We start from the raw sequence: 57,154 nt of genomic DNA, 5'->3' as shown, positions 1-57,154 counted from the left end.
GGTGGCGGTCACCAGCGGGCCCGGGCTGACCGGTGCGCTGCTGGTCGGGGTCGCCGCGGCCAAGGCGTACGCACTCGCCCTCGGCGTCCCGCTGTACGGGGTCAACCACCTGGCCGCGCACGTCGCCGTCGACGAGCTCGAGCACGGTCGGTTGGCCGAGCCCAGCATCGCGATGCTGGTCAGCGGTGGGCACAGCTCGATCCTGCTGGTGCCCGACCTGGCCCAGGACGTGCAGCCGCTGGGCCAGACCATCGACGACGCCGCCGGCGAGGCCTTCGACAAGGTCGCCCGGGTGCTGGACCTGCCCTTCCCGGGTGGTCCGCCGATCGACCGGGAGGCGCTGGCCGGCGACCCCCGCGCCATCGCCTTCCCGCGCGGCCTCACCGGCCCGCGGGACGCGCTCTACGACTTCTCGTTCTCCGGGCTGAAGACGGCGGTCGCCCGGTGGGTCGAGGCCCAGCAGCGGGCCGGGACGACGGTGTCGGTGCCGGACGTGGCGGCGAGCTTCCAGGAGGCGGTGGTCGACGTCCTGACCGCGAAGGCCGTGCGGGCCTGCCGCGACCACGGGGTGGACCACCTGGTCATCGGCGGGGGGGTGGCGGCCAACTCCCGGCTGCGCACCGTCGCCCAGGAGCGCTGCGACGCGGCGGGGATCGTGCTGCGGGTGCCCAGCCGCCGGTTGTGCACCGACAACGGCGCGATGGTGGCGGCCCTGGGCTCTCGCCTGGTCGAGGCCGGGGTGGCGCCGTCCGCACCGGACCTGGGCGCGGACAGCTCCCTGCCGATCACCACGGTCTCGGTCTAGATGAGTAAGTCCGATTGGATCAGTGGTCGTAGGCGATCAGTGATCTTGTGACTGGTTGGCCGGTGGCGCGGTTGTGCCAGATCGCGGCGGTCAGGGCCAGCAGTCGTTGAGCGATGCGTGCGGTGACACCGGTGAGGGTGCGACCGCCGTGGAGTTCCAGGTCCAGCTGGCCTTTGAGGGTGTCGAAGACCGATTCGACCAGTTGTCGGACCGGTTTGAGCAGGTGCTGGCCGGGGCGTGGTGGGCGGTTGCGGTAGGAGGGGCGCAGTAGGTCGGCGCCGCGGGCGTGCAGGTAGTCGTCCAGTTCGGCGGAGATGTAGCCCTTGTCGGCCAGCACCAGTAGCCCGGGCCGTTCGGTGATCAGGTCACCGTCGTAGTCCAGGACGCACATCAGCACCTGACGTTCATCGATCTTGGGATCGGCCAGCGCCCAGGTGACCGGGAGTCCGGCCGGGGTACACACCAGGTGCAGGCGTAGGCCCCAGAACCAGCGGGAGTGGCTGGCGCAGTAGCCGTAGCCGGCGACCCCGGCCAGCTCCGAGCGCCGCACGGTGGGCCGGGATCGGGCGCACTCCACCGGGGTGGAGTCCACCAGCCACACCGGGTCGGCCCACAGGTCGGTGTCGGTGGCCAGGACCCGGATCAGCCGCTTGAGCAGCGGCAACGCCCCACGCAGCCGCTTGTTGTAACCGGACTGCTCGGGCAGGTAGGGGAACGCACCGGGCAGTGCAGCCGGGACCTGCCGCAGCCAGCGGGCCTCGGAATGGACTCCCAGTAGCGCTTGGGCCACGGCCAAGGTGAGCAGCTCGGCGTCGGTCAGCCGCGGAGGGCGCCCCACACGTGAGCGAGGGCCCAGGTAGTCGTCGATGCGGACATAGAGTGAGGTCAGGAGGGTGTTGAGGTCGGTCGTCACAACCCGTACCCCAGCACCCTCCGCCCTGAAATCACACCCGTGTCATTCNGGAGGGCGCCCCACACGTGAGCGAGGGCCCAGGTAGTCGTCGATGCGGACATAGAGTGAGGTCAGGAGGGTGTTGAGGTCGGTCGTCACAACCCGTACCCCAGCACCCTCCGCCCTGAAATCACACCTGTGTCATTCGGACTTACTCATCTAGGGCTCGCAGAGCAGGACGGTGGGGACGTCGGCCACCCGGGTCACCACGACGACGGCCCGCCCCTCGCCCTTGCCGCGCAGCTGCTTGACCAGGGCCTCCGGCTCGACCGCCGAGCCGCGCTTCTTCACCACCACCCGGCCGATGCCGCGCTCGCGCAGCAGGGCCTTGAGCCGCTTGACCGAGAACGGCAGCACGTCGGTGACCCGGTAGGAGCTGACCCACGGGGAGTCCGCGGGGGCGTCGGAGGTCAGGTAGGCGATCTGCCCGTCGACCAGCGTGGCCCCCAGCCGCTCGGCCACCGTGGCGACCAGCCCCGACCGGATGACGGCGGGGTCGGGCTCGTGCAGCCACCCCCGCGGCGCGGCGACCGGTGCCCGGCCGGGGTCGGCGTCCACGGCGAGCTCGTGCACCTGCCCGGACCGGACGACGGTCGCCCGCCGCCAGGTGCTCGACAGGCCACGGCCCCACAGCAGCGCCTCGACGATCGAGCCGCCCACCGACACCCACTCGGCCTCGACGCCGGCGGGCACCCGGTCGTGGTCGAGGCCCGGGGCCACCTTCACCACCGAGCGGGGCACCCGGTCCAGCAGCTCGGTGACCGTGGACCAGGGCGGGGACCAGCCGTCGGGGTCCAGGATCCGGCGTCCCCCCGCCCGCCGGGCCGGGTCGAGGACGGCGGCCGTGCAGTCGGCCACCCGCCCGTCGCGGGCGGCGGCCACCAGCTCCACCACGTCGGCGTCGCGCACCTGGGCGGTCAGCCCGAGGGCGGCGACGTTGTGCGCGGTCAGCTCCCGGGCAACCGGGTCGCGGTCGACGGCGACCACCGACGCCCCGGCCCGGGCCAGCGCGATCGTCTCGGTGCCCGAGGCGCAGCCCAGGTCGACGGCGTCGGCGACCCCGCCGGCCAGCAGGCGGGCGGCCCGGCGGGCAGCCAGCTCGGGACGGCCGGCCTGCTCCAGGGTGTCCCCGGTGAACAGCAGCCGGTCGGTGTCCGCCCCGAAGGCCGGCCGGGCCTTCTCCCGCTGACGGGCCACGCCCCAGGCCGGCCCCCCGACCTCGGCGCCGAACTCCGCGCGCAGGCGGGACAGCGCGGTCACCACGTCGGTGCGGTCGGCCAGCAGCCGGCCGGCCCGGGCCAGCGCGGCCGTGCCCTCGGGCGTGGCCAGCGCGCGCAGCTGGCGGACGGTCTCGGCCGCGGTGACCGGTTGCTCGGCGCGTACCTGCGAGGGCATCGGCACAGCCTGGCCCACCCTCCTGGGCGTGCGGCGGCCGACCCGCTTGAGCAGCTGGCACTCGGGTGGGTAGAGTGCCAATCGACACGGGCCGGGCCTGACCCCCGCGACGGCAGACCCCGGCCCCCGTGCCACAGCGTCAGCACCATCCACTGCTCGTCGGACGAGAAGGGGGAGTCACCCTGTGACCACCGCCACCAAGGTCAGCATCAAGCCGCTCGAGGACCGCGTCGTCGTCCAGGCCAACGAGGCCGAGACCACCACGGCCTCCGGTCTGGTCATCCCGGACACGGCCAAGGAGAAGCCCCAGGAGGGCACCGTCATCGCCGTCGGCCCCGGCCGCATCGACGACAACGGCAACCGCGTCCCCCTGGACGTGAACGTGGGCGACGTCGTCGTCTACTCGAAGTACGGCGGCACCGAGGTGCGCTACGCCGGCGAGGACTACCTCGTGCTCTCGGCCCGCGACCTGCTGGCCGTCGTCGTCAAGTGAGCTGAGCTCACCCCGCGACACCTGATCCACCGAACCGCCCCGGGCGACCCGAGCACCACCGGGTCCCGGGGCGGTTCGCGTCCCACCCCCAGAACCCCCAGATCGAAGAGGTCCCCATGCCCAAGATCATCCGTTTCGACGAGGACGCCCGCCGCGGCCTCGAGCGCGGCGTCGACAAGCTGGCCGACGCCGTCCGCGTGACCCTCGGCCCCCGTGGCCGCAACGTGGTCATCGACAAGAAGTTCGGCGCCCCGACCATCACCAACGACGGCGTCACCATCGCCCGCGAGGTCGACCTCGAGGACCCGTTCGAGAACCTCGGCGCGCAGCTGGCCAAGAACGTCGCGACCAAGACCAACGACGTGGCCGGCGACGGCACCACCACCGCCACCGTGCTGGCCCAGGCACTGGTCCACGAGGGCCTGCGCAACGTCGCCGCCGGCGCCAACCCGACCGCGCTGGGCCGGGGCATCCACGCCGCCGTCGCCGCGGTGCAGGCCGCGCTGGACGAGGTCGCCATCCCCGTCGACGAGCGCCGCGCCATCGCCCACGTGGCCACCATCTCCGCCCAGGACTCCGTCATCGGTGACCTGATCGGCGAGGCCATGGAGAAGGTCGGCAAGGACGGCGTCATCACCGTCGAGGAGTCCAACACCCTGGACACCGAGCTGGTCGTGACCGAGGGCCTGGCCTTCGACAAGGGCTACCTGTCGCCGTACTTCGTCACCGACCAGGAGTCGATGGAGGCCGTCCTCGACGACGCCCTCGTCCTGCTGGTCGCCGGCAAGGTCTCGGCCCTGGCCGACCTGCTGCCGCTGCTGGAGAAGGTGCTCGGCACCGGCGCCCGGCCGCTGCTCATCGTCGCCGAGGACGTCGAGGGCGAGGCGCTGTCCACCCTCGTCGTCAACTCCATCCGCAAGACCATCAAGGTCGTCGCGGTGAAGTCGCCGTTCTTCGGCGACCGGCGCAAGGCGTTCATGCAGGACCTCGCGATCGTCACCGGTGGCCAGGTCGTGTCCGAGGACGTCGGCCTCAAGCTCTCCGAGGTCGGCCTCGAGGTGCTGGGCACCGCCCGCCGGCTCACCGTCACCAAGGACGACACCGTCCTGGTCGACGGCGGCGGCCAGCCCACCGCCGTGGCCGACCGGGTGGCCCAGATCCGCCGCGAGATCGAGTCCACCGACTCCGACTGGGACCGCGAGAAGCTGCAGGAGCGCCTCGCCAAGCTCGCCGGCGGCATCGGGGTCATCCGCGTCGGTGCGGCCACCGAGGTGGAGATGAAGGAGAAGAAGCACCGGATCGAGGACGCCATCGCCGCCACCCGCGCCGCGGTGGAGGAGGGCGTCGTCCCCGGTGGTGGCTCGGCACTCGTGCACGCCGCCGCGGCCGTCGACGCGCTCACCCTCACCGGTGACGAGCTGACCGGCGCCCGGTCGGTGCGCAAGGCGCTGGACTCCCCGCTCTCGCAGATCGCGTCCAACGCGGGCTTCGAGGGTGCGGTCGTCGTCGGCAAGGTCCGCGAGCTCGGCGTCGGGCAGGGCTTCAACGCCGCCACCGGCGAGTACGGCGACCTGGCCGCCGACGGGGTCATCGACCCGGTCAAGGTCACCAAGGCCGCCCTGGGCCACGCCGCCTCGATCGCGGCGATGATCCTGACGACGGACTCCGCGGTCGTCGAGGCACCCGAGGACACCCACGAGCACGCCGGCGGCGGCCACCACGGCCACAGCCACGGCGGGCACGGCCACTCCCACTGAGGAAGGACCCCGTCCCACCCCCGGACACGCTCCGCGCGCCCGGGGCCCTCGGGACGGGGCCGGCGGCTGGTCGCCCCGACGATGAGCGACCAGCCGCGCAACGCCGAGAGGGCCGGTCGACCATCCGTGGTCGACCGGCCCTCTCGGGGGTTCGGGGGGAGGCCCAGCGGCCTCTGGGGCGTCTCAGACGCCGACGCGCACCGGGGAGTTCTCCGCGGCGATGAGCCGGGTGCGCTCCTCCTCGCTCATGCCGCCCCACACGCCGTAGGGCTCGCGGACGCTGAGGGCGTGCTTGAGGCAGGCGTCGATGACGGGGCAGGTCCCGCAGACGGCCTTGGCGGCGGCCTGGCGACGGGCCCGGGCCGGGCCGCGCTCGCCGTCGGGGTGGAAGAAGAGGGAGGTGGACTCGCCACGGCAGGAGCCGTGCAGTTGCCAGTCCCACACCTCGGCGACGGGGGTGGGGAGACGGCGGATGTCGGCCATGCGTGGTCCTCCTGTGCTCGGGCTGACCGGGGTGCTGCCCGGCGCTCTTGGGCATCTGCCCGCCGGTGATCACGGCCAAACCCCGTCCGGTGATCCTTCTTCTGCGGGATCCACCGATGTGTGCTTCGGGTGGTCGGCGGCCCGGGCCTCACCCCCCGGGGTGACACCCGCTGGGCAGCACCCCCCTCGACGCTCAAGGTGGGTCCTCAGCCCGTCGACCACCGGTCGAGGGACACCGGACGCACCCGATCGGGTGCAGCCGGGTGAGGACAGGAGCAGACGTGGTCGAGGACAGGACGCGCAACGCGGTCAACGGCGGGGGCACGGCCACCATGGGCGGTGCCACCGTGTGGGTGTTCGACGAGCGCCGGCGGGTCCGGGACGACGTCGCCTCGCGCCTGGTCGCGCTGCCCTTCGTCGGTCGGGTCGAGGCCGTCGGCGACGCCGTCTCGCTGCAGGCCCGGCTGGCCACCCGCCAGCCCGACGTCCTGCTCGTCGGGACCCAGCGGGCCACCGACAACGGCCTCGCCGTCGCCACCCAGGTGCTGCGCAACCACCCCGGCCTGTCGGTGCTGGTGCTCGGCGCCCCCGACGACGCCGACAGCGTCCGCGCCGCCGTCGCCTTCGGTGCCCGCGGGTACCTGCGGTGGGACGCCTCCCCGGTCGAGATGGGGCTGGGCATCTCCCGCGCCGGCCTGCGGGTCGAGCCGGGTCGTCCGCCGCACACCGGTCCGCTGTCCACCGTCGGGGCCTCGTCGGCGCCGGCCTGGAGCGGCTCGAGCGCGCTGGCGTCGTCCTCGGCGCCCACCACGGTCCGCGCCGCCGTCCGCGTCGACGTCCCGGCGGTGTCGCTGTCGGTGCGCGAGATGCAGGTGCTGACCGGCATGAGCCAGGGCAAGTCCAACGCCCAGATCGGCCGCGAGCTCTACCTCTCCGAGGACACCATCAAGACCCACGCCCGCCGGCTGTTCCGCAAGCTCGGCGCGAAGGACCGCGCCGAGGCCGTCGCGACGGGCTTCCGCCGCGGGATGATGAGCTGAGTCAGTCCTCGCGGGCGTGGCGGCCGGGGGTGCGGCCCTCGGTGGGCTCCTCGGCGTCGGCGCGGGCGGCCACGCCGTCGGCGTACCCGCTGGCGTAGTCCCAGCTGACGTAGTCGTCGGGGTCCGGGTCGAAGGGTGGCTCGTGCCGCCCGGTCTGCCCCTCGTCCAGCAGCTGGCGCAGGTTGGCCTGCATCAGCGCCCAGTCGACGTGGTGCTCCTCGTCGCAGTCCGGGCAGTCCACGACGATGCCCTTGACCCCGGTGTGCTCCAGCAGGGTGCGGAAGACCTCCAGCTCGGCGAGGTCGTCGAGCACCCCCGCCCGCTCCTCCATGGTCAACGGAGGCGGCGGCGGGGCGTCCTCGCCGCCGTCGGCACCGAACGCGTCGTCCCACGAGGTCACCGGTCGAGGCTAACCGTCCCTGGGGTGTGACGGGGGCGGCAGCCTACGATCGTCGGGGTCCCCGTGCGCCGTCCGGCGCCCGCACCACCAGACGAGAGGTGGCGGCACCCGTGCAGCCCGACGCCAGCACCCCCGAGCTCCCGGCGAAGTTCGCGCCCCTGGGGTTGACCTACGACGACGTCCTGCTGGTGCCGGGCGCCTCCGACGTGGTCCCCGCCGAGGTCGACACGTCCTCGCTGCTCACCCGCGGCATCCGGTTGTCCATCCCGCTGGTCTCCAGCGCCATGGACACCGTCACCGAGGCCCGCATGGCCATCGCGATGGCCCGGGCCGGGGGCGTGGGCATCCTGCACCGCAACCTCGCCGCCGAGGAGCAGGCCGGCCAGGTCGACCTGGTCAAGCGCTCGGAGTCCGGGATGATCACCAACCCGGTCACCTGCTCGCCCGGCGACACCCTCGCCCACGTCGACGCGCTGTCCGGGCGCTACCGCATCTCCGGCGCGCCGGTCGTCGACGCCGACGGCGTCCTCGTCGGCATGGTCACCAACCGCGACATGCGGTTCGAGTCCGACCACACCAACCGCCTGGTCGGCGATGTCATGACCCCGCTGCCGCTGGTCACCGCCCCCGTGGGCGTCGACGGCGAGACCGCGCTGGCCCTGCTGCGCCAGCACAAGGTGGAGAAGCTGCCGCTGGTCGACGACGCCGGCCGGCTGCGCGGGCTGATCACCGTCAAGGACTTCATCAAGCGCGACCAGTACCCGAACTCCACCAAGGACGCCGACAACCGCCTGGTCGTGGGCGCCGCCCTCGGTGTCGGCGAGGACGCCTACAAGCGCGCCGGCCTGCTGGTCGACGCCGGGGTCGACGTCCTCGTCGTGGACACCGCGCACGGCCACCAGCGCGCCGTGCTGGAGATGGTCGCCCGGGTCAAGAAGGACTTCGGCGTGCAGGTGGTGGGCGGCAACGTCGCGACCCGCGCCGGGGCGCAGGCCCTGGTCGACGCGGGCGCCGACGGCGTCAAGGTCGGTGTCGGCCCGGGCTCGATCTGCACCACCCGGGTGGTCGCCGGCGTCGGCGTGCCCCAGGTGACCGCGGTCTACGAGGCCTCGCTGGCCTGCAAGCCCGCCGGCGTCCCGGTCATCGCCGACGGCGGGCTGCAGTACTCCGGCGACATCGCCAAGGCGCTGGTCGCCGGGGCCGACACCGTGATGCTGGGCAGCCTGTTCGCCGGCGTCGAGGAGGCCCCGGGCGACCTGGTCTTCATGAACGGCAAGCAGTACAAGTCCTACCGGGGGATGGGCAGCCTGGGGGCCATGCAGAAGCGCGGCAACCAGTCCTACAGCCGGGACCGCTACTTCGCCGACGACGTCCTCTCCGACGACAAGCTCGTCCCCGAGGGCATCGAGGGCCAGGTGCCCTACCGCGGCGCGCTGTCCGGGGTCGCCCACCAGCTGGTCGGCGGCCTGCGGGCCTCGATGGGCTACGCCGGCGCGGCCACCGTCGCCGACCTGCAGGAGAAGGGTCAGCTCACGCGGATCACCGCCGCGGGCCTGACCGAGAGCCACCCGCACGACATCCAGATGACCGTCGAAGCTCCCAACTACCGGGCCCGGTGACCCTCAGTGCCAGTGCGTGACAACGTCGAGATCGGGCTGAACCGCTTCGCCCGCCGCGGCTACGACCTCGACGAGGTCTCCATCGTCCCCAGCCGCCGCACCCGGGACGTCGACGACGTCTCGACCGCGTGGCAGATCGACGCCTTCCGGTTCGGCATCCCGTTGGTCGCCAGCCCGTCGGACGCCGTGATGAGCCCGGCCACCGCCGTCGCCGTCGGGCAGGCCGGCGGGCTCGGCGTGCTCAACGCCGAGGGCCTGTGGACCCGGTACGACGACCCGACCGACGTCTACCGGCAGCTGCTCGAGGCCGCGGGCTCCGGGACGTCGACCACCGCCCTGCTGCAGCAGCTCTACAGCGAGCCGGTCAAGCCCGACCTGGTCACCGCCCGGGTCAAGGAGCTGCGCGACTCCGGGGTCACCTCCGCGGTGCGGATCAGCCCGCAGCACACCGAGGCGCTGGCCCCGGCCGTGCTGTCGGCCGGGGTGGACCTGCTGGTCATCCAGGGCACGATCGTGTCCGCCGAGCACGTCACCACCCAGGGCGACTCGCTCAACCTCAAGGACTTCATCGCCGACCTCGACGTCCCGGTGATCGTGGGCGGGGCCGCGGACTACCAGACCACGCTGCACCTGATGCGCACCGGCGCGGCCGGCGTGATCGTGGGCATCGGTGCCGACAGCGCCTCCACCGGGGACGCCGTCATGGGCGTGCGGGTGCCGCTGGCCACCGCCATCGCCGACGCCGCCGCGGCCCGCCGGGACTACCTGGACGAGACCGGTGGCCGGTACGTGCACGTCATCGCCAACGGCCGGATCGAGACCTCCGGCGCCATCGCCCGGGCCCTGGCCTGCGGTGCGGACGCCGTCCAGCTCGGCGAGCCGCTGCGCTCGGCCACCGAGGCGCCGGCCGGCGGGGCCTGGTGGGACTCCGTCGCCGCGCACCCCCGCCTGCCGCGCGGCGAGGTGTCCGCCCCGGTGGGCCGGTCGGTGCCGCTGGAGCAGGTGCTCAACGGCCCGGCCCTGGAGTCCGACGGGCGCACCAACCTGTTCGGCGCGCTGGCCCGCACCATGGCCAAGACCGGCTACCGGGACCTCAAGGAGTTCCAGCGGGTCGACCTGGTCATCGAAGGGTGAGCATGGACTTCCCGACCGTCCTGGTCGTCGACTTCGGTGCGCAGTACGCCCAGCTCATCGCCCGCCGGATCCGCGAGGCCGGGGTGTACTCCGAGCTCGTCGGCTCCGACGTCCCGGTCGCCGAGGTGCTGGCCCGCAAGCCGGCGGCGATCGTGCTGTCCGGCGGGCCCTCGAGCGTCTACGCCGAGGGTGCCCCGCAGGTCGACCCGGCGCTGTTCGAGGCCGGGGTGCCCGCCTTCGGCATCTGCTACGGCTTCCAGGCCATGGCGCAGTCCCTCGGCGGCACCGTCGCGCACACCGGCGACCGCGAGTACGGCGGCACCCCGCTGACCGTGACCACGGCGAACCGGCTGTTCGGCGAGACCCCGCTGGAGCAGTCGGTCTGGATGAGCCACGGCGATGCGGTCTCGGCCGCACCCCCCGGGTTCACCGTCACCGCGACCTCCACCGGGGCCCCCGTGGCCGCCTTCGAGGACGTCGACCGGCGGCTGGCCGGCGTGCAGTTCCACCCCGAGGTCAAGCACACCGCGCACGGCCAGACCGTGCTCGAGCACTTCCTCTTCGACATCGCCGGCCTCGAGAAGTCCTGGACGATGGCCAACGTCGTCGAGGAGCAGGTGGAGGCCATCCGCGCCCAGATCGGCGGCAAGCGGGCGCTGTGCGCGCTGTCGGGCGGCGTGGACTCCGCGGTGGCCGCAGCGCTCGTGCAGCGGGCCATCGGCGACCAGCTGACCTGCGTCTACGTCGACCACGGCTTGATGCGCGAGGGCGAGACCGAGCAGATCGAGCGGGACTTCGTCGCCGTCACCGGGGCCGACCTGCGGGTCGTCGACGCCCGCGAGCAGTTCCTGACCGCGCTGGCCGGGGTCAGCGACCCGGAGCAGAAGCGCAAGATCATCGGCCGGGAGTTCATCCGGGTGTTCGAGCAAGCAGCCACCGACGTGGTCGCCGACGCCGCGGCCCACGGCGAGACGGTCGAGTTCCTCGTGCAGGGAACGCTCTACCCGGACGTCGTCGAGTCCGGCGGCGGCACCGGGACGGCGAACATCAAGAGCCACCACAACGTCGGCGGCCTCCCCGAGGACCTGACCTTCACCCTGGTCGAGCCGCTGCGCACGCTGTTCAAGGACGAGGTGCGCGAGGTCGGCCTGCAGCTCGGGCTGCCCGGCTCGCTGGTCTGGCGGCAGCCGTTCCCTGGTCCCGGCCTGGGCATCCGGATCGTCGGCGAGGTGACCGCGGAGCGGCTGGACATCCTGCGCAAGGCCGATGCCATCGCCCGGGCCGAGCTGTCCGCGGCCGGGCTGGACCGGGAGATCTGGCAGTGCCCCGTGGTGCTGCTGGCCGACGTCCGGTCGGTGGGCGTGCAGGGCGACGGCCGCACCTACGGCCACCCGGTGGTGCTGCGGCCGGTGTCCAGCGAGGACGCGATGACCGCGGACTGGACCCGGCTGCCCTACGACGTGCTGGCGAAGATCTCGACCCGGATCACCAACGAGGTGGCCGAGGTCAACCGGGTGGTGCTGGACGTGACCAGCAAGCCCCCGGGCACCATCGAGTGGGAGTAGAAGAAGGACCCCGTCCCACCCCCTGACGCGCTCCGCGCGCCCGGGGCCCCTGGGACGGGGCCGTTCCATCGGGTCACCTTCGTCACCGCTTGATGCGGCGCAGCTCCGAGACGAGCAGGCCGGCGCCGAGGACGACGAGGACGGTGGCCACCAGGCCGCCGCCGAACACCCAGCCCGGCAGCGACGTGCCGACCAGCGCCAGCACGGCGACCAGCACGAACAGCGCACCGCTGACGAGGGCGACCACGTCGGGCGACCGGCGCCCGGGCCGGGCGACGGGGTCCGGCTGCGCCTGGGCCTCCTGCCAGGTGGCGTAGCCGGTCGGTCCGACGAGCGGCGGTGCGACGGCGGTGGCCTGTGCGCCGCGTGGGTGGTCGGTGCCGAACTCGGTGGTCGGGTGCTCGGTGGTGGCGTGCTCGCCGGTGGGGTTCACGGGGGTCTCCTGACGGTCGGGTGACGGGTCGGTGGGCTGGTCGGTGGTCGGCGGCGCGGAGCCGATGGGGTCAGCCACGGGACACCGTCACGTCGCCGATGCCGGACTCGATCGTCAGCACGATCTCGGCGGTGTCGTCGCCGGTCCACGGCTGGTCGCCGGTGCCGGCGTAGGTGCCGCCGTCCGAGCTGCGGCCGAACACGTCGGCGTTCCCCAGGCCGTTGGACACCTCCACCCGGACGTCGGCCGACCGCGGCACGACGACCTCGACGTCGCCCACCCCGGCGTTGACGGTGGTGGTGACCGGCTGGGTCAGGTCGGCGAGGTCGACGTCGGTGAGGTCGAGCTCGAAGTCACCGACCCCGGACTCGTAGCGGGGCTGCACGGCCGTGGCGTCCTGCGGGGTGTAGCTCTGGTCACCCAGACCCCGGTCCCGGCCGTTGCGGAACCCGTCGCCGTCGGTGGCCGAGGCGACCAGCAGCGCGAAGGACAGCAGCACGCCCAGCGCGATCAGCGGGCCGCGCGAGCTGCGGCCGGAGACGAAGGCACCGACGCCCAGGCCGATGCCCACCGTGATCAGCGCGGTGGCCAGGAAGGGCACCGGGCCCGGCGTCCACGGGGTGACCCGGGCGGCCAGGGCCAGCACGCCGACCAGGATCAGCAGCACCGCCACGGTGATCCCCGGGACGGGGGAGCGGGGCTCGGGCGGGCCGGCCTCGACGCGGGCCGGGGCGGCGGCCGCGGCCTCGCCGTCCTGGCGGCGGGGCATCAGCACCCACAGCAGGAGGTAGACCACGACGCCGGTGCCGCCGGCGAAGACCAGGGCGATGAAGCCGACCCGCCACAGCAGGGCGTCGATGCCGGTNATGGGCACCAGCCTGTCGACGGGAGGGGGCCGGCACCATCGGGGAACCCCCGGATCCGACCCTGGTCCTCAGCTCGGGGACAGCACCCGGCGGAGCACCAGGAAGCGCACCAGCCCGACCGTGGTGGTGACGCCCACGAGCACCGCGAGGGCCGCCACGTCCGGCGCGTCGGGGACCCAGCTCTCCCACAGCAGCAGGACGGTGCTGGTGGTGGCCAGGCCGACGACGGCCACCCCGCCGCCGGTCCACTGCGCGCGCCACCACGGCGTCCGGCCGCCGGCGTGGAAGGTGACCCGCCGGTGCAGCTCGTTGGCCAGCACGGTCGCGGCCGCGGTGGCCAGCAGGTTGGCGGTCTGGCCGCCCCCGGCCAGCAGGAAGAGCGCGGACTGCACCAGCGTCGCGGTGCCGCCGGCGAGGGCGAACCGGGCCAGCGGAGCCGGCCCGGACGGCGCGGACCACAGCGCGCGACCGAGCGTGGCGAGGGGCATGCACCGACCCTGGGCCGCCCCGGACCCCGGCGGAACCCGGGGACACCCTGGTCCTGCCCCGGGGGAACTCAGGGTGTCACCGGGTGTGGCCGGCGGGCCGGCGGTGACACGATGATCACGTGACCGACCCGGGGACGACGACGTTGCCGCCGGGCAGCGCCCTCCCCGCGGCCCGACCACCGCTGCTGCGCCCGCGCTCGGGCCGGCTGCTGGGCGGGGTGGCCGCCGGCACCGCCGACCACCTCCGGCTGGACCCGCTGCTCGTCCGGGTCGCCTTCGTCCTGATGTCGCTGACCGGCATCGGCGTCGTCGCCTACGCCCTGCTGTGGCTGACCATGCGGGCCGCGCCGGCCGGGTCGGAGCGGCCGCCGCGGCCGGCGTCGCCCAGTCGCCGCCAGCTGGTCGGCGTGGTGCTGCTCGGGCTGGCCGCGGTCACCCTCACCAGCCGGCTGTCCAGCTGGGGTCGCGGCGACGTCGTCGTCCCGCTGCTGCTGGCCGGGGCCGGGCTGGCGGTGATCTGGTACCAGCTCGACACCGAGCGCACGCTGACCCGCTCCACCGGGCGGTGGGGCCTGGTGGTCGGCGTGCTGCTCGGCGTCGGCGGCGTGGTGCTGCTGCTGGCCACCACCGGCCCGCTGGTCAACGCCCGCAACGGGTTCGCCGCCACCCTGGTCGTGCTGGTCGGCATCGCGCTGGCCACCGCGCCGCTCTGGCGGCGGCTGCTGGACTCCCGCGCCGAGGAGCGCGCCGCCCGGATCCGCTCGGAGGAGCGCGCCGCGGTCGCCGCCCACCTGCACGACTCGGTGCTGCAGACCCTGGCGCTGGTGCAGCGGCACGCCGCCGACCCCACCCAGGTGGCCCGCCTGGCGCGCAGCCAGGAGCGCGAGCTGCGCAGCTGGCTCTACGCCCCGCAGGTGGCCACCGGGGGCACCTGGGCCGGGCTGGTCGAGCGGCTGGTGGCCGAGGTCGAGGCCGACCACGTGGTCACCGTCGACCCGGTCGTCGTGGGCGACACCGCGGTCGACGACGCCGTCGCGGCGCTGGGCCAGGCCACCCGGGAGGCCGTGGTCAACGCGGCCAAGCACTCCGGGGCCGGCGAGGTCGCGCTCTACACCGAGGTGACGCCGTCGGCGCTCACCGTCTTCGTCCGGGACCGCGGCACCGGGTTCGACCCGGCCCGGGTCCCGCAGGACCGGCGCGGGCTGCGGGACTCCGTCGTCGGTCGCCTGCAGCGCGTCGGCGGGACCGCCGTCGTGCACTCGAACCCGGGGGAGGGGACCGAGGTGGAGCTGACCCTGCCGCGGAGCGCGTCGTGATCACCGTCTTCCTGGTCGACGACCACGCGATGGTGCGCTCGGGCGTGCGCGCCGAGCTCGGCGACGCCGTCGAGGTGGTCGGCGAGGCCGCCGACGTCGCCGGGGCGGTGGCCGGGGTCCGGGAGACCCGCCCGGACGTCGTCCTGCTCGACGTGCACCTGCCCGGCGGGGGTGGCCGGGCGGTGCTGGAGACGCTGCGCGCCGAGCTGCCCGACGTCCGGTGGCTGGCGCTGTCGGTGTCCGACGCGGCCGAGGACGTCATCGCCGTCATCCGCGCCGGCGCCCGCGGCTACGTCACCAAGACCATCTCCGGGCCGGACCTGCGCGACGCCGTGGCCCGGGTGGCCGAGGGCGACGTGGTGTTCTCCCCGCGGCTGGCCGGCTTCGTGCTCGACGCCTTCGCCGCCGGACCGGCCGCCCCCGCCCCCGAGCCGGACGTCGACCCGGGCCTGGACCTGCTGTCGGCCCGCGAGCGCGAGGTCATGCAGCTGCTGGCCCGGGGCTACACCTACCGGGAGATCGGCCAGCGGCTGTTCATCTCGGTGAAGACGGTGGAGTCCCACGCCTCCAACGTGCTGCGCAAGCTGCAGCTGTCCAACCGCAACGAGCTCACCCGCTGGGCGGTCGACCGCAAGCTCGCCTAGGCGGTGTGCACGACGTGGAAGGCCTCGGCGAGGCGGCCTTCGGGGAGGCCGTGGGTGCGGGCGGTCTGCCGCATCCAGCCGGTGACGAACTCGCGCAGCTGGCCCTCGGGCTGGTGGGCGACCTGGGTGACGTGCGACTCCAGCGCGGCGAACTTGCGCTCGGCGGTGTCGGTGACGTCGACCGCGTGGTCGGCGCGGGGGCTGGCCGACAGCCACACCTCCGACACCGTCCACGCCTCCAGGCCCTCGTCGGCCAGCAGCTCGGGGAAGGCGAAGGGGTTGCGCGCGTCGGGGTACACCGCCCGCATCGTGGCCTCGCCGACGGTCATGTGGTCGGGGTGGCTGGCGCCGACCCGGTCCCACATCCGCTCCGGCGAGGTGGTGACCACCCGGTCGGGGCGGACCTGGCGGATCACCCGGGAGATGTCGCGACGCAGGTCCAGCGTCTGCTCGACGCGGCCGTCGGGGTAGCCCAGCCAGTGCAGCTCGGTCACGCCCACCTGGGCGGCCGCGGCGGTCTGCTCCTCCCGGCGCAGCGGGCCCATCCGGTCGCGCGGGGTGTCGTCGAACCCACCCGCGTCGCCGTCGGTGACCAGGCAGTAGACGACCTCGGTGCCGGCGTCGGTCCAGGTCGCGATGGTGCCGGCACTGCCGAAGTCGACGTCGTCGGGGTGGGCCAGCACGCACAGGACGCGGTCCACGTGCTCGGCGGGGGGCTGGGCGGGTGCGGTCACACGGGGCTCAAGCCCGGGCGCGGGGCGGGTGTTCCCGGGTCAGAGCCGGCCGCGGCCCTGGCGCAGCAGCATCATGCCCAGCGTGGCCCCGTCGGGGCCGAGGGCCTGCTGGAACCGGGCCAGCACCTGCTGCTCGCGGGACAGCGACAGCCGGGTGCCCCCGCTCTCCCGGCGCAGCGACCCGATCTCCTTCGAGATGGCCAGGCGCTGCTGCACCAGGCGGATGATCTCGGCGTCGCAGGCGTCGATCTCCACGCGCAGCTCGCCGATGCGCCCGGCGGGGTCGGCCGGGGTGGGGGTGCCGTCGAGGGTCGTGCTCATGGTCGTTCCTCCTGGTGGGGGAGGCCCAGCACCCCGGAGACGCGAAAACCCCGGGCTCCTGGGCCCGGGGTCTCGTCTGTCAGTGGCTAGCGCTGAGGGACGGCGACCGGGACCCGGTGGCCGTAGTAAAACTCCTGCGCGCTCAGCACGCTGGGGAGCTTGCCACACCGCGCGGGTGGTGGCCAGCACGGTCGCTGGCCCGGGTCGGTGTCGGTGCCGACGCCTAAGCTCGGAGGCGTCATGAGCAGCCCCCAGATCTCCCTCCCCGGAACCGCCGCCCTGCCCCGCCGGACACCCGGGCAGATGGGCCGCGAGCTCGAGCGGATGCTCGCCGGGCTCAACGGCCCCCAGCGCGACGCCGTGGTCCACGAGGGCGGGCCGCTGCTCATCGTGGCCGGCGCCGGGTCGGGCAAGACCCGGGTGCTGACCCACCGGATCGCCTACCTGCTGGGCGCCCGGGGCGCGACGCCCGGCGAGATCATGGCCATCACGTTCACCAACAAGGCCGCCGGCGAGATGAAGGAGCGGGTCGCCCAGCTGGTGGGGCCGCGGGCGCGGGCCATGTGGGTGTCGACCTTCCACTCCATGTGCGTGCGCATCCTCCGCGCCGAGGCCGCCAAGCTCGGCATGAAGAGCTCGTTCACCATCTACGACCAGGGCGACTCGGTCCGGTTGATGACGATGGTCGCCCGCGACCTGGACCTCGACGCCAAGCGCTACCCGGGCCGCAGCCTGGCCACCCAGATCTCGAACCTGAAGAACGAGCTGGTCGACGAGGAGTCCTTCGCCCCGCAGACGCCGCCGGAGAAGGTGCTCGCCGACGTCTACGCGCTCTACCAGCGGCGGCTGCGCGAGGCGCACGCGATGGACTTCGACGACCTGATCATGACGACGGTCAACCTGCTGCAGGCCTTCCCCGACGTCGCCGAGCACTACCGCCGCCGGTTCCGGCACGTGCTGGTCGACGAGTACCAGGACACCAACCACGCGCAGTACGCGCTGGTGCGCGAGCTGGTCGGGTTCCCGGGCGGCCCGGTGCCGCCGGCCGAGCTGTGCGTGGTCGGCGACGCCGACCAGTCGATCTACGCCTTCCGCGGCGCCACGATCCGCAACATCGACGAGTTCGAGCGCGACTACCCCGAGGCCACCACGATCGTGCTGGAGCAGAACTACCGCTCCACCCAGCGCATCCTCAAGGCGGCCAACCAGGTCATCGCCCGCAACACCGCGCGCCGGCCGAAGAACCTGTGGTCCGACGCGGGGGACGGCGAGCTGATCGAGGGCTACGTCGGGGAGAACGAGCACGACGAGGCGGCCTGGGTCGCCGAGCAGATCGACAAGCTGGTCGACGCCGGTGACGCCCGGCCCAAGGACATCGCGGTCTTCTACCGCACCAACAACGCCTCCCGCGTCTTCGAGGAGGTGTTCATCCGGGTCGGCATGCCCTACAAGGTGGTCGGCGGGGTGCGCTTCTACGAGCGCAAGGAGGTCCGCGACGCGCTGGCCTACCTCAAGGTGGTCAGCAACCCGACCGACGTGGTCAGCCTGCGCCGGGTGCTCAACACCCCCAAGCGCGGCATCGGTGACCGCGCCGAAGCCTGCGTGGAGACCCTCGCCGACCGCGAGCGGATCGCGTTCGCCACCGCGCTGCGCCGGGCCGAGGAGGCCCCGGGCCTGGCCACCCGCTCGCTCAAGAACATCCAGGAGTTCGTCTCGCTGCTGGAGGAGTTCGAGCACCTGCTGGCCACCGGCTCGGGGCCCAGCGCGCTGCTGGAGTCGATCCTGGAGCGCAGCGGGCTGCTCTCGGAGCTGGAGTCCTCCACCGACCCCCAGGACGAGGGCCGGGTGGACAACCTGCACGAGCTGGTCAGCGTCGCCGCCGAGTTCGAGGCGGTGAACCCCGAGGGCACGGTGACCGACTTCCTCGAGCAGGTGTCGCTGGTGGCCGACGCCGACCAGATCCCCGTCGCCGGCGACGACGCCGGGGTGGTCACGATGATGACGCTGCACACCGCCAAGGGCCTGGAGTTCCCGGTCGTCTTCCTCACCGCCCTGGAGGACGGCGTCTTCCCGCACCTGCGCGCCCTGGGCGACAGCAAGGAGCTGGAGGAGGAGCGCCGGCTGGCCTACGTGGGCATCACCCGGGCCCGCGAGCGGCTGTTCCTGTCCCGCGCCACGGTCCGCACCTCCTGGGGCCAGCCCGCCTACAACCCGCCGTCCCGGTTCCTCGACGAGCTGCCCGGCGACGCCGTGCACTGGACCGGCGTGGACCCCAAGCCCTCGGCCGCCTACGGGTCAGCGCAGCGCCGGGTCGCCGCCACCGGCCTGTCCACCGGCGGACTGCGCGGCGGGGTGGGCAACCGCCAGGTCATCAGCGTCGACGTCGGCGACCGGGTCAGCCACGACGCCTTCGGGCTCGGCACTGTCGTCGAGATCAACGGCGTCGGCGACAAGGCCCAGGCCACCGTCGACTTCGGCAGCGGCGGGACGAAGCGCTTGGTCCTGAGATATGCGCCGGTGGTCAAGCTCTGACGAGCGGGAGGGGCGATGACACGGCGATCCTCCGGATCGCACCGCGGCCAGGAGCCGTGCCCCCGTTGTGGCGAGCGTGCCCGTCGATCGGCGGGGACCCTCCGGGCCCCCTTCTCACGACCGTGCCGGCCCTCGGCTGCCGGTCGACCGGTTCCTCGGGGAGCCTCCGGCCCCGCCTCGTCGCCGGTCAGCGCCTTCGGCGCGGTGCGCGGGGCGGACTCCTACGCTCCCGGGACGTCGATGCCTCGGTCGTTCAACCACTCGGCGGCGTCGGTGGGCCGCCCGGTCATGGAACCGACGTGGACCTCGAAGTGGACGTGCGGGCCGGTGGACTGGCCCTCGTTGCCGACCTTGGCGATGAGGTCCCCGGCGGAGACGACGTCCCCGGCCGAGACGAACAGGTAGCGCATGTGGCCGTAGATCTCGACATTGCCGTCGGCGTCCTGGATGTAGATGGCGTTGCCGTACCCGCTGGCCGGGCCCGAGCGGAGCACGACGCCGTCGGCGGCCGCGACGATCGGGGTGCCCAGCGGGGCGGCCAGGTCCAGGCCCCAGTGCATCTGGCCCCACCGCATGCAGAAGCACGTGGTCAGGATCCCGTCGGTCGGCAGCGCGAAGTCCGGCTCCCGCTCGGCGCGGGAGGCGGCCAGGTCGGCCAGGCGGGCACTGGCCTCGGCGGCGGTGAGGTCACGGCGCGCGTCGGCGTCCTCGGTGCCCCCGGCGAAGTTCGAGTCCGAGGAGGACAGCCCGTAGTCCCCGGCGTCGGCGACCGGCGTCGCGGGGGTCGGTGACCCGGTGCTGCCGAGCACCGCGGCGAGGACGGCACCGACGGTCAGCGCCGCCAGGAGCAGGTGCCCGCGCCGCCGAGGGGGCTGGGGGAGGCGGTGTCGCCCACCCGGGCGCGGCGTGGTGGCCGGCTCGCGGGACGCCACGACGGTGGTCACCGGCTTCGGCCCGCCGTCCAGCGGGTCGTCGGTCGAGGCCGTGGGGACGTCGGGGTCGAGGGCGTCCAGGAGGTCCTCGACGGACTCCCGTGCGGGTGCCTCGAGCACCGAGCGGTCGCGGACGGGGCGGCCGGGCCGCGGGTGACCCACCAGGCCATGTCGGGACATCCGGGGCACCGCCTTCCGTGGTGGGCCCGCCCCCGGGGGAGCGGGTCGACTGCCGGCGAGGCCGGCGTCGGGTGCCGGCAGGAATGCCAGCAGCGTGATCGCATTGTGACCACGTGTGACGGCTGCGACCGGGGACGTGCGCGGCGTGTCGGTCTGTCGACTTCTCGTCACACGCAGTGCGCGCGGGGGTGCTGCGGACACCGGACGTCCCAACCGTCACCGACCGTGGGCAGAACCTGCCCGGGATCGGGCGCGGGACCGTCAGGCCGCGACGACGTCCGTGCTGCGGTCGGTGCTGCGGTGCCCGGCCAGGGTGGCGGCGACCTCGTCGACGACGGCCCGGTGGATCGGGAGGGACATGTGCCCCACGCCGTGCACCAGCACGTTGCGCGCCCGCAGGTCGGGGTGGTCGCAGCGCCCGTGCACGATCGGCAGGACCATCTGGTCCAGGTCGCTGTAGACCGCCGTCACCGGGATGTCGACGCCCGGTGCGGGTCGGCCCAGCTCGGCCAGCAGGTCCGAGCCCGACCGCAGCTGCCGGATGAGCGGGGTCGGCACCGCGTGGGCCCAGAGCGTGCCGCCGTGCGGGGAGCCCAGGGTGGTCAACGAGGCCACCCGCTCGGTGCCCGCGCACTGCACCAGGTACCGCGCGACGATCCCGCCGAGGGAGTGCCCGACCAGGTGCACGCGCTCGTGGCCGGTCTGCTCGCAGATCTGCTCGAGGTGCCGGGCCAGCTGGTCGGCGGCCACGCGCACGTCCTGCACCAGCGGGCTGTAGTTCCAGGTGCTCACCGAGGTGAAGCCCCGACGGCGCAGCGAGCGGCTCATCACCGTGAAGATCGACCGGTTGTCCACCATGCCGTGGACCAGCACCACCGGCACCCGGGCGGCGAGCGGGTCGGCGGCGAAGAACGCGCGGACGGCGGGCGGCTGCCACTCGGGGCGGATCCGCTCGTCGGCGACCGGCGTCTCCGCCCGGGTCCCCAGCGGCCACAGCAGGGCGTGCGCGCTGACCCAGGCCAGCTCGGTCAGGCCGCCGGTGAGCGTCGCGGGCGTGCACAGGCTGCGCAGCGTCCGGGCGGCACCGGCCACGCCGGACACGCCGTTGGCCACCACCGAGGAGGCGCCGTGCCAGGCTGGGACGGACGCGGACGTCGTCACCGGCACCTCCTGGGTCGACCCGGCGGGCGCCGGGATGTGCTGGGGCTCACCATGCGTGCCCCGTTCACGTGACGGTAATGCCCTCGTGTGCCCGACGTCACACACGACGACACCCCGACACGATCACGATGCGGTCTCGGCCGCTCGCGACCACGACCCCAGGAGGACCCCGTGGCCACGCGCAAGGACGGCACCACGCCAGGGAGCTCCGCGACCGCCCGCAGGGCCGCACCCCGCGGCGGTGCGACGCGGACCGCCCGGCCCCCGGCCCGCGGGACCTCCGCCGTGCCCGCGGACGGGCTGGTCGTCGGCGACGTGCCGGTCACCGCCCGGGTGGCCGGTGCCCTGCTGGCGCTGGCCGGCCTGGTCGGGGCCGTGGCGGTCTTCCCGGGGTACCTCGTGGTCGGGGGTGAGCCGCTGTCGCTGGCCACCGGCCCGCTCGACGTCCTGGTCGCCCTGGTCACCCCGCTGGTGGCGCTGGCCGTGGGCGTGCTGACCGCGCTGGGCCGGGTGCCCCGCTTCGGGCTGGCCTACGCCGCGGTGGCCGGCGGGCTGGGGACCGGCCGGCTGCTGATCGAGCTGTACCAGGGCACCGCCTCCACCACCCGGCCCGGCGTCGAGGTGCTGGCCGGTGACCTGGTGGTCACCAGCACGGTGGTCACCGGCGCCGGCTGGGTGCTGGGCGTCGTCGCCCTGGCCCTGACCGTGCTCGCCGGGGTGGTCGCCGTCCTCGCCTGGGGGCGCACGGTCATGGAGGACGGCGGCGCGCTGGACGCGTTGCGCCCCGCGCTGGCCGGGTCGGCCGTGCTGCTGGCTGCGGTGGCGGCGCTGTGCCTGGCCCTCCCCGCGGCCGACGTGCCCGACGGTCTGGTCACCGACCCGGCCACCGGGCTGGTCACCGTGGTGACCACCGAGGGGCCCCGTGCGCTGCTCGAGCGACCCGGCCTCGCGCTGCTGGGCGGTCTGGTGCTGGCCGCCGGGCTGCTGCTCTGCGCCGGCGTCGCCGCCTCGCTGCGCCCTCGGCTGGCCGCGGTCGGCGGGTTGCTGGCGCTGGCCGTCGTGGTGCTGCAGGCCGGGCTGTCCGGCTGGCGCGACGCGCTGCACTCCACCGACCTGGACTGGACGGTGCCGGGGATCGGCCTGCTGCTGCTGGGGATCGCCGCGGTCGGTCTCGCCGTCCTGGCCTGGCGGTGGCAGCCGGGCCCCGGTCGGCCGGCGGTCGAGGACGACGAGCCGGAGGACCTCCGGCGCCTGTGATGCGTCCCACGGACTGCGACGAGGGGTCGGCAGCGAGGTTGCGGGGGCGTTACGGTGCCTCTTCGTGGATCTCTTCGAGTACCAGGCCCGTGACATGTTCGCAGCGCACGGCGTACCCGTGCTCCCCGGCGGCGTCGCCGAGACCCCTGAGCAGGCCGAGGCCATCGCCCGCGACATCGCGGGCCAGGTCGTCGTCAAGGCCCAGGTCAAGGTCGGCGGCCGGGGCAAGGCCGGTGGCGTCAAGCTCGCCGACACCCCGGAGGAGGCCAAGGCGCGGGCGACCGACATCCTCGGCCTGGACATCAAGGGCCACATCACCCGGCAGGTGATGGTGGCCAAGGCCAGCGACATCGCCGAGGAGTACTACTTCTCCTACCTGCTCGACCGGTCCAACCGCACCTTCCTGGCCATGGCCAGCGTCGAGGGCGGCATGGAGATCGAGGAGATCGCGGTCACCAAGCCCGAGGCGCTGGCCCGCATCCCCGTCGACGCCTCCGTCGGCGTGGACCGCGCCAAGGCCGAGGAGATCGTCGACGCGGCGAACTTCCCCGCCGAGGTGCGCGACCAGGTCGTGGAGATCGCCATCAAGCTGTGGGACGTGTTCTCCAAGGAGGACGCCACCCTGGTCGAGGTGAACCCGCTGGCCAAGGCGCCCGACGGCACCGTGCTCGCGCTGGACGGCAAGGTCACCCTCGACGAGAACGCCGCCTTCCGGCAGCCCGGGCACGACGCCCTCGAGGACGCCGCGGCCGCCGACCCGCTCGAGGCCGCCGCGAAGGAGAAGGGCCTCAACTACGTCAAGCTCGAGGGCGAGGTCGGCATCATCGGCAACGGTGCCGGCCTGGTCATGAGCACCTTGGACGTCGTCGCCTACGCCGGCGAGGAGTTCGGCGGCGTGCGCCCGGCCAACTTCCTGGACATCGGCGGCGGCGCCTCGGCGCAGGTCATGGCCGACGGCCTGGGCATCATCCTGGGCGACGCCGCGGTGAAGAGCGTGTTCGTCAACGTCTTCGGCGGGATCACCTCCTGCGACGCGGTCGCCGACGGCATCGTCTCCGCGCTGGCCATCCTGGGCGACGAGGCCACCAAGCCCCTGGTCGTCCGGCTCGACGGCAACAACGTCGAGGAGGGCCGGCGGATCCTCGCCGAGGCCGCCCACCCGCTGGTCACCGTGGTCGACACCATGGACGGCGCCGCCCGCCGGGCCGCCGAGCTCGCCGCCGCCTGATCCCGACTCGCTGACCCCGAAGGACTTCTGACATGAGCATCTTCCTCACCGAGAACAGCAAGGTCATCGTGCAGGGCATCACCGGGTCGGAGGGCCGCAAGCACACCCAGCGCATGCTGGCCTCCGGCACCGCGGTCGTCGGTGGCGTGAACCCCTCCAAGGCCGGCCAGACCGTCGACTTCGACGGCACGTCGGTGCCGGTCTTCGGCTCCGTGGCCGAGGCCATGAAGGAGACCGGGGCCGACGTCACCGTCGTCTTCGTGCCGCCGAAGTTCGCCAAGGGCGCCGTCGTCGAAGCCGTGGACGCCGGCATCGGGCTGTGCGTGGTCATCACCGAGGGCATCCCGGTGCACGACTCCACCGAGTTCTGGGCCTACGCCCAGGGCAAGAGCACCCGGATCATCGGGCCCAACTGCCCCGGCCTGATCAGCCCCGGCCGCTCCAACGCCGGCATCATCCCGGCCGACATCACCCAGGCCGGCAAGATCGGGCTGGTCTCCAAGTCCGGCACGCTGACCTACCAGATGATGTACGAGCTGCGCGACATCGGTTTCTCCACCGCCATCGGCATCGGCGGCGACCCGGTCATCGGCACCACGCACATCGACGCGCTGCAGGCCTTCCAGGACGACCCGGAGACCGAGGCCATCGTGATGATCGGTGAGATCGGCGGCGACGCCGAGGAGCGGGCCGCCGACTTCATCAAGGCCAACGTCACCAAGCCCGTGGTCGGCTACGTCGCCGGCTTCACCGCCCCCGAGGGCAAGACGATGGGCCACGCCGGCGCGATCGTGTCCGGCTCGGCCGGCACCGCGCAGGCCAAGAAGGAGGCCCTCGAGGCCGCCGGCGTCAAGGTCGGCAAGACCCCCTCGGAGACCGCCCGGCTGATGCGCGAGCTCCTCGGCGCCTGAGCCAGACCGCACGTCACCGCCGCAGCGGGGCCCCCTCGCACGAGGGTGTCCCGCTGCGGCGCGGTTGCGGGCCGTCCGGCGCGTGGAGACCATGCGTGGCGGGATCCTGACATCCTGATCACGTCCAACCCGTACGACCCCAGGAGAGAAGCCGAGCTATGACCAGCAGCGGACCCGACCAGACGCCGGGAGGTCCCGGGCAGGGTCCCGGCGGCTACGGCCAGCAGCCCGGTGGCTACGGCCAGCCGGGCCAGCCCGGCCAGCCCGGCGGTTACGGCCAGCCCGGTCAGCCCCCGGCGGGGTACGGCCAGCAGCCCGGCGGCTACGGCCAGCCAGGGCAGCCCGGTCAGCCGACCCCCGGCCAGGGTGGCTACGGAGCTCCCCAGGGCGGCTACGGCCAGCCTGGCCAGCCCGGCCAGCAGCCGGCCTACGGCCAGCAGGGCTCGTTCGGCCAGCAGGGCGGCTTCGGCCAGCCCTCCTCCTCCGGCGGCGGCTTCGACCTCAAGAAGCTCAAGGTCGGCGACTACGTCGTGGCCGGCAGCGCGCTGCTGTACCTGCTGTTCTCCCTGCTGCCCTGGTTCAGCGGCGACTTCGGCTTCGGCTACAGCTACAGCGTCAACGGCTTCGAGTCCGGGCTGATCGTCTTCTCCTTCGTCCTGCTGCTGGCCGCCGCCGTGTGGGCGCTGCTGCCGGCGTTCCTGGACCTCAAGCTCGGCTTCCCGCGCAGCTTCGTGACCGTCGGCCTCACCGGGCTCGCGTTCCTGCTCACCCTCATCGAGTGGATCCAGACCTTCGAGGCCGGGTTCAGCATCTTCGCGCTGCTCACCTTCCTGGTGTCGGCCGCGGCGCTGGCCTTCGCCGTCCTCGGGCTGCTGCCCGAGCTGAAGAACAAGCCGGCGCTGCCCGGTGGCCTGGCCAACGCCTCCCAGTGGGCCAACCAGCCCGCGCCGCAGTTCGGCCAGCCGGGCCACGGCGGCCCCGGCCACGGTGCTCCCCAGCAGGGCGGCCCCGGCCAGGGCGGCTACGGCCAGCAGGGCGGCTACGGCGCCCCGCAGCAGTCCGCCGGCTTCGGTCAGCAGTCCGGTCAGCAGTCCGGTCAGCCCGGCGGGTACGGCTCCCCGGCCACCCCCTCCTACGGCCAGCCCGGTCAGCAGCAGGGCCAGCAGGCCGGTCAGCAGCCCGGCCAGCAGGGTGCGCAGTCCGGCTGGGGCCAGTCCCCGTCCGCCACGCCGTCCTACGGCCAGCCGACCCCGCCGGCGGCGCCCTCCTCGCCGTCCTACGGCCAGCCGTCGACCGGCTCCTCGGCCAGCGGCTGGAGCACCCCGCCGGCCGGCGGGCAGCCCCCGGCGCCGCCGACCTACGCAGCCGGCACCACNGAGCGGGGTGGGTCAGGCGTCGCCCGAGGGCTTCGGCCGGTCGCCGTCCCCGCCGCCCCCGCCGCACGAGGCCGACGGCGACGGCGACCGGCCGAAGCCCTCGGGCGACGCCTGACCCACCCCGCTCCGCGCACGACCAGACCCGCTCCGGCACCGCCGGGGCGGGTCTGTGCGTCCCGGCCCGGTGTCGATCGGCCGCTGTCGGCGGGGGCGGGCGCCGCGACCGCCCCGGACTTGCGAGAGTGGGGGGGTGCGCCAGCTGCTGACCCGAACCTCCGCCCGCAGCGGTGACCGCGCCCGGCTGCCGCTGGCCGCCCTCGCCGCGGCGGCGTCCGCGGCGGTCACCGTGGTGGGGCTGGTCGTGCCGACCCTCGCCCTGGTGGTCGTCGCCGCGCTCGACCCCGCCGGTGGCCTGTCCGTCGGTGCCGACCTCGCCCTGGCCGGCCGGCTCTGGCTGCTGGCGCACGGCGCCGCCCTCCAGCTGTCCTCCGGCACCGTCGCGCTGGCGCCGCTGCTGCTCACCGCCGCCGTGGCCTGGGGGTCCTCGAGCGCGGCCCGCGCGGTGGTCGCCCGCCGGGACGTCGTCGACCCCCGCGGCGTCGGCACGGTGGTCGGCACGGTCGTCGGCGTCCACGCCGTCCTCACCGTGCTGCTCGCCCTCGTCCTGGACGCCCCCGACGCGGCCGTCCGGTGGCCGTCGACGGTGCTGGGCGCCCTCGTGCTCCCGGGCGTCGCGGCCGGCTGGGGTGCCGCCCGCGAGTCCGGGGCCGCCGGGGACCTGGTGGACCGCTTCCCCGGGCCCGGCCGGGCGGTGGCCCGGGGGGTCCTGGCCGGGCTGCTGACCCTCGTCGGGCTGGCCCTGGCGGTGGTCGCGGTCGCGCTGGCCGCCGACGTCGGCGGGGCCGCCGCACTGGCCACCAGCCTCGGCGGGGCGGGTGCCGGTGCGGTGGGCCTGGTCGGCCTGAGCGCCCTGCTGCTGCCCAACGCGGCCGCCGCCGTCCTCGGGCTGGCGGCCGGTCCCGGGTTCACCGTCGGGGCGGGCACCCTCGTCTCGACCGCCGGGGTCACCCTGGGCGCCGTCCCGGCGGTGCCGCTGCTGGCCGCGCTGCCCGACACGCAGGCCGTGCCGCTGCTGGCCTTCGTCTCGCAGGCCCTCCCCGTGCTCGCCGGTCTGGTGGCCGGGACGGCGACCGCCCGGCGGCTGACCGACGCCGACGGCGGGGTCGTCACCGCGGCATTGTGGGGCGTGGTGACCGGCGTCGGGGTCGGGGTCGGCGCCGGGCTGCTGGCCCTGGTCGGCGGTGGCGGGCTGGGCGACGCCGGGCTGGCCGACATCGGGGCGCCGGCGATCGCGACGGGTCTGTCGACCGCGGCCCAGGCCGGGCTGGCGGCGGCCGTCGCCGCGGCCGTCTCGCGCTGGCGGCGGTGAGGCGGGTCCGGGTCTGCGGAGGACCTGGGAGACTCCACGGGTGAGCGAGAGAGTCAGTCCGCAGGACCGCGACGTCGTCGCCCGGCAGCTCGGCCGCACCCCCCGGGCGCTGACCGGCGTGGCGCACCGGTGCCCGTGCGGCCAGCCCGACGTGGTGCAGACCGCGCCCCGGCTCGAGGACGGCACCCCGTTCCCGACCGTCTACTACCTGACCTGCCCGCGGGCGACGGCGGCCGCGAGCCGGCTGGAGTCGGCCGGGGCGATGAAGGAGTGGCAGGCCGACCTGGCCACCGACCCCGAGCTCGCCGCGGCCTACGCCCGCGCGCACGAGGCCTTCCTGGCCACCCGGGACGCCGTCGACGTGCTGCCCACCCGGGCCAGCGCCGGCGGGATGCCCGACCGGGTCAAGTGCCTGCACGCGCTGGCCGCGCACTCGCTGGCCGCCGGACCGGGCGTGAACCCGATCGGGGACCGCGCGCTGGCCGGCATGGGGGAGTGGTGGTCGCACGGACCGTGCGCCGCCCCCAACCAGGACGCCGCCCCGGACGCCGAGGGGTCCGGCTCGTGACCCGGGTGGCCGCGATCGACTGCGGCACGAACTCCCTCCGGCTGCTGGTCGCCGACGTGCCGGCCCAGGGCCCGCACACCGACGTGCTGCGCCGGATGGAGGTGGTCCGGCTGGGCCAGGGCGTCGACGCCACCGGCCGGCTGGCCCCCGAGGCGATCGAGCGCACCCGGGTGGTGCTGGCCGGGTACGCGGCGCAGATCCGCGAGCTCGGTGCCGAGCGGGTCCGGATGGTGGCCACCAGCGCCAGCCGGGACGCCGCGAACCGCGCGGACTTCGAGGGCATGGTGCAGGCCACCCTCGGCCAGCTGCCCGACGTCGTCCCCGGGCTGGAGGAGGCGGGCCTGTCCTTCCTCGGCGCGACCGGGTCGCTGGCCGCGGCCGCCGTCGCGCACGGCACGCCCGCGCCGGCGGCGCCCTACCTCGTGGTGGACATCGGCGGCGGGTCCACCGAGTTCGTGCTCGGGGACGGCGACGGCGTGCGGGCGGCGCGGTCGGTGGACGTCGGCTGCGTCCGGCTGACCGAGCGGCACCTGCACGGCGACCCGCCCGACGCCGACCAGATCCAGCGCGCCGAGTCCGACATCCGGACGGCGCTGGCCGCGGTGGTCGCCGACGTCCCGGTGGGCCAGGCCGCCACCCTGGTCGGGCTGGCCGGTTCGGTGACCACGGTGGCCGCGCTGGCGCTGGGGTTGCCGGCCTACGACGCGGCGGCCATCCACGGCGCCCGCGTCCCGGTCGGCGCCGTCCGGTCGGTGACCGCCGGGCTGCTCACCTCCACCCGGGCGCGGCGGGCGGCGCTGCCGGTCATGCACCCGGGGCGGGTGGACGTGATCGGCGGCGGCGCGCTGGTGCTGCGGGTGATCATGGATGCCCTCGCCGTCGACGAGGTCGTGGTCAGCGAGCACGACATCCTCGACGGCATCGCGCTGTCCCTGGTGCGCTAGGCCCGACCCGGAGGTATCAGGACGGCGGCCGAGGCCTCCCGGGGGGCATGACCTCGCTCCTGGCCCACGCCTCCCTCCGCCGGCTCGCCCCCTGGGTGCGCCGCTACCTGCCCGCCGAGCTGGCCGGCACCGCGGCGCTCCTGCTGGTCGGCCTGCTCACCCTGCAGCGGACCGGCTCGCTGGTCGGCACCGCCGTGGCCGCCACGGTGGCCGAGAACCTCGGGTTCTACGCCGTGGCGCTGGGCCGGATCGCGGCCGAGCAGCGCCGCAGCGGTGCCCGGGGCCGCACGCTGGTCGGCCGGACCGTCGGCCTGGGGGTGGCCGAGTTCGGCCCGGCCGAGGTGCTGGACTCCCTGCTCGTCCGCCCCGCAGCGCTGTGGGTGGGGGCGACGGTCGTGCCGCCGGCCGCGCTCGGGCTGCTGGCCGGCAAGGTGGTCGCCGACCTGTTCTTCTACGTGATCGCGGCCTCGTCCTACCGGTTCACCGAGCGGGCCGGCTGGCGCCGGGGCGGGCCGGTCCTGCGCGGGGGCCCCGGCCGGGTGCGGACCCGGGTGGGCTTCTGGGTCCGCCGCTACCTGCCCAGCGAGATCGCCTCGCTGGTCGCGCTGCTCGGGGTCGGGTTGACCACCCTGCAGCTGACCGGGTCGCTGGTCGCCACGGCCATCGCCGGCAACCTGGGCTCGGCGGTCGCCTTCTACGGCGTCTCGCTGGTGCGCATCGTCGCCGAGCAGCGCCGGGCCGGTGTCCGCCGCGGGGTGCTCCGCCGCAGCCTGGGCCTGGGCCTGGTCGAGTTCCTCCCCGCCGAGCTGGTGGACTCCCTGCTGGTCCGGCCCGCGCTGCTCTACTGGGGGGCCGCCGTGGCGCCGCACCCGGCGCTCGGGCTGGTCGCCGGCAAGGTGGTCGCCGACGTGGTGTTCTACCTGGTCGCCTCCGTCGGGTACCGGGTCACCGACCGGCTCGGCTGGCGCCTGCCGCGCCCCAGCGCCGTGGCCGCCGTGACCGCCGCACCGTTCCGGCAGCAGCGGGCCACCGAGCTCGCCGGCCGGCACGGCGGCGAGGGCCTCCGGCGGCTGGCCGAGCAGCACGGCACCCCGATCCTGCTGCTGGACCCGGCGGTCGCCGTCGCCCGGTACCGCCAGCTCGCCGACGCCCTGCCCGGCGTCGGGCTGCACTACGCGGTCAAGGCGCTGGACCACCCGGCGGTGCTCGCCGCCCTGCGCGACGCCGGCGCGTCCTTCGACGTGGCCAGCCCGGCCGAGGTGGCCGCCCTGGCCGACCTCGGGGTGGGGCCCGCGCGGATGCTCTACAGCAACCCGGTCGCCACCCCGGCCGAGCGGGCCCAGGTGGCCGCGGCCGGCGTCCGGACCGTCGTGGTGGACAACGAGACCGAGCTGCGCAAGACGACGGCCCTGCCCCCGGACACCCGGGTGCTGCTGCGGCTGGCCTACCGCAACGCCGCGGCCCAGGTCGACCTGTCCAGCAAGTTCGGCGCCGACCGGGCGACCGCCGAGCGGCTCGCGGCACTGGCGGTCGAGCTCGGCCGCCCGCTCGCCGGCTTCAGCTTCCACGTCGGCAGCCAGCTCGACGCCGCGGAGCCCTACCGCGCGGCGATCACCAGCACCGTCGAGCTGATGGACCTGCTCGAGCAGCGGCACGGCCGGGCCTTCCAGGTGCTCGACATCGGCGGCGGGTTCCCGGCCGGGTACCGGTCGCCCGTCCTGGCGGTCACCGAGCTCGCGGCGGCGATCGGGCCCCTGCTGGCCCCGCTGGTCGGCCGGTGGACCGTCCTGGCCGAGCCGGGCCGGGTGGTCGTCGCCGACGCGATGACCGCGGTCAGCCAGGTGGTCGGGGTGGCCGACCGCCCCGACGGGCGCTGGGTCTACCTCGACGACGGCATCTACGGCAGCTTCTCCAACGTGCTGTCCGAGCAGGCCGAGCCGCTGCTGCTCGCGGCCACCGAGCTGGCCGGTGCGGTGCCCGCCGGCCCGGTCACCCTCGCCGGGCCCACCTGCGACAGCGGCGACGTGATCGCCCGCGGCTACCCCATGCCCGCGCTGGCCCCCGGGGACCTCGTGGTCACCCCCACGATGGGCGCCTACACGGCGGTCACCGCCTGCGCCTTCAACGGGCGGTCGCCGGCCCGGGTCGTCGTCAACGGCTCGAAGGTGCTGGTCGACCGCACGACGATCGTCGGTGGCGGGCAGGAAGGCGTTGCGGCCCGGCACCGGGCCTCAGCATGATGCACCCCATGACCGCGCCCCGGGCCGTCCGACCCCCGGCCGGGGACGACGTCTGGGACCGCGCCGCCGAGCTGTTCACCGCCTGGTACGACGGCCGTCCGACGGCGATGGACGAGCTGGTCCGCACCCTGACGCCGGTGCTCTGGCAGGTGGCCCGCGGGTGCCGGCTGCCCGCCGAGGACGCCGCGGACGTGGTGCAGCACGCCTGGCTGGCGCTGGTCGGCCACGCGGGGTCGATCCAGGACCCCCGGTCGGTGGGCGCCTGGTTGGTCACGACGGTGCGGCGCGAGTCGATCCGCCGGACGGCGGCGGGCGGGCGGACCGTGGGCGCGGAGGACGCGGTCCTCGACCGGTGGGCCGACCCGGCCCCGCCCGCGGAGGACGTCGCGCTCGCCGGGGTCGAGACGCGCCGGTTGTGGCAGGCCGTGCGCACCCTGAGCGCCCGCTGCCAGGAGCTGCTGCGGGTGGTGGCGTTCGACCGGCGACCGGACTACGCCCTGTTGTCGGCGCGGTTGGGCATGCCGGTGGGCAGCATCGGCCCGACCCGGGGCCGCTGCCTGGCCAAGCTGCGCACCGCGCTGGGCGAGGTGCCGGCGTGACCGACGACGAGCTGCTCGACGAGCTGGCCCGGATGTGGACCGACGCGGACCCGGTGCCGCCGGGGTTGGTCGACGACGTGCTCGCCGGGCTCGCCGCGGCGGGCGTCGGGGACGACGTCGAGCTCTTCGCGCTCTTGGACCCCGCCGGGACGACGGTCGCCGTGCGGGCCGGCGAACCGGCCGCTGCGCTGCGGTTCAGCCGCTACGGCCTGGAGATGCTCGTCCGGGTCACGGTCGACGGGGACCGCCGGCGGCTGGACGGCTGGCTGGCACCGGGCGGACCGGGGACGGCGGTGCTGCGCAGCGGCGCGGTCGAGCTGAGCGCGCCGATCGAGGAGACCGGGCGGTTCGAGTTCCCCGAGGCCGCCGCCGGGTCGGCCGTCCTCGAGGTGCGGCTGCCCGCCGACGGCGGCCGGGCCCGGCGGGTCGCCACGCCGTCCTTCCTGCTCTGAGGCACCGGAGAGGTCCCCGCATGAACCCACCACCGGCCACGCCGCAGCCGGGGTGGCAGGCGCGGTTGAGCACCCCGCTGGCCCGTGCCGCAGCGCTCCCGGCCGGGTTCCTCGGGGACGCCCCCTGCTTCCCCACCGGGTACCGCCGCGACCGGCTGCTGGTGTCGGGGCTGGCCGCCGACGTCGCCGAGGTGCTGGTGGACGCCGCCTGCCTGGCCGGGGGCCGCCTGGAGGCCGACCCGGAGCACGTCCCCGTGGAGCTGGCCGAGACGACGGAGCAACGGGCCGGCCGGTCCGGCCGGCTGGGCACGGCCGGGGGAGCGCTGGGCCTGCGCCGCCTGCGGCTGCGCGCCGTGGACCCGACCGCACCGGCACCGGACGCCGCCGACGTCCTGCACCGTGCCCGGGTGCTGGCCGACGGGCGATTGCCGGGGGTCGGGCTGGACCACGTCGTGCTGCTGACCCCGCTGGGCGCCAACCCCTTCCACGGGTCGAACCCCTTCCACGGGTCGAACCCCTACGGGGTCGGCAGCCAGGTCCCGATCGAGTCCTACGCCGTGCCGGGCAGCGGTGGCCTGCAACCGGTCGCCTGGGCGGGTCCGGCGCCGGTCCGGGCGCCGGACACCGCGTTCGCCGCCCGCCGTCGTCCCGTGGTCGCGCTGCTCGACAGCGGGTGCGGTGCCCACCCCTGGCTGGACCGCGCCGTGCAGCGCGGGGTGACCTGCGACGGGGAGCCGATCGGGCTGGTCGACCCGGCGCTGGACCCGCAGACCCACCCCGACCTCGTCGGGCCGCTGGACGGCGGCACCGACCCGGCGAGCGGGCACGGCACCTTCGTCGCCGGTCTGGTGCACCAGGCGTGCCCGGACGCCGACCTCCTCGTCTGGCGGGCGGTCGCCCCCGACGGCTCCGTCGACGAGAGCGACCTGGTCACCGCCCTCACACGAATCGCGCAGCTGGTCACCTGGCACGCGGCGGGGGACCCGCGCGGCCGGCCGGTGGACGTGCTCAACCTGTCGATGGGCTACTACCACGAGACGCCGACCGACGGCCTGTTCGACCCGACCATGTCCGAGCTGCTGGCCGTGCTGGGCCGGTGCGGCACCCAGGTGGTCTGCTCGGCCGGCAACGACGCGACCGACCGGCCGATGTTCCCGGCCGCGTTCGCGCCCTGGGCGTCGGGCACCCCGGCGGTCCCGGAGCCGGACGGGACGGCTGAACCCGTGCTCGCCGTCGGTGCGCTCAACCCCGACCTCAGCTCGGTGGCCCTGTTCAGCAACGACGGTCCGTGGGTGGGGGCCTGGGCGCCCGGTGCGGCGGTCGTGAGCGCCGTGCCGTCGACGCAGGGCGGGCTGCAGCCGGCCGCCGCCACCCGGTTCGCCGGCCGGCCCCGGGCGTCGATCGACCCCGACGGGTTCGGCGGCGGATTCGCGGTGTGGAGCGGCACCTCCTTCGCCGCACCGCTGGTGGCCGGGGCCCTGGCTACCGCCCTGCAGCCGGACCTGCCGGCCCCCGGTGCGCAGGAGCCCCCGGAGAGCGCCCGGGCCCGGGTCCGGGCGGCCCGCACCCTGATCACGACGACCACCACCGCCGCGATCACCAGCCTGCCCGCCGGCGGGACCTCCCCGGGGTGACGCCCCGGCCCGGCGTGCCCCCGACCGCCGCCCAGCTGTACGACCGGGCGGTCGGCGAGACGAACGCGGGCCGGCTGGCCGCTGCGCGACGGGCGCTCCGGCAGGCCGCCGGCCGTCGTCCCGACCCGGACCTCGCCGCGCGCATCGAGGGCACCCTGGCCTACCTGGACGCCGAGACCGGCGACCCGGTGCTCGCGCTGGCCAGCATCCGGGCCGCCGCCGCGCGCCCGGGCGTCGGCGAGCGCACCCGGGCGGTCCTGGTCGGGCAGGCCGGGCTGGTCGCCATGCGCCGCGGGGACACCGACGACGCGCTGCGCGACCTGGGCCGGGCGATCCGGCACCTGGCCGACGAGCCGGCCCTGCTGGGCCAGGTGGCCCTGAACCGGGGCAACGTGCACCTGCAGCGGGGTGACCTGGTCCGCGCCGGGCAGGACTTCACCCTGGCCCGCGACGCCTTCCGGGCCTGCGGCGCACCGCTGGACGAGGCCAAGGCCCGGCACAACCTGGGGTACACCGACCTGCTGGCCGGTGACCTGGTGCCGGCCATCCGCCGGATGGACGGCGCGCGGGAGGTGCTGGCCCGGGTATCGCCGCTGCACGCGGCCACCTGCGACACCGACCGGGCCGCCGCCCTGCTGGCGGCCGGCATGCCGGCCGACGCCGAGCGGCTGCTGGTGGCGGCGGCGGCCGCCTACGGCCGGGCCAGGGTCCGGCAGCCGCAGGCCGAGGCCGAGCTGCTGCTCGCCCGGACCCTGCTGCACCACGACGCCGCCCGGGCCGCCGCGGCGGCACGTCGGGCGGCCCGCCGGTTCCGCGGACGGGGTGCCGGGACCTGGGCCGCGCTCGCCGACGGGGTGGCGTTGTCGGCCGCGGCGGTGCACCGGCCGGACCCGCGGCTGCTCCCGGCCATCGACGACGCCGTCCGTGCGCTCGGTGCCCGCGGCGCCCGGGAGGACCGGACGCGTCTGCGGCTGCACGCCGCGGCGGTCCGGATCAGCGGCGGGGACCTGGACGGCGCGGCCCGGGTCCTGCGGTCCGGGGTGCCCGCGGCGGCCCCGGCCCCGGTGCGGCTGCTGGCCCGCACGGTGCGGGCCGACCTCGCCGCGGCCCGCGGCCGGCACCGGACCGTGCTGGCGATCGCCGGGGCCGGGCTGGACGACCTCGCCGCCGAGCAGGCCCGGCTCGGCAGCCTCGACCTGCGGTCCAGCCTGCTGCTGCACGCCCTCCCGCTGCTGCACCGGGGGCTGCGGGTGGCGGCGGGCTCGGGCCGCCCCGACCTGCTGCTGGCCTGGACCGAACGGGCCCGCGACCTGGTCACCCGGGTGCCGCCGCTGAGCCCGTCCCCCGACCCGGCGGTCGCGCGGGAGCTCGCCGAGGTGCGCCGGCTGCGGGTGTTCGGGCAGGGCCCGGACGACGAGCGCCGGGAGCGGGAGCTCATGGAGTCGCTGCGCGGGCGGCTGTGGCACCGGGCCGGCAGCGGTGCGGTGCTGCCCCGGGTCGACCTGGCTGCGGTCCGGGCCGCGGCCGACGGGCGGGGGGTGGTGGCGGTCGCCTACTGCTGGACGGAGGAGACGGTGGCCGCGGTCGTCGTCGGGGACGGCGGACCCGGCCGGGTGGTGGGGCTGGGCCCGACCCGGGCCGTCACCGCGCTGCTGGGCGGCCTGGGCCCCGACCTGGAGACCGCCGCCGGCGAGCCGGCCGGCCCGCTGGCCCGGGCCGTCGACGCCGGGCTGCGGACCCGGCTGGCGGCCCTGGCGGAGCTGCTGGTGACACCGATGGACCTGCCGACCGGCCGGCCGGTGGTGCTCTCGGTGCCCGGCGCCTTCCGCGCGGTGCCGTGGGGCATGCTCCCCGGCCTGGTCGGGCGGCCCTGCACGGTGCCCTCGTCGCTGGCCGCCTGGGTGCGGACCGGCCCGTGGCCGGCCCGGCCCCGGGTGGCGGCCTTCGCCGCCGGACCGGGTGTGCCGCGGGCCGACGAGGAGGTGCAGCGGGCCGCGACCGCCTGGCCCGCGGCGACGGTGCGGGTGGGGGAGGACGCGACCGTCGAGCAGGTGTCGACCGACGCGGGGACGGCCGACGTCCTGCACGTGGCCGCGCACGGCCGCCACCACCGGGAGCACCCGTCGTTCTCCCGGGTCGAGCTGGCCGACGGCCCCTGGTTCGGCCACGACGCGCACCGGCTGCCCCGCACCCCCGGCCTGGTGGTGCTCTCGGCGTGCGAGGGCGGCCGCACCGCGGTCCGGTGGGGGGAGGAGACCGACGGGTTGGCCCGCGCGTGGCTGCACGCCGGGGCGCACTGCGTGGTCGCCTCGGCCGCCAGCGTGCGCGACGAGGTCGCCTGCGAGGTGCTCCCCGAGGTGCACCGACGGTTGGCCGGCGGGGAGGCACCGGCGCTCGCGCTCGCCGGCGCCACCGCCGACCTCCCGACGACCCTGGTGTGCCTGGGCTCGGGGTGGTGAGGGGTCAGGCCGCGCTGTCGGAGTTCGCGTTGGCGGGGAACTTGCCGGTCAGCGCGGTGTAGGCCTTCGCGGCACCCTGCGCGGCGACCAACCGGCCGACGGCCACCAGCACACCGGACACCGCGGCCCAGGCCAGCGCGTCGCTCCAGCTCACACCGGGGACGTCGGGGTTCTTCGGCGGCGGCGTGCCGCGGACGGCGATCCACGCCTGGTCGGCGACCTTCTTGACCACGATCCCGGTCGGGATGGCCATCACCGGGCCGAGCAGCTTGTACAGCGCCGGGGTCTTGACCTTCTGCTTCTTCGCCACCCCGGGATCATCCCGTGCCCGGCTGTGCTCTGCTGGGTGGGTGGCACGAGACGCCGACGGCTACCCCGTCACCCGCACCCCGGCCGGCGTCGTCCGCGGGGCACGCACCGCGGTCGACCTGGCGGCCGTGGACGAGCGGGTCTGCGGCTGCCGGGCCTGCCCCCGCCTGGTGGCCTGGCGGGAGGAGGTCGCGGTGGTGAAGCGGGCCGCCTTCCGCGACCAGGTGTACTGGGGCCGTCCGGTGCCCGGGATGGGTCCGGCGGACGCCCGGATCGGCGTCGTCGGGCTGGCCCCCGCCGCGCACGGCGGCAACCGGACGGGCCGGATCTTCACCGGCGACCGGTCGGGGGACTGGATCTTCGCGGCGCTGTGGCGGGCCGGGCTGGCCAACCAGCCCACCTCGGTGGCCGCCGACGACGGCCTGGAGCTGACCGACTGCCGGATCGTGGCCGCGGTCCGCTGCGCCCCGCCGGACAACGCGCCGACCCCGGCCGAGCGGGACACCTGCTCGCCCTGGCTGGCCCGGGAGCTCGCGCTGCTGCCCCGGCTGCGGGTGCTCGTGGTGCTCGGCGGGTTCGGCTGGTCGGCCCTGCTGCCGGTGCTCGCCGCCGCGGGAGTGGTCATCCCGCGGCCCAGGCCGAAGTTCGGCCACGGTGCGGAGGTCACCCTGGACGCCCCCGGCGGGCCGCTGACGGTGCTGGGCAGCTACCACGTCAGCCAGCAGAACACCTTCACCGGGCGGCTCACCGAGCCCATGCTCGACGCCGTCCTCACCCGGGCCGTGGACCTCGCGAGAGGATGACGCGGCAGCACGGCCCTCGTAGCCCAACCGGCAGAGGCAGGCCCCTTAAAAGGGTCCCAGTGTGGGTTCGAACCCCACCGAGGGCACCGGTGGTTGCTGAGCGTCGGTAACGGTTGCGGCTCGGCAAGTCAAGACTTGTCCTCACCGGTGCACTCGGACACGGTCGACCCACACAGCGGATCCACAGCGTGGTGGACCGCCCCGGCGGGAGGACGAACCGATGACCAGCGAACGACCAGACCGCCCCGGACGGCGGCGGCTCCTCGCCGCCGGCGCCGCAGGAGCCCTCGCCGTCTCCGGCGCCGTGCTCGTGGCCACCCCGGCCGCTGCCGCGCCCTCGGTGAACGGCTGCCAGAACCGGGTGAACGCCAGCGTGGACAAGCTGCTCACCTGCGTGACGCCGGCCGGCGTCACCGAGCACCTCGCCAACCTGCAGGCGATCGCCGACGGCAACGACGGCAACCGGGCCTCGACCACCTCGGGCAACACCGCGTCGGTGGAGTACGTGCGCGACACCCTCGAGGCGTCCGGGTACGAGGTCAGCGTCACCGACTTCACGTACGAGGAGGTCAGCTACGCCGGATCCCTGGCCCGGGTGACCCCGAGCCCGGCGACCTACGCGCTGGACACCGACTACGTGCCGATCGACGGCACCGCCTCGGCCGCGGTCACCGCGCCGGTCACCGGCGTGGACGTCAGTTCGGGGACCAGCGGCTGCGAGGCGGCGGACTTCGCCGGCTTCGCCACCGGCTCGATCGCGCTCGTCCAGCGCGGCACGTGCACCTTCGCGATCAAGGTCGCGAACGCCGTCGCGGCCGGCGCCTCGGGCGTCGTGGTCTACAACAACGCACCCGGCCTGATCAACCCGACGCTGGGCGGTGCCGTCGACGTCCCGGTCGTGTTCGCCACCCCGGAGACCGGTGCGGGCCTGCTGGAGCCGGGCACCACGGCGACCCTCGATGTGCAGGTCGTCACGGAGACCAACGTGTCCCAGAACATCACCGCCGAGCTGCCCGGCCGGTCCTCCGACGGCGTGGTCGTCGTCGGCGGCCACCTGGACTCCGTCCCCGAGGGCCCGGGCATCAACGACAACGGCAGCGGCTCGGCGACCATCCTCGAGGTGGCGCAGAACCTGGCCAACACCCGGCTCGAGCACCCGGTCCGGTTCGCCTTCTGGGGCGCGGAGGAGCTGGGCCTGCTGGGTTCCCAGGCCTACGTGGACAGCCTGTCCGACGACGAGCTGGCCCGGATCGGGTCGTACCTGAACTTCGACATGCTGGGGTCGACGAACTACGCCAACTTCGTCTACGACAGCGACGGTTCCTCGTTCCCGGCGCCCGAGGGCTACGTGAGCCCGGAGTCCGCGGCGATCGAGCAGACCTTCGAGGACTTCTACGACTCCCGCGGCATCGCCTACGAGGACACCGAGTTCGACGGCCGCAGCGACTACCAGGCCTTCGCCGACGCCGGGATCCCCTCCGGCGGCCTGTTCTCCGGTGCCGAGGGCATCAAGACCCCGGAGCAGGCAGCGGCCTACGGCGGCACGGCGGGTCAGCCCTACGACGCCTGCTACCACCAGGCCTGCGACGACCTGGACAACATCAGCCAGGTCGCGCTGGACCAGAACTCCGACGCCGTGGCCTACGCGGTGCTGGTGACCGCGCAGGCGGGCAGCGGTCCGGGCCAGGGGAACTGAGCACCTGCCGGCTGGGCGTGGTCACGGTGTGATCACGTCCAGCCGGCGCCCAGGAACCCTCGGGCGGGCCGGGGCGTTGTGCATGACGAGTGGGTAGTTCCTCCCGCCCACGCACCCGACTTCAGGCACCTCGAGGAGATGACGATGCCCAGCAGCAACCCGGCCTTCAGCCGGGGCTTCCCCGGCGCCCCCAACGGCCCGGGTGCCCAGAACGGGACCATGGGCTACGGCCAGCCCGCCACGCAGCAGCCGTGGGGCGCGCCGGCCCAGCAGAACCCGTACCAGCAGAGCCCGTACACCCAGCAGAACCCGTACGCGGCCACGGGCGCGCAGTACATGACGATGGACGACGTCGTCACCAAGACCGGCATCTCGTTCCTGGTGACCGTCCTGGCCGCCGCCGCGATCTGGGCCGTCCCCGGCCAGGCCGCGATGGGGCTGGCGCTGCCCGCCGTCCTGATCGCGTTCGTCGTCGGCCTGGTGATCTCGTTCAAGCAGATCGCCAACCCGGCCGCGACGCTGGCCTACGCCGCCCTCATGGGCATCGGCGTCGGCGCCATCAGCGAGGCGTTCAACAGCATCTACCCGGGCATCGTCATGCAGGCCGTGATCGGCACCTTCGGTGTCTTCTTCGGCATGCTGGTGGTCTACAAGACCGGTGCCATCCGGGTCACCCCGAAGCTGACCCGCTGGATCGTCGGCGCCATGTTCGGCGTCCTGGCGCTGGCGATCGTCAACGCGCTCGCTGCCTGGATCGGCGGCGGTGACGGCCTGGGCCTGCGCTCGGGCGGCCCGATCGCGATCATCTTCAGCCTGGTAGTCATCGGCGTCGCGGCGTTCTCGCTGCTGCTGGACTTCGACATGGCCGACGAGGCGATCCGCCGCGGCGTGGCCCCCAAGGTCGCCTGGTACATCGCCTTCGGCCTGCTGGTCACGGTCATCTGGCTGTACCTGGAGATCCTGCGCCTGCTCAGCTACTTCCGCGAGTAACCCCGCACCACAGCACAGCGGCCCGGTCCCCGTCAGGGGGCCGGGCCGCTGTGCGTTGCGGGGTCAGCTCAGCTCAGACGCTCGAGCACCATCGCCATGCCCATGCCGCCGCCGACGCACATGGTCTCCAGGCCGAAGGTGCCGTCGGTGGAGCGCAGGCCGTTGAGCAGCGTGCCGGTGATCCGGGCGCCGGTCATCCCGAACGGGTGGCCGACCGCGATGGCGCCGCCGTGCACGTTCAGCTTGTCGATGTCGATGCCCAGGTCCCGGTAGCTCGGGATGACCTGGGCGGCGAAGGCCTCGTTGATCTCGACGAGGTCCATGTCGTCGATGGTCATCCCGGCCCGGGCCAGCGCCTGCTTGCTGGCCTCGACCGGCCCGTAGCCCATGATCTCCGGCGACAGCCCGGTGACGCCGGTGGAGACGATCCGGGCCAGCGGGGTGATGCCCAGCTCGGCGGCCTTGGTGTCGCTCATGACGACCAGCGCCGCGGCGCCGTCGTTGAGCGGGCAGGCGTTGCCGGCGGTCACCCGGCCGTCGGGCCGGAAGACCGGCTTGAGCTGGGAGATGCCCTCCAGCGTCGTGCCGGCCCGCGGGCCGTCGTCGGTGCTGACGACGGTGCCGTCGGGGGTGGTGACCGGGGTGATCTCGCGCGCCCAGAAGCCGTCGGCGATGGCCTTCTCCGCCAGGTTCTGCGAGCGGACGGCGAACTCGTCCATCTCGGCCCGCGAGACGTCCTTGAGCAGCGCCAGGTTCTCCGCCGTCTGGCCCATGGAGATGTAGACGTCGGGGATCTGCCCCTCGGTGCGCGGGTCGGTCCAGGAGTCGGCGCCGGACTCGGCCACCGCGGCGACCTGGGCCTTGCGGTCGGCGAAGACCGGGTTCTCGGTGTCGGGCAGGCCGTCGGAGTTGCCCTTGGCGAACCGGGACACCATCTCGATGCCGGCGGAGATGAAGACGTCGCCCTCGCCGGCCTTGATGGCGTGCATCGCCATCCGGGTGGTCTGCAGCGAGGAGGAGCAGTACCGGGTGATCGTGGTGCCGGGCAGGTGGTCCATGCCCAGCAGCACCGACACGACGCGGCCCATGTTGAACCCCTGCTCGCCGCCGGGCAGCCCGCAGCCCAGCATCAGGTCCCCGATGTCGCGGGGGTCCAGCGAGGGCACCTGGTCCAGCGCGGCCCGCACGATGGTGGCGGCGAGGTCGTCGGGGCGCAGGTCCTTCAACGAGCCCTTGAACGCGCGGCCGATGGGGGAGCGGGCAGCGGCGACGATGACGGCTTCGGGCACGTGTTACCTCCACGGTGGGGCGCCACCCGCGTGGTGGCGTCGGGTCGACCGCGAACGTACCCCGGGTGCTACTGCCCGGTAACTCCGGTGGGCTGCTCGACCGGGGTGGCCTCGGGCAGCTGCGGCGGGCGGCGCCGGCGCAGCCGCGCCCAGGGGCCGCGGGGCCCGACGTCCTCGCCGTCGACCGACGTGGGCTGGACCTCGGTGCCCGACCGGCCGGCCGCGCTGGCTGCGGCGCGGGCGATCGGCCGGACGCTGTCCCGGCGCAGCGAGCGCGGTCCCCGGTCGGCCGCGGCCGGCCAGACGCCGATCGCGTCGGCGACCGAGGGCAGCATGCAGGCCGCCGCGGCCGCGTAGCCGGCGGCCGAGGGGTGGAACTCGTCGGAGGAGAACATCGACCGGTCGCTGGCGAACGAGGGCCCCAGCAACGAGCCGAGGGAGACGGTGCGCCCGCCCTCGGCGACCACGGCCATGGTCTGCGCGGCGGCCAGCTGGCGGCTCCACCGGCGGCCCAGCGTGCGCAGCGGCTGGGCGACCGGCCGGATGGTGCCCAGGTCGGGGCAGGTGCCGACGACGACCTCGCACCCGGCGGCCCGCAGCGCGCGGACGGCCGCGGCGAGGTCGCGGACGGCGAGGGCGGGCTTGGACCGGCTGGTGACGTCGTTCGCGCCGATCATGATCATCGCGACGTCGGGCCGCTGCGGCAGCACCTTGGCCACCTGCTCGGCCAGGTGGGCCGACCGGGCACCGGACACGGCCACCTTGACCAGCCGCACCGGGCGCTCGGCCAGCTCGGCGAGCGCCGCGGCGACCAGGACGCCGGGGGTCTGCTCGGCCCGGTCGACCCCGAGGCCCACCGCGCTGGAGTCACCGAGGACCGCCAGGACGAGGGGTGCGCCGCGGTAGTGGCCGTAGCGGCCCTCGCCGGTGGGCGGGTCGCCCTTGGCGGCGCGGGAGGACACCCGGTTGCGAGCCAGCCGTGCCTCCTGGCGCAGCAGCGCCACCAGCCCGGCGCCGGCCAGCCCGACGCCGCCCCCGCCGTAGACCGCACCCGTGGCGAGCCTGCGCGCCCTGCTCGCCCGTGTCACCGGTCCACCGTCCCCAGTCCGTCGTCGTCCACCCTGCCCGGCGAGGTTATCGCCCCTACGGTGACCCGGTGACCGAGCACCCCGCCGCCCTGCCCGTCGAGGACGAGGACGCCCGCCGCGCGCGGATCGTCGAGGTGCTGGTGGATGCCTTCTCCGATCTCATGGCGGCCGACGCCGACGCCTTCCGGGTCAAGTTCCGCAAGATGGCCGCCGACCCGTTCGCGTTCTACCGCGGGTCGGCCTGCCTGTTCTACGCCGACCTGGTGGACACCGAGGACCAGTGGAGCGACGAGCGGACGTCGCGGACGTGGATCCACGGCGACCTGCACGCCGCCAACTTCGGCACCTACATGGACGGCACCGGCCGGGTCGTCTTCGACGTCAACGACTACGACGAGTCCTACCTGGGCCACCTGTCGTGGGACCTGCGCCGGTTCTGCGCCAGCTTCGCGCTGCTGGCCTGGCGCAAGGCGCTGTCCGACGACGTCATCGCCGCGGTGCTGCGGGTCTACCTGGAGTCCTACCTCGACCAGGTCGCGGTGTTCGCCGGGACCGACGCCGACCGGGACTTCGCCCTGGACCGGCACACCACCACCGGGGCGGTCCGCGAGCTGGTGCTGGCCACGGCGGAGCAGACCCGGGTCTCCCTGCTGGAGCGGCTGACCGTCGTCGAGGACCACCAGCGCCGGTTCTCCGACATCCGCCGGCACCGGCGGCTCGACGACGCCGAGCGGGCCGAGGTGCTGGCCGCCGTCGACCTCTACCGGGAGTCGGTGCCCCGGGGCGTCCGCCGCCGCGAGGTCGCCTACGACGTCAAGGACGTCGTGGGCACCGGCGGGTTCGGCATCGGCAGCGCCGGGCTGCCGGCCTACACCGTGCTGCTGGAGGGCTACGACCAGGCGCTGGAGAACGACGTCGTGCTGTCGCTCAAGCAGGCCGGCACCGCCGCGCCGTCGCGGATCGTCACCGACCCCGAGGTCCGGGCGCTGTTCCAGCACGAGGGCGAGCGCACCGTCTCGGCGCAGCGGGCGATGCAGTCGCACGCCTCCCCGTTCCTGGGCCACACCGTGATCCGGGGGGTCGGGTTCCTGGTCTCCGAGCTCTCCCCCTACGAGAACGACCTGGACTGGGAGGAGCTCACCGAGCCCGACGAGATCGTCGAGGTGGTGGCGCAGCTGGGTCGCGCGACGGCGAAGATCCACTGCATCGGGGACGCCGACGCCGAGCACGAGGCGGTCGACGTGCAGGTCGAGGATGCGGTGCTGGCGCTGGTCGGGCACCGGCGCGAGGAGCTGGTCGAGGACCTGACCGGGTTCGCGCACGCCTACGCGGCGCGGGTGCGCGCCGACCACCGGTTGTTCGTCGACGCGTTCCGCGCGGGGGAGATCCCGGGGATCAGCTCCTCCGGGGAGCACCCGCTCACCTGATCGGCAGGTCCAGCACCATCCCCAGGTGCAGGCCGACCGGGGGCATGTCGTAGGGCTCGCTGACCACGGTGAACCCGATCTTCTCGTAGAACCCCACCGCGGCCTCGCGGGCGTCGCACCACACCAGGTCGGCGCCGGCCCGGGAGATCTGCACCAGGCCCTCGGCCACCAGCGCGCGGCCGGCACCGATCCCGCGGACCTCGGGGTCGGTGGCCATGCCGCGCAGCTGCCAGGCGTACTCCGCGTCCCGCCACGGGCAGGTCTGCGGCTGGAACCGGACGACGCCGACCACCCGGTCGTCCAGCAGGGCGGCCAGGTGGATCGCCGAGGGGGCGTCGTCCCCGGTGATCTGCACCGGCCGGCCCTGCCGGAGGACCCGGGCGCGCAGGTCGTAGGTCGCCTGCACGCCCACCCGCTCGATCCTGACCGTGCTCACCCGGTCAGTCTCCCTCAGCGGGCCCGCCGCCCCCTCCGGGTCCGCAGCAGAAGGACCCGGTGCCACCCGACCCACGCTCCGCGCGGGCCGGGCCCCTGCACCGGGCCTAACGGCTTCGCCGCCCCCTCCGGGTGCGCAGATAATCGGCGACGACGTACTCACCGAGGCGGTCGCCGTCGGGCAGGAAGACCCGGCCGCCGGCCCGCTGCGTGATGTCCTGCACGAAGTGCACCAGCGCCGGCTCCGGGTCCAGCGCGAACACGTTCATCGTCGCGCCCGACCGGGCCACCCGCTCCACCTCGGCGACGGTCTTCGCGATCGTCTCGGGCATCGGCGGCCAGCAGAAGTACGGCGACCCGTCGTCCTCCAGGTGGGCCGTCGGCTCGCCGTCGGTGACCACCAGGATGACCGGCTCGGCGTCGTGGTGCCGGGCCAGGAAGCGGCGGGCCAGCATGAGGCCGTGCTGCAGGTTGGTGCCCTGCAGGGTGTCCACCGACAGCTCGGCCAGCGTCTCGGGCCGCAGCACCTGCGCCGTGGAGGCGAACCCGATGATCTCGATCGCGTCCTGCGGGAACCGGGTGGTGACCAGGGAGTGCAGCGCCATCGCCGTGGACTTGGCCGCGCCCCAGGTGCCGCGCAGCGCCATCGAGTAGGACAGGTCGACCAGCAGCGCCACGGCGGCGCCGGTGCGCCGCTCGGTCTCCACCACCTCGAAGTCCTCGACGGCGATCTGCACCCGGCGGTCGCCGTCGGTGTGCGGTTCCCCCGCCGTCCGCAGCACCGCATTGCGGACCGTCCGGACGACGTCCAGCGGCTGCTCGTCGCCGAACCGCCACTCGCGGCTGGCCCCGGTGAGCTCGCCGGTCGCGCCGGCGTCGGCGACGTCGTGCTCGCCCCGGCCGGTGGAGTCCAGCTGGGCGAACACCCGGCGCAGGGCCGTGGCCCCGAGCCGGCGGACCGCCTTGGGCGACAGCTCCAGCTTGCCCTCGGTGCGGTTCAGGTGGCCCTGCCGCTCGAGCTCGCGCTCGAGCCGGCGCAGTGCGGCGAGGTCGTCGACCCCGGACCGGCCGAGCGCGCGCTCGACCAGCTCCTCGTCGACGTCGGCGAGGCTGGCCCCCGCGTAGCCCTGGGACAGCTGGCTGGACAGCGCCTCCAGGTCGGCCAGCTCGGCCACGGCGGTCGTGGCGTCGCCCATGCCCAGGCCCTGGTCCCCGTCGGGCACCTGGCCCGGTCGGCCCCACGGCAGGTCGGGGCGGGCCTGCCGGAGTGCGTCGTTGAGGTGCGCCATCTCCGCGGCCAGCCCCATGTCCTGCATGGCCTGGCCCATGAGCTCGCCGAGCTCGGCCCGCTGCTCGGGGGAGAGGCCGGCCATCATGCGTTCCTGCGCGGCGGCCCGGCGGGCGAGGGAGTCGACGAGCTCCTCGACGGTCTGCGGGTCGTCGGGGAAGAACTGGCCGTGCTTGTCCATGAAGTCGGCGAACCGCTGGTCAGTGTCCTCCCCGCGGTTGTGCGCGTCCAGCAGGGCGGACAGGTCGGCGACCATGTCCTTGACCGCCTGGGTGCCGTCCTGGCCCTCGGCGTTCATCTGCTGCAGCGCCTGCTTCATGTGCTGGAACTGGCTGTCCAGCACCTCCTTCTGCAGCAGGTCCTGGATCTGCCGGTAGGCCTCCGCGGCCTCCGGGGACCTCCACTGCCGGTCCTTGAGCGCGCGCACCGCCCCGGCGGTGTCTTCGGGCAGCGCGTCGAGCTCGGCCTCGGCGAGCCGGGCGGCGTCGTCGGGGTCGGGGAACAGCTCACGCCGCTCGGCCTCCAGCGCACGGTCCAGCAGCTCGCGGACCTCGGTCAGCGTCCCGTCCATGCTCCCGGCCTCGCGGGCCCTGCGCAGCCGGTCCCGCACCGAGCGACGCAGGTCGTCGAGGCCGCGGCGGCCGTCGAGCCCGCGCCGGAGCAGATCGCGCAGCGCCTCCCGCACGCTGCTGCCGGCCAGCACCTGGTCGCCGATCTCGTCGACGGCGTCCCCCAGGTCGTAGGGCGGGGCGAGCGGGTCCTCCCCGCCCCGCCACCGGCCGTAGCGGTAGCCGCGGCTCCCCCTGGGCACGGTCAGCTCCCGTAGACGGTGCGGTTGCCGTCGGTGTCCTTGGCGAGCCGGCGGGTCAGCCACAGACCCTCGAGCGCGAACTCGACCGCGGCGGCCGCCTGCTCGGCGGACTCCTCGCCCTCGGGCACACCCAGCCGGCCCAGCAGCTGCGCCAGGTTCGGCACGGTGCCGACCTGGCTCATCAGCCGCGGTGCGGGCACCAGGTCGCCGGACTCGACCACCTCGCCGGAGGTGAAGTGCTCCTGCAGCCCGGTGAGGTCCAGGCCGCCGCAGCGGGCCCGGAAGGTCTGCGCGGTGGCCTGCCGGAGCAGGTGCTCGAGCACCTCGAGCTCGCGCTCGTCGTCGGTGTCGGAGCCCGAGTCGGCGAACTCGACCTTCCCGCGGCTGGCCGGGACGACGGCGGGCAGGTCGACCACCCGGGCCACGGGCCGGGTCTCGCCGGCCACGGCGGCCCGCCGGACGGCGGAGGCGGCGACCGTCTCCAGCCCGGCGATGGCGAAGCGGGCGCTGACGCCCGAGCGCTGGTCGACCTGGCTGGACTCGCGGACCAGCCGGGTGAACCGGGCCATGATCTCGACCAGGTGGGCCGGCACCAGCGGGGTGTCCAGCGCGCCGTCGCCGAGCCAGCTGGTCTGCGCCTCCTGCTGCAGCAGCCGGATCTCGTCGGCCAGCTCGATCGGGTAGTGCGTGCGGACCTCGGCGCCGAAGCGGTCCTTGAGCGGGGTGATGATCCGACCGCGGTTGGTGTAGTCCTCGGGGTTGGCGCTGGCGACCAGCAGCAGGTCCAGCGGCAGCCGGACGCGGTAGCCGCGGATCTGGATGTCGCGCTCCTCCAGCACGTTGAGCAGCGCCACCTGGATCCGCTCGGCCAGGTCGGGCAGCTCGTTGATGCTGAAGATGCCGCGGTTGGTGCGCGGCACCAGCCCGTAGTGGACGGTCTCGGGGTCGCCGAGGGTGCGGCCCTCGGCCACCTTGATCGGGTCGACGTCGCCGATGAGGTCGCCGACGCTGGTGTCGGGGGTGGCCAGCTTCTCGCCGAACCGGTCGCTGCGGTGCAGCCAGCCGACCGGGGTGGCGTCGCCGTGCTCGGCGATCTGCCGGTGCGCCCAGACGCTGACCGGGGCCAGCGGGTGCTCGTTGAGCTCGCTGCCGACCAGCACCGGCGTCCACTCGTCGAGCAGGCCGACCAGGGTGCGGATGAGGCGGGTCTTGCCCTGGCCGCGCTCGCCGAGCAGGACGAGGTCGTGGCCGGCGATGAGCGCCCGCTCGACCTCGGGCAGGACGGTGTCGTCGAACCCGACGATGCCGGGCAGGGTGGGCTCGCCCGCGGCCAGGCGGGCGAGCAGGTTGGTGCGCAGTTCGGCCTTGACGCCGACGGGGACGGCGCCGCTGTCGCGCAGCTCGCCGAGGGTCGTGGGTGCGGGGGTCTCCGTCACCCCACTCACGGTACGACGGTGGTGCGACATCCGGGGTGCGTGCAGGTGGGGGTCCTGCCAGGGTCGGGCCATGACCCGGAGCACCGCGAGCGAACTGCTGCTGCTGGCGCTGGACGAGGTGGAGGGCAAGCCGGTCGTCGACGGCTCGGCGCTGAACGCGGCGCTGGCCGGTACGGCCGTCGTCGAGCTGGTCGCGGCGGGCGCGCTGGACCTGCAGCTCGACGCCGGCGGCGAGGTCGAGCCTGGGCGCCTGCGCCGCACGGGCGCCGCCCGGCCGACCGACGAACTGCTCGCCGAGGTCGTCGACACCGTCCACGGCAAGGCGCCCAAGGAGGCCATCGGGGCCCTCACCACCATGACCTTCACCGACCGGGGGGCGAAGCTGCGCGAGCAGCTGCTCGACGAGCTCGTCGCCGACGGGGTGCTCACCCACGAGCGCGGCAAGGTCCTGGGGCTGTTCCCGACCAGCAGCTGGCCGGAGGCCGACCCGTCGGTGGAGCGGGAGATCCGCGGCCGGGTGCGCGCCGTGCTGGTCGACGGCGCGCAGCCCGACCGCCGGACGGCGACCCTGGTCTCGATGCTGTCGGTCACGAAGCTGGCGCCCACGCTCTTCCCGGACGTGGACGGCGCGCAGCTGCAGGCGCGGGCCGACGCGGTGCGGGCCGGGGACTGGGCCGGGGGAGCGGTCGCCAAGGCCCTCGACGAGCTGATGGCCGTGATGATGGTGGCGGTCTTCGTCCCGGTGTTCATCAGCACGACGTCCTGAGCGCGGGTGCCAGGATCGGGGGGTGAGCGAACCCGCCCTCCCCCTGGTCACCGGTGCCGACGTCGAGTCCGCGGCCGCGCTGCTGGCCGGGGTGGTGCGGCGGACCCCGCTGGAGCACTCGCGGGCCCTGGCCGAGCGGGTGGGCGGCCCGGTGTGGCTCAAGTGCGAGAACCTGCAGCGCACCGGGTCGTTCAAGATCCGCGGCGCCTACACCCGCATCGCCCGGCTGACCGACGTCGAGCGCGCGGCCGGGGTCGTGGCCGCCAGCGCGGGCAACCACGCGCAGGGGGTGGCGCTGGCGGCGCGCGAGCTCGGGGCCGCGGCCACCGTGTTCATGCCCGAGACCGCGCCGCTGCCGAAGCTGGCCGCCACCCGCGGCTACGGGGCCACCGTCCACCAGCTCGGGGACTCCCTGACCGAGCCGCTGGTGGCCGCGCGGCAGTTCGCCGACGAGACCGGCTCGGTGTTCATCCACCCCTTCGACCACCCCGACGTCATCGCCGGGCAGGGCACCGTCGGGCTGGAGATCCTGGAGCAGTGCCCCGACGTGGCCACGGTCGTGGTCTGCACCGGCGGCGGCGGGCTGGTCGCGGGCATCGCCGCCGCGGTCAAGGCCACCCGGCCCGACGTCCGGGTGGTGGCCGTCCAGGCGGCCGCGGCGGCGGCCTTCCCGGCGTCGCTGGTGGCCGGGGTGCCGGTCCCGCTGGCGTCGATGACCACGATGGCCGACGGCATCGCGGTGGCCGCCCCCGGCGACCTCACCCTCGCCCACGTGGCCGGGCTGGTCGACGAGGTGCGGACGGTGACCGAGGCCGAGCTGTCCCGGGCGCTGCTGTTCTGCCTGGAGCGGGCCAAGCTGGTGGTCGAGCCGGCCGGGGTGGCCGCGGTCGCCGCGGTGCTGGCCGACCCCGGGGCCTTCGCCGCGCCGGTGGTGGCGGTGGTGTCCGGCGGCAACATCGACCCGGTGCTGATGATGAAGGTCGTCCAGCACGGCATGGCCGCCGCCGGGCGCTACCAGTCCCTGCGCGTCCGGGTGCCCGACCGGCCGGGCTCCCTGGCCGGTCTGCTGCGCGAGCTGGCCGCCGTCTCGGCCAACGTCCTGTCGGTGGAGCACGAGCGGACGACGGCCCAGCTGGACCTGGGCGAGGTCGAGATCGCCGTCGTGCTGGAGACCCGGGGCCCCGACCACGCCCGCGAGGTGGTCGCGGCGCTGCAGCGGGTGGGGTACGCGGTCAGCGACGGCTGACCCGACCGGGCGCCGATGAGCTCGGCCGCCGCGCGCGGTCCCACCCCCGAGCACCCCGGACCGGGGCTCCGGGACGGTCGGGAGCGGACGTGCGCAGGTTCTGTCGGTGGGTCGACCTACGGTCCCGGTCATGAGCGATGCCGTGGTGGTCGAGGGCCTGGTCAAGCGGTTCGGTGACTTCACCGCCCTCGACGGGGTCTCGCTGACCGTCGCCGAGGGCACGGTGCTCGGGCTGCTCGGGCCCAACGGCGCGGGCAAGACGACGGTGGTCCGCATCCTGTCGACGCTGTCGGCCCCCGACGGCGGCCGGGCTGAGGTCACCGGCCTGGACGTGGTCACCCAGGCCGACCGGGTGCGCGGGGTGATCGGGCTGACCGGGCAGTACGCCGCCGTCGACGAGTACCTCACCGGCGAGGAGAACCTCGAGATGGTCGGCCGGCTCCACCGGCTGGGCAAGAAGGAGGCCCGCACCCGGGCCGGGCAGCTGCTCGAGCGGTTCGACCTGACCGACGCCGCCCGGCGACCGGCCAAGACCTACTCCGGCGGCATGCGGCGGCGGCTGGACATCGCCGCCTCGCTCATCGCCCGGCCGCGGGTGCTCTTCCTCGACGAGCCGACCACCGGGCTGGACCCGCGCAGCCGGCTGGGCATGTGGGAGTTCATCGCCGACCTGGTCAGCGACGGCACCACGATCCTGCTGACCACGCAGTACCTGGAGGAGGCCGACCGGCTGGCCGACCGGATGGTGGTCATCGACCGGGGCAAGGTGATCGCCCGCGGCACCGCCGACGAGCTCAAGGCCCAGGTCGGCGGTGAGCGGCTCGAGCTGACCGTCGACTCGGTCAAGGGCCTGGCGACGGCTGCGGACCTGCTGCGCCCGCTGGCGCTGGACACCCCGCACCGCGACGAGCAGACCCGGCGGCTGACGCTGCCGGTGACCGGGGGCGCGGCCACCCTGGCCGAGGCCCTGCGGCTGCTGGAGGGCAGCGGCGTCGCGCTGCTCGACGTCGGTCTGCGCCGTCCCGACCTGGACGACGTCTTCCTCACCCTCACCGGCCACGCGGCCGAGGACGCCGAGACCCCCGCCGAGGAGCCGAGCCGATGAGCGCCCTGTCGCACACCCTGACCGACAGCCTGGTCATCACCCGGCGCAACCTGATCAAGGTCAAGCGGGTCCCCGACCTGATCGTGTTCGCGACGCTGTCGCCGATCATGTTCGTGCTGCTGTTCCGCTACGTGTTCGGCGGCGCGATCGAGCTGCCCGACGGCATCACCTACGCGGAGTTCCTGCTGCCGGGGATCTTCGCCCAGACCGTCGTGTTCGGGTCCACCACGACCGGGGCGAGCATCGCCGAGGACCTGCAGAAGGGCCTGGTCGACCGGTTCCGCTCGCTGCCGATGTCCCGGTCGGCGGTGCTCATCGGCCGCACCGTCGCCGACCTCGGGCTCAACGCCATCTCGATCGTGGTCATGGCGCTGACCGGGCTGCTCGTGGGCTGGCGGATCAACAGCTCGGTGCCCGAGGCGATCGGCGGGTTCCTCATCCTGCTGGTGTTCGCCTTCGCCGTCAGCTGGATGATGGCGCTGGTCGGGCTGCTGGTCCGCACCCCCGAGGTGGTCAACAACGCCAGCTTCATCGTGATCTTCCCGCTGACGTTCGTGGCCAACACCTTCGTGCCGCTGGAGAGCTTCCCGGCCGTGCTGCGCACCTTCGCCGAGTGGAACCCGGTCTCCACCGTGGTGCAGGCCGCGCGCGACCTGTTCGGCAACCAGCCCGACAGCGTCCCGGTCGCCGACGCCTGGTCGCTGCAGAACCCGGTGCTCTACACGCTGATCTGGGCCGTGGTCATCCTGGCGGTGTTCGTGCCGCTGGCCGTGCGGGCCTACCTCCGGGCCGGCAGTCGGTGAGCGCGGCGGCCGGCGGCGGCGGGGCACACTGGCCGGTGATGAGCACCGCGACGACGCACCCCACCGCCGACCTCCCCGCCGAGAACCCGCTGGCGCAGCCGTCCCCGCTGCCGTTCGGGCTGCCGCCCTTCGCCGAGCTGACCCTGGAGCACTGCCGCGAGGCGCTGCTGGCCGGCATGGCCGCGCAGCGGGCCGAGGTCACCGCCCTCACCGGCTCGGCCGACGAGCCGACGTTCGAGAACACCGTGGTCGCCCTGGAGCGGTCCGGGGAGCTGCTGCACCGGGCCCAGGTCGTCTTCTACGCACTGGCGTCGTCGAACTCCTCGGAGCGGCTGCGCGAGATCGAGCGCGAGGTGTCCCCGCTGTCGGCGGCGCACTCCGACGCGCTGCGGCTGGACCCGGAGCTGTTCGCCCGGATCGACGCGGTGCACGCGGCCGTGGCCGCCGGTGGGCACGGCCTGGACGCCGAGGCGGTCCGGTTGGTCGAGCGCTACCACCTGGACTTCGTGCTCGCGGGGGCCCAGCTCGACGAGGCCGGGCGGGAGCAGCTGCGCGCGCTCAACCAGCAGCTGTCCCAGCTGTCGACGACGTTCGGGCAGAACCTGGTGGTGGCCACCGAGGCCGCCGCGGTGCTGGTCACCGACCGGGCCGAGCTGGCCGGGCTGAGCGAGGCCGAGATCGCGGCTGCGGCCACGGCGGCCACCGAGCGCGGCCGGGAGGGCTACCTGCTGACCCTGGTGCTGCCCTCGGGCCAGCCGGCGATGGCCAAGCTGGCCGACCGGGGCCTGCGGTGCCGGCTGCACGAGGCGTCGGTGACCCGCGCGTCGACCGGGGAGCACGACAACGGCCCGGTGGCCGCGCAGATCGCGCACGTGCGGGCGGTCCGCGCCCGGCTGCTCGGGTTCGACACGCACGCCGACCTCGTCGCCGCCGACCAGACGGCGAAGACGTCCACCGCGGTCGACGCGCTGCTGGCCACCCTGGTTCCGCCGTCGGTGGCCAACGCCCGGGCCGAGGGCGAGGTGCTCGCCGAGCTCGCCGCCGCCGACGGGGTCGAGCTGGCCGCCTGGGACTGGGCCTTCTACAGCGAGCAGGTCCGCCGGGACCGCTACGCGGTGGACACCGCCGCGCTGCGCCCGTGGTTCGAGCTGGACCGGGTGCTGGTCGACGGCGTCTTCCACGCTGCCCGGCTGCTCTACGGCTACACCTTCACTCCGCGCCCCGACCTCCACGGCTACCACCCCGACGTCCGGGTCTGGGAGGTCGCGGACGCAGCCGGCGAGCCGGTCGGCCTGTACCTGGGCGACTTCTACGCCCGCGACGGCAAGCGCGGCGGTGCCTGGATGAGCTCGTTCGTGTCGCAGTCCCGGCTGCTGGACGCGAAGCCCGTCGTGTTCAACGTCCTCAACGTCACCCGCGCGGCGGCCGGGCAGCCCACGCTGCTCACCCTCGACGAGGTCACCACGCTGTTCCACGAGTTCGGGCACACGCTGCACGGGCTGTCCTCGGCGGTCACCTACCCGCGGTTCTCCGGCACCAGCGTGCCGCGCGACTTCGTCGAGTTCCCCAGCCAGGTGAACGAGATGTGGGCGCTGTGGCCCGAGGTGCTGGCCCACTACGCCGTGCACACCGAGACCGGTGAGCCGCTGGGCGCCGAGGTGGTCGCCGCCATCGAGGCGGCGTCGCTGTGGGGCGAGGGGCACGGCACGCTGGAGTACCTGGCGGCGACGCTGCTGGACCAGGCCTGGCACCGGATCACCCCGGACACCGTGGTCGAGGACCCGCAGGCGTTCGAGGCCGCGGCGCTGCAGGCCGCGGGTGTGGCCTCGGACCTGGTGCCCCCGCGCTACCGCACCACGTACTTCACCCACGTGTTCGCCGGCGGCTACTCGGCCGGCTACTACTCCTACATCTGGTCCGAGGTGCTCGACGCCGACACCGTCGAGTGGTTCAAGGCCAACGGCGGCCTCACCCGGGCCAACGGCGACACCTTCCGGGGCGAGCTGCTCAGCCGCGGGGGCTCGGTCGACCCGCTGGGCGCGTTCCGCGCCGTCGTCGGCCGCGAGCCCGACCCGGCCCCGCTGCTCCGGCGTCGCGGGCTGGGGTGACCGACGACGGGAGGGCCCGGCCCTCCCGTCGTCACAGCCAGGGCAGGTCGAGGACGAGGTCCAGGTCGTCGGGGGACTCGCCGTCGCGGACCAGGCGGTTGGGCTGGTGGTGCCCGCAGGCCGTGCAGCGGTGCACCACCTGCCAGCCCTTGCCGGACTTCTCCACCAGCCCGATCGGCGCCATCGCCTGCCGGCAGGTGCTGGCGCGGTCGCCGGGCACCTCGTCGACGTGCAGGGACCACAGGCAGTACGGGCAGTGGTTGCGGTAGTGGCCGTCGGTGTTGGGCGGCACCGTCCGCGTGCAGTGCACGCAGGCGAACGTGGTGTTCTCCCGGGCACGCGAACGACCCCGGGAGCGCGGGCTCCCGGGGTCGTCGGCGTCGTGCGCGTCCGGTGTGCTGCTCAGGGCGCTGCGCTCAGGGCACGAAGGGCTCGACGGCGAGCACCTTCACCGTGATGTCCTTGCCGTTGGGCGCCTGGTAGGTCACCGAGCTGCCCGGCTCCGCGCCCAGGATCGAGGCGCCGAGGGCGGACTCGGGGGAGTAGACCGAGAGCCCGGTGGTGCCGGCAATCTCGCGCGAGCCGAGCAGGAACTTCTCGGTGTCGTCCTCGTCGCCGTCGAAGGCGATGGTGATGACGGTGCCCAGCGCGGCGTTCGTGGCGGTCTTCGGCGGCTCGCCCACCCGGGCCTTGCGGAGCAGGTCCACCAGCTGGCGGATCCGGCCCTCCTGCTTGCCCTGCTCGTCCTTGGCGGCGTGGTAGCCGCCGTTCTCCTTGAGGTCGCCCTCCTCGCGGCGCGCGTTGATCTCCGCGGCCATCGCGGTGCGGCCGGCCACCAGCTCGTCGTGCTCGGTCTTGAGACGGTCGTAGGCCTCCTGGGTCAGCCAGACGCCCTGGTCCTGCTCGTCGATGGTGGCCATGTGGGTGCTCCTACAACTCAAGAGCCGCCCCCCGTGGCGGGGAGCGGCTGCGGACGAACGACCAAGCTAACACCCCGGTGTGCTCTGCCGCACTCCCGGTGACGGGTTCGGAGACCGGGCAGGCCCGTTCGGGGTGTCCGACGTCGGGCGCGCGCGGGTGGGACCATGGAGCACGTGACCCAACCGGACCAGCTGCGACTGCTCGCGGTGCACGCCCATCCCGACGACGAGTCGAGCAAGGGTGCGGCCACGATGGCCAAGTACGTCGCCGAGGGCGTCGACGTCCTGGTGGCCACCTGCACCGGCGGTGAGCGCGGCTCCGTGCTCAACCCGGCGATGGACCGACCCGAGGTGTGGGAGCGGCTGCCGCAGATCCGCTCCGAGGAGATGGCCGCCGCCCGCGAGATCCTCGGCGTGGGCCAGGAGTGGCTCGGCTTCGTCGACTCCGGGCTGCCCGAGGGCGACCCGATGCCGCCGCTGCCCGAGGGCTGCTTCGCCCTCGTGCCGCTCGAGGAGGCCGCCGCACCCCTGGTGGAGCTCATCCGCCGCTTCCGGCCGCAGGTGATGACCACCTACGACGAGCGCGGTGGCTACCCGCACCCCGACCACATCAAGACCCACGAGATCTCGGTGCACGCCTTCGAGGCGGCCGCCGACCCCGACCGGTACCCCGAGCTGGGGGAGCCCTGGCAGGTAGGGAAGCTGTACTACAACATGAGCTTCACGCTGCCCCGGACGAAGGCGATCCACGAGGCGATGGTCGCCGCCGGCCTGGACTCCCCGTACGCCGAGATGCTGGACAAGTGGGACCCGGCCAAGGACATCTCCCACCGGGTCACCACCCGGGTGCCGTGCGGTGAGTACTTCGGCATCCGCGACCGCGCGCTGATCGCCCACGCCACGCAGATCGACCCGACCGGGCGCTGGTTCTCCACGCCGATGGACATGCAGCAGCGGGTGTGGCCGACCGAGGACTTCGAGCTGGCCCGCTCGACGGTGGACAGCGCCACCCCCGAGGACGACCTGTTCGCGGGGATCCGCAGCGAGGTCGGCGTCCGATGACCGTCGGCATGGCCGTGCTGGCCGCCAGCGAGCAGCTGCCCGAGGACATCGGCAAGTCCGGCCCCCTGGGCGCCCTGCTGACCGTCGTCCTCCTCGTCGCCGTCCTGCTGCTGGGCCGCTCGATGGGCAAGCACCTCAAGCGCCTGCCGGTCAGCTTCGACCCCGCCGAGGCCCCGGTCCACGTGCCCGACGACGCCTCGGAGCTGTTCGAGCCGCGGCCGGGCGAGGAGCTGCTCGACGTCCTGCGCCGGCAGCCCCTGGCCATCGAGCCGCCGCGCCGCACCGACCCGGACGAGGGGCCCACCGCCGCGTCCTGAGGCGTGGGGCCCCGCTGTGCCCCATGCTCACGCCGTGGCCGTGCAGAGGGACGACAAGCAGGGGCACCCGCCGGGTTTCGGGCGGGTGGGCACCCGGGTGCTCGAGCTCGCCGAGAACGTCGTCTACGCCGGGATCGCGCTGTTCCTCGTCGTCACGGCGCTGGTCCTGCTGGTGCTCGCCGGGAAGACGACCTGGGGACTGGTCTCGGACTTCTCCGACACGCCGGTGCTGGAGCTGCTCGACGTGCTCCTGCTGGTCTTCATCGTCGTAGAGCTGCTCTTCGCGGTCCGGACGACGGTCGAGAAGCGCGAGCTGATCGCCGAGCCCTTCCTGCTGGTCGGCATCATCGCCTCGATCAAGGAGATCGTGGTGCTCAGCGTCGAGGCCGCCGGCAAGGTCGGGACCGCCGGGTTCGACGACCGGATGATCGAGATCGGCGTCCTCGGGGTGCTGGTGCTGCTGCTGGGCCTCACCTCCCTGCTGCTGCGGCGCAAGGAGCGCGAGCCCGACGAGGGGGAGAACGCCCCGCCCGACCCGGAGACCGCCGACCGGGCCTGATCCGTCGCCGTCCGCGGTCGCTGTCGCTCGCTCAACCACTTGCATTACTTGATTACACGCTTACATTGATGCACAGCAGGACCCGATCGGCGGGCCCTCCGCACCCCTGGAGAGCGCCATGCGTCCCCATCCCTCCCCCCTGGGCCACCACCGCCACGGCCGCGAGCGCGGCGAGCACGGCGGCGGCCCCTTCCCCCCGGGCGGCCCGTTCGCGGCCGCCTTCGCCGGCGCCGGCCGCGGCTTCCCCGGTCGCGGCGGGGGCCCCGGTCGCGGGCCTGTCCCTTTTTCACATCTTCGCGGCCACGCGGCCCGAGGGGATCTCGCATGGCCGCTTTTTCCTTTAAAAAAA

General features: G+C 74.6%; 52 protein-coding genes and 1 tRNA gene (1 of these 53 only partly in view). 34 read left to right on the top strand and 19 right to left on the bottom strand.

Annotated elements, in window-relative coordinates:
* Positions 1 to 805, top strand: the 3' portion of a protein-coding gene (tsaD, locus tag LFA75_RS06660) for a tRNA (adenosine(37)-N6)-threonylcarbamoyltransferase complex transferase subunit TsaD (protein ID WP_225232892.1). 242 nt of this gene lie to the left of the window's left edge; only the last 805 of its 1,047 coding nucleotides appear in the window; its start codon lies beyond the left edge, outside the window; its stop codon occupies positions 803 to 805.
* A 19-nt stretch (positions 806 to 824) separates the two neighbouring features.
* On the opposite strand, the gene LFA75_RS06655 is transcribed toward tsaD, so the two are convergent.
* Together LFA75_RS06655 and LFA75_RS06650 are read right to left on the bottom strand one after the other, a co-directional pair.
* Complete coding sequence (locus LFA75_RS06655) at positions 825 to 1,718, bottom strand: IS982 family transposase (protein ID WP_225232589.1); 894 nt, start codon at positions 1,716 to 1,718, stop codon at positions 825 to 827.
* A gap of 198 nt (positions 1,719 to 1,916) precedes the next feature.
* Positions 1,917 to 3,152, bottom strand: coding sequence for a class I SAM-dependent methyltransferase (locus tag LFA75_RS06650; protein WP_225232891.1), 1,236 nt, complete (start codon positions 3,150 to 3,152; stop codon positions 1,917 to 1,919).
* A gap of 184 nt (positions 3,153 to 3,336) precedes the next feature.
* Between LFA75_RS06650 and groES the strand changes: the two genes are divergently transcribed.
* Positions 3,337 to 3,645, top strand: coding sequence for a co-chaperone GroES (gene groES, locus LFA75_RS06645; protein ID WP_055764705.1), 309 nt, complete (start codon positions 3,337 to 3,339; stop codon positions 3,643 to 3,645).
* Between the two features lie 116 nt (positions 3,646 to 3,761).
* Complete coding sequence (gene groL / locus LFA75_RS06640; RefSeq protein WP_225232890.1) at positions 3,762 to 5,402, top strand: chaperonin GroEL; 1,641 nt, start codon at positions 3,762 to 3,764, stop codon at positions 5,400 to 5,402.
* 183 nt (positions 5,403 to 5,585) lie between these two features.
* Here groL and LFA75_RS06635 read toward each other — a convergent pair whose 3' ends face one another.
* Positions 5,586 to 5,885, bottom strand: a complete 300-nt coding sequence (locus LFA75_RS06635) for a WhiB family transcriptional regulator (RefSeq protein WP_091238697.1) — start codon at positions 5,883 to 5,885, stop codon at positions 5,586 to 5,588.
* A 281-nt stretch (positions 5,886 to 6,166) separates the two neighbouring features.
* Between LFA75_RS06635 and LFA75_RS06630 the strand changes: the two genes are divergently transcribed.
* On the top strand, positions 6,167 to 6,925 hold the full coding sequence (locus tag LFA75_RS06630; RefSeq protein WP_225232889.1) for a response regulator transcription factor: 759 nt from the start codon (positions 6,167 to 6,169) through the stop codon (positions 6,923 to 6,925).
* A gap of 1 nt (position 6,926) precedes the next feature.
* Here the strand turns inward: LFA75_RS06630 and LFA75_RS06625 are convergent, their stop codons facing one another.
* Entirely contained in the window at positions 6,927 to 7,325 is a 399-nt protein-coding gene (locus tag LFA75_RS06625) for a DUF5319 family protein (protein ID WP_225232888.1), read from the bottom strand.
* 110 nt (positions 7,326 to 7,435) lie between these two features.
* Between LFA75_RS06625 and guaB the strand changes: the two genes are divergently transcribed.
* The 3 genes from guaB to guaA are packed head-to-tail and all read left to right on the top strand — an operon-like array spanning position 7,436 to position 11,643.
* Positions 7,436 to 8,944 (top strand): IMP dehydrogenase, encoded by a 1,509-nt coding sequence (gene guaB, locus LFA75_RS06620; protein WP_225232887.1) that lies wholly within the window; start codon positions 7,436 to 7,438, stop codon positions 8,942 to 8,944.
* Between the two features lie 12 nt (positions 8,945 to 8,956).
* On the top strand, positions 8,957 to 10,078 hold the full coding sequence (locus LFA75_RS06615) for a GuaB3 family IMP dehydrogenase-related protein (RefSeq protein WP_225232886.1): 1,122 nt from the start codon (positions 8,957 to 8,959) through the stop codon (positions 10,076 to 10,078).
* A gap of 2 nt (positions 10,079 to 10,080) precedes the next feature.
* The gene (gene guaA / locus LFA75_RS06610; protein ID WP_225232885.1) at positions 10,081 to 11,643 is read left to right on the top strand and encodes a glutamine-hydrolyzing GMP synthase; all 1,563 of its coding nucleotides are present in this window, start codon (positions 10,081 to 10,083) and stop codon (positions 11,641 to 11,643) included.
* An 82-nt stretch (positions 11,644 to 11,725) separates the two neighbouring features.
* On the opposite strand, the gene LFA75_RS06605 is transcribed toward guaA, so the two are convergent.
* From LFA75_RS06605 to LFA75_RS06595, 3 genes are all read right to left on the bottom strand, one after another.
* Positions 11,726 to 12,154, bottom strand: coding sequence for a phage holin family protein (locus LFA75_RS06605; protein ID WP_225232884.1), 429 nt, complete (start codon positions 12,152 to 12,154; stop codon positions 11,726 to 11,728).
* On the bottom strand, positions 12,147 to 12,950 hold the full coding sequence (locus LFA75_RS06600; protein WP_225232883.1) for a LiaF domain-containing protein: 804 nt from the start codon (positions 12,948 to 12,950) through the stop codon (positions 12,147 to 12,149). The genes LFA75_RS06605 and LFA75_RS06600 overlap by 8 nt, the downstream gene beginning before the upstream one ends.
* Before the next feature lie 60 nt (positions 12,951 to 13,010).
* Positions 13,011 to 13,430 carry a GtrA family protein gene (locus LFA75_RS06595; protein ID WP_225232882.1) on the bottom strand — a complete coding sequence of 140 codons (420 nt, stop codon included), beginning with the start codon at positions 13,428 to 13,430 and terminating at the stop codon, positions 13,011 to 13,013.
* 119 nt (positions 13,431 to 13,549) lie between these two features.
* Here LFA75_RS06595 and LFA75_RS06590 point away from each other — a divergent pair, with 119 nt between their 5' ends.
* Entirely contained in the window at positions 13,550 to 14,746 is a 1,197-nt protein-coding gene (locus LFA75_RS06590; protein ID WP_225232881.1) for an ATP-binding protein, read from the top strand.
* Positions 14,743 to 15,390, top strand: coding sequence for a response regulator (locus LFA75_RS06585; protein ID WP_225232880.1), 648 nt, complete (start codon positions 14,743 to 14,745; stop codon positions 15,388 to 15,390). The genes LFA75_RS06590 and LFA75_RS06585 overlap by 4 nt, the downstream gene beginning before the upstream one ends.
* Here the strand turns inward: LFA75_RS06585 and LFA75_RS06580 are convergent.
* Both LFA75_RS06580 and LFA75_RS06575 read right to left on the bottom strand, forming a co-directional pair.
* Entirely contained in the window at positions 15,387 to 16,124 is a 738-nt protein-coding gene (locus LFA75_RS06580; protein WP_225232879.1) for a PIG-L deacetylase family protein, read from the bottom strand. The genes LFA75_RS06585 and LFA75_RS06580 overlap by 4 nt on opposite strands.
* Before the next feature lie 39 nt (positions 16,125 to 16,163).
* The gene (locus tag LFA75_RS06575; protein ID WP_225232878.1) at positions 16,164 to 16,445 is read right to left on the bottom strand and encodes a chorismate mutase; all 282 of its coding nucleotides are present in this window, start codon (positions 16,443 to 16,445) and stop codon (positions 16,164 to 16,166) included.
* 240 nt (positions 16,446 to 16,685) lie between these two features.
* Between LFA75_RS06575 and pcrA the strand changes: the two genes are divergently transcribed.
* Positions 16,686 to 18,977: a DNA helicase PcrA gene (gene pcrA, locus LFA75_RS06570; protein WP_225232877.1), complete on the top strand. Its 2,292-nt coding sequence runs from the start codon at positions 16,686 to 16,688 to the stop codon at positions 18,975 to 18,977.
* Between the two features lie 221 nt (positions 18,978 to 19,198).
* Here the strand turns inward: pcrA and LFA75_RS06565 are convergent, their stop codons facing one another.
* On the bottom strand, positions 19,199 to 20,089 hold the full coding sequence (locus LFA75_RS06565; RefSeq protein WP_225232876.1) for a M23 family metallopeptidase: 891 nt from the start codon (positions 20,087 to 20,089) through the stop codon (positions 19,199 to 19,201).
* Positions 20,090 to 20,350: 261 nt separating this feature from the next.
* The gene (locus LFA75_RS06560; protein WP_225232875.1) at positions 20,351 to 21,250 is read right to left on the bottom strand and encodes an esterase/lipase family protein; all 900 of its coding nucleotides are present in this window, start codon (positions 21,248 to 21,250) and stop codon (positions 20,351 to 20,353) included.
* Positions 21,251 to 21,421: 171 nt separating this feature from the next.
* Between LFA75_RS06560 and LFA75_RS06555 the strand changes: the two genes are divergently transcribed.
* From LFA75_RS06555 to LFA75_RS06505, 11 genes are all read left to right on the top strand, one after another.
* Positions 21,422 to 22,507: a hypothetical protein gene (locus LFA75_RS06555; protein ID WP_225232874.1), complete on the top strand. Its 1,086-nt coding sequence runs from the start codon at positions 21,422 to 21,424 to the stop codon at positions 22,505 to 22,507.
* A gap of 64 nt (positions 22,508 to 22,571) precedes the next feature.
* Positions 22,572 to 23,735 (top strand): ADP-forming succinate--CoA ligase subunit beta, encoded by a 1,164-nt coding sequence (gene sucC, locus LFA75_RS06550; RefSeq protein ID WP_225232873.1) that lies wholly within the window; start codon positions 22,572 to 22,574, stop codon positions 23,733 to 23,735.
* 32 nt (positions 23,736 to 23,767) lie between these two features.
* Positions 23,768 to 24,646 (top strand): succinate--CoA ligase subunit alpha, encoded by an 879-nt coding sequence (sucD, locus tag LFA75_RS06545; RefSeq protein WP_225232872.1) that lies wholly within the window; start codon positions 23,768 to 23,770, stop codon positions 24,644 to 24,646.
* A 1,626-nt stretch (positions 24,647 to 26,272) separates the two neighbouring features.
* On the top strand, positions 26,273 to 27,451 hold the full coding sequence (locus tag LFA75_RS06540) for a cell division protein PerM (protein ID WP_225232871.1): 1,179 nt from the start codon (positions 26,273 to 26,275) through the stop codon (positions 27,449 to 27,451).
* 40 nt (positions 27,452 to 27,491) lie between these two features.
* Positions 27,492 to 28,019 (top strand): DUF501 domain-containing protein, encoded by a 528-nt coding sequence (locus LFA75_RS06535; protein WP_225232870.1) that lies wholly within the window; start codon positions 27,492 to 27,494, stop codon positions 28,017 to 28,019.
* Positions 28,016 to 28,963 (top strand): Ppx/GppA phosphatase family protein, encoded by a 948-nt coding sequence (locus LFA75_RS06530; RefSeq protein WP_225232869.1) that lies wholly within the window; start codon positions 28,016 to 28,018, stop codon positions 28,961 to 28,963. The genes LFA75_RS06535 and LFA75_RS06530 overlap by 4 nt, the downstream gene beginning before the upstream one ends.
* A gap of 47 nt (positions 28,964 to 29,010) precedes the next feature.
* On the top strand, positions 29,011 to 31,203 hold the full coding sequence (locus LFA75_RS06525; RefSeq protein ID WP_225232868.1) for a type III PLP-dependent enzyme: 2,193 nt from the start codon (positions 29,011 to 29,013) through the stop codon (positions 31,201 to 31,203).
* A gap of 8 nt (positions 31,204 to 31,211) precedes the next feature.
* Complete coding sequence (locus LFA75_RS06520) at positions 31,212 to 31,802, top strand: RNA polymerase sigma factor (RefSeq protein ID WP_225232867.1); 591 nt, start codon at positions 31,212 to 31,214, stop codon at positions 31,800 to 31,802.
* Complete coding sequence (locus tag LFA75_RS06515; RefSeq protein WP_225232866.1) at positions 31,799 to 32,254, top strand: hypothetical protein; 456 nt, start codon at positions 31,799 to 31,801, stop codon at positions 32,252 to 32,254. The genes LFA75_RS06520 and LFA75_RS06515 overlap by 4 nt, the downstream gene beginning before the upstream one ends.
* Before the next feature lie 20 nt (positions 32,255 to 32,274).
* On the top strand, positions 32,275 to 33,888 hold the full coding sequence (locus tag LFA75_RS06510) for a S8 family peptidase (protein WP_225232865.1): 1,614 nt from the start codon (positions 32,275 to 32,277) through the stop codon (positions 33,886 to 33,888).
* Entirely contained in the window at positions 33,885 to 36,347 is a 2,463-nt protein-coding gene (locus tag LFA75_RS06505) for a CHAT domain-containing protein (protein ID WP_225232864.1), read from the top strand. Before LFA75_RS06510 ends, LFA75_RS06505 begins: the two co-directional genes overlap by 4 nt.
* 4 nt (positions 36,348 to 36,351) lie before the next feature.
* Here LFA75_RS06505 and LFA75_RS06500 read toward each other — a convergent pair whose 3' ends face one another.
* Positions 36,352 to 36,657, bottom strand: a complete 306-nt coding sequence (locus LFA75_RS06500; RefSeq protein WP_225232863.1) for a DUF4235 domain-containing protein — start codon at positions 36,655 to 36,657, stop codon at positions 36,352 to 36,354.
* A gap of 40 nt (positions 36,658 to 36,697) precedes the next feature.
* Here LFA75_RS06500 and LFA75_RS06495 point away from each other — a divergent pair, with 40 nt between their 5' ends.
* The 4 genes from LFA75_RS06495 (at position 36,698) to LFA75_RS06480 (ending at position 40,145) form a co-directional block, all read left to right on the top strand.
* Positions 36,698 to 37,459: a uracil-DNA glycosylase gene (locus tag LFA75_RS06495; RefSeq protein ID WP_225232862.1), complete on the top strand. Its 762-nt coding sequence runs from the start codon at positions 36,698 to 36,700 to the stop codon at positions 37,457 to 37,459.
* 12 nt (positions 37,460 to 37,471) lie between these two features.
* Positions 37,472 to 37,545: transfer RNA gene (locus LFA75_RS06490), tRNA-Leu, on the top strand.
* Between the two features lie 134 nt (positions 37,546 to 37,679).
* Positions 37,680 to 39,155: a M20/M25/M40 family metallo-hydrolase gene (locus tag LFA75_RS06485; RefSeq protein ID WP_225232861.1), complete on the top strand. Its 1,476-nt coding sequence runs from the start codon at positions 37,680 to 37,682 to the stop codon at positions 39,153 to 39,155.
* Between the two features lie 144 nt (positions 39,156 to 39,299).
* Positions 39,300 to 40,145, top strand: coding sequence for a Bax inhibitor-1/YccA family protein (locus LFA75_RS06480; RefSeq protein WP_225232860.1), 846 nt, complete (start codon positions 39,300 to 39,302; stop codon positions 40,143 to 40,145).
* 68 nt (positions 40,146 to 40,213) lie between these two features.
* Here the strand turns inward: LFA75_RS06480 and LFA75_RS06475 are convergent, their stop codons facing one another.
* Together LFA75_RS06475 and LFA75_RS06470 are read right to left on the bottom strand one after the other, a co-directional pair.
* Entirely contained in the window at positions 40,214 to 41,434 is a 1,221-nt protein-coding gene (locus LFA75_RS06475) for an acetyl-CoA C-acetyltransferase (RefSeq protein ID WP_225232859.1), read from the bottom strand.
* A gap of 68 nt (positions 41,435 to 41,502) precedes the next feature.
* Complete coding sequence (locus LFA75_RS06470) at positions 41,503 to 42,522, bottom strand: SGNH/GDSL hydrolase family protein (protein ID WP_225232858.1); 1,020 nt, start codon at positions 42,520 to 42,522, stop codon at positions 41,503 to 41,505.
* 68 nt (positions 42,523 to 42,590) lie between these two features.
* Here LFA75_RS06470 and LFA75_RS06465 point away from each other — a divergent pair, with 68 nt between their 5' ends.
* Complete coding sequence (locus LFA75_RS06465) at positions 42,591 to 43,949, top strand: DUF2252 domain-containing protein (protein WP_225232857.1); 1,359 nt, start codon at positions 42,591 to 42,593, stop codon at positions 43,947 to 43,949.
* On the opposite strand, the gene LFA75_RS06460 is transcribed toward LFA75_RS06465, so the two are convergent.
* The 3 genes from LFA75_RS06460 to LFA75_RS06450 form a co-directional block, all read right to left on the bottom strand.
* Positions 43,942 to 44,385 carry a GNAT family N-acetyltransferase gene (locus LFA75_RS06460; RefSeq protein WP_225232856.1) on the bottom strand — a complete coding sequence of 148 codons (444 nt, stop codon included), beginning with the start codon at positions 44,383 to 44,385 and terminating at the stop codon, positions 43,942 to 43,944. The genes LFA75_RS06465 and LFA75_RS06460 overlap by 8 nt on opposite strands.
* A 106-nt stretch (positions 44,386 to 44,491) precedes the next feature.
* Complete coding sequence (locus LFA75_RS06455) at positions 44,492 to 46,483, bottom strand: VWA domain-containing protein (RefSeq protein WP_225232855.1); 1,992 nt, start codon at positions 46,481 to 46,483, stop codon at positions 44,492 to 44,494.
* Positions 46,484 to 46,485: 2 nt separating this feature from the next.
* Positions 46,486 to 47,919, bottom strand: coding sequence for a sigma 54-interacting transcriptional regulator (locus tag LFA75_RS06450; RefSeq protein ID WP_225232854.1), 1,434 nt, complete (start codon positions 47,917 to 47,919; stop codon positions 46,486 to 46,488).
* 70 nt (positions 47,920 to 47,989) lie between these two features.
* On the opposite strand from LFA75_RS06450, the gene LFA75_RS06445 reads away from it, so the two are divergent.
* The 5 genes from LFA75_RS06445 (at position 47,990) to LFA75_RS06425 (ending at position 53,947) form a co-directional block, all read left to right on the top strand.
* On the top strand, positions 47,990 to 48,685 hold the full coding sequence (locus tag LFA75_RS06445) for a GOLPH3/VPS74 family protein (protein ID WP_225232853.1): 696 nt from the start codon (positions 47,990 to 47,992) through the stop codon (positions 48,683 to 48,685).
* A gap of 22 nt (positions 48,686 to 48,707) precedes the next feature.
* Positions 48,708 to 49,931: a threonine ammonia-lyase gene (gene ilvA / locus LFA75_RS06440; RefSeq protein WP_225232852.1), complete on the top strand. Its 1,224-nt coding sequence runs from the start codon at positions 48,708 to 48,710 to the stop codon at positions 49,929 to 49,931.
* A 130-nt stretch (positions 49,932 to 50,061) separates the two neighbouring features.
* Positions 50,062 to 51,036, top strand: a complete 975-nt coding sequence (locus tag LFA75_RS06435; RefSeq protein WP_225232851.1) for an ATP-binding cassette domain-containing protein — start codon at positions 50,062 to 50,064, stop codon at positions 51,034 to 51,036.
* Positions 51,033 to 51,839: an ABC transporter permease gene (locus tag LFA75_RS06430; RefSeq protein ID WP_225232850.1), complete on the top strand. Its 807-nt coding sequence runs from the start codon at positions 51,033 to 51,035 to the stop codon at positions 51,837 to 51,839. Before LFA75_RS06435 ends, LFA75_RS06430 begins: the two co-directional genes overlap by 4 nt.
* 38 nt (positions 51,840 to 51,877) lie before the next feature.
* On the top strand, positions 51,878 to 53,947 hold the full coding sequence (locus tag LFA75_RS06425; RefSeq protein ID WP_225232849.1) for a M3 family metallopeptidase: 2,070 nt from the start codon (positions 51,878 to 51,880) through the stop codon (positions 53,945 to 53,947).
* A 31-nt stretch (positions 53,948 to 53,978) separates the two neighbouring features.
* Here LFA75_RS06425 and LFA75_RS06420 read toward each other — a convergent pair whose 3' ends face one another.
* Positions 53,979 to 54,353: an RNHCP domain-containing protein gene (locus tag LFA75_RS06420; protein WP_263639422.1), complete on the bottom strand. Its 375-nt coding sequence runs from the start codon at positions 54,351 to 54,353 to the stop codon at positions 53,979 to 53,981.
* Positions 54,354 to 54,363: 10 nt separating this feature from the next.
* Positions 54,364 to 54,867: a transcription elongation factor GreA gene (gene greA / locus LFA75_RS06415; RefSeq protein ID WP_225232847.1), complete on the bottom strand. Its 504-nt coding sequence runs from the start codon at positions 54,865 to 54,867 to the stop codon at positions 54,364 to 54,366.
* A 174-nt stretch (positions 54,868 to 55,041) separates the two neighbouring features.
* On the opposite strand from greA, the gene mca reads away from it, so the two are divergent.
* The 3 genes from mca to LFA75_RS06400 are packed head-to-tail and all read left to right on the top strand — an operon-like array spanning position 55,042 to position 56,805.
* Positions 55,042 to 55,929 carry a mycothiol conjugate amidase Mca gene (gene mca / locus LFA75_RS06410; RefSeq protein ID WP_225232846.1) on the top strand — a complete coding sequence of 296 codons (888 nt, stop codon included), beginning with the start codon at positions 55,042 to 55,044 and terminating at the stop codon, positions 55,927 to 55,929.
* Complete coding sequence (locus LFA75_RS06405) at positions 55,926 to 56,246, top strand: hypothetical protein (RefSeq protein ID WP_225232845.1); 321 nt, start codon at positions 55,926 to 55,928, stop codon at positions 56,244 to 56,246. Before mca ends, LFA75_RS06405 begins: the two co-directional genes overlap by 4 nt.
* A 34-nt stretch (positions 56,247 to 56,280) precedes the next feature.
* Entirely contained in the window at positions 56,281 to 56,805 is a 525-nt protein-coding gene (locus LFA75_RS06400) for a phosphate-starvation-inducible PsiE family protein (protein ID WP_225232844.1), read from the top strand.
* Positions 56,806 to 57,154: the final 349 nt, after the last annotated feature.

This window comes from Klenkia terrae (genome assembly GCF_900491935.1).
GTDB classification, from domain to species: domain Bacteria; phylum Actinomycetota; class Actinomycetes; order Mycobacteriales; family Geodermatophilaceae; genus Klenkia; species Klenkia terrae.
Note: the sequence above shows the minus strand (reverse complement) of the source record. Positions and strands in the feature narration are given on the sequence as shown.

Excerpts from the sequence above, each read along its gene's own strand:
- LFA75_RS06480 (WP_225232860.1), top strand. The coding sequence starts at position 39,300 with ATGCCCAGCAGCAACCCGGCCTTCAGCCGGGGCTTCCCCGGCGCCCCC.
- LFA75_RS06565 (WP_225232876.1), bottom strand. The coding sequence starts at position 20,089 with ATGTCCCGACATGGCCTGGTGGGTCACCCGCGGCCCGGCCGCCCCGTC.
- greA (WP_225232847.1), bottom strand. The coding sequence starts at position 54,867 with ATGGCCACCATCGACGAGCAGGACCAGGGCGTCTGGCTGACCCAGGAG.
- LFA75_RS06520 (WP_225232867.1), top strand. The coding sequence starts at position 31,212 with ATGACCGCGCCCCGGGCCGTCCGACCCCCGGCCGGGGACGACGTCTGG.
- LFA75_RS06525 (WP_225232868.1), top strand. The coding sequence starts at position 29,011 with ATGACCTCGCTCCTGGCCCACGCCTCCCTCCGCCGGCTCGCCCCCTGG.
- LFA75_RS06425 (WP_225232849.1), top strand. The coding sequence starts at position 51,878 with ATGAGCACCGCGACGACGCACCCCACCGCCGACCTCCCCGCCGAGAAC.
- LFA75_RS06435 (WP_225232851.1), top strand. The coding sequence starts at position 50,062 with ATGAGCGATGCCGTGGTGGTCGAGGGCCTGGTCAAGCGGTTCGGTGAC.
- LFA75_RS06485 (WP_225232861.1), top strand. The coding sequence starts at position 37,680 with ATGACCAGCGAACGACCAGACCGCCCCGGACGGCGGCGGCTCCTCGCC.
- LFA75_RS06595 (WP_225232882.1), bottom strand. The coding sequence starts at position 13,430 with ATGCCCCTCGCCACGCTCGGTCGCGCGCTGTGGTCCGCGCCGTCCGGG.
- LFA75_RS06510 (WP_225232865.1), top strand. The coding sequence starts at position 32,275 with ATGAACCCACCACCGGCCACGCCGCAGCCGGGGTGGCAGGCGCGGTTG.
- pcrA (WP_225232877.1), top strand. The coding sequence starts at position 16,686 with ATGAGCAGCCCCCAGATCTCCCTCCCCGGAACCGCCGCCCTGCCCCGC.
- LFA75_RS06575 (WP_225232878.1), bottom strand. The coding sequence starts at position 16,445 with ATGAGCACGACCCTCGACGGCACCCCCACCCCGGCCGACCCCGCCGGG.
- LFA75_RS06405 (WP_225232845.1), top strand. The coding sequence starts at position 55,926 with ATGACCGTCGGCATGGCCGTGCTGGCCGCCAGCGAGCAGCTGCCCGAG.
- sucD (WP_225232872.1), top strand. The coding sequence starts at position 23,768 with ATGAGCATCTTCCTCACCGAGAACAGCAAGGTCATCGTGCAGGGCATC.
- LFA75_RS06445 (WP_225232853.1), top strand. The coding sequence starts at position 47,990 with ATGACCCGGAGCACCGCGAGCGAACTGCTGCTGCTGGCGCTGGACGAG.
- LFA75_RS06430 (WP_225232850.1), top strand. The coding sequence starts at position 51,033 with ATGAGCGCCCTGTCGCACACCCTGACCGACAGCCTGGTCATCACCCGG.
- guaA (WP_225232885.1), top strand. The coding sequence starts at position 10,081 with ATGGACTTCCCGACCGTCCTGGTCGTCGACTTCGGTGCGCAGTACGCC.
- LFA75_RS06635 (WP_091238697.1), bottom strand. The coding sequence starts at position 5,885 with ATGGCCGACATCCGCCGTCTCCCCACCCCCGTCGCCGAGGTGTGGGAC.
- LFA75_RS06650 (WP_225232891.1), bottom strand. The coding sequence starts at position 3,152 with ATGCCCTCGCAGGTACGCGCCGAGCAACCGGTCACCGCGGCCGAGACC.
- groL (WP_225232890.1), top strand. The coding sequence starts at position 3,762 with ATGCCCAAGATCATCCGTTTCGACGAGGACGCCCGCCGCGGCCTCGAG.